Genomic DNA, 57,671 nt, shown 5'->3' on the forward strand with positions numbered 1-57,671 from the left:
TTGCCCAGCAGGTAGTTGTTGACCCAGTAGTTCCAGATCAGGTCGTTGGGGCGCATCCAGGCAAACACCCGGGCCATGTCGCGGCCATCGAGCACGCCTTGCTGATAGGAACGGCGTTTGGCTGCTTCGAGGGTCTGCTCATCGGCAAACAGCGTGGCCGGGCTGTCCAGTTGGCTGTCGAGCAGGCTGACCAGGTAGGTCGCACTGGCGATCCGGCGCAATTGCCGCTTGGCCTGCAGATGGCCCTGCAAGGCTGCGATGGTCAGCCCGCCGGCACAAGCGCCCATCAGGTTGACGTCGCGGCTGCCGGTGATTGCCCGGCAGACGTTCATCGCCTCTTCCACGGCTTCGACGTAGCTGGACAAGCCCCATTCGCGGTGCCGCACATCCGGGTTGCGCCAACTGATCATGAACACTTGCAGGCCATTCTTCAGGGCAAACTGGACGAAGCTGTTGCTCGGGCTCAAGTCGAAAATGTAGTACTTGTTGATCTGCGGCGGCACCACCAGCAATGGCCGGGCGTACTGCTTTTCGCTCATCGGCTTGTACTGCATCAACTCCAGCAGCTCATTGCGAAACACCACGGCGCCGGGGGTGGTGGCGACGGTTTTGCCGACCTCGAAAGCATGCTTGGTGACCTGGCTGGGCAAGCCATTGTTGTGTAGCAAGTCATCGAACAGGTGGGTCAGTCCGCGGACCAGGCTGTGGCCGCCGGAGTTGAACAGCTCCTTGACCGCCAGCGGGTTGAGTAGGGTGTTGGAAGGCGAAACCGCATCGTTGATCAGGGCGAAGGCGAAGTGCGCGCGGGCGCGGTCATCGTCGGGCATGCCGCTTTCGTCGATCCAACTTTTGACCTGTTTCTGCCAGCTCAGGTAGGCCTGCAGACTGCGCCGGTAAAAGGGATTGAGGCTCCAGCTGGGATCGCTGAAGCGACTGTCGGTGGCGTGCGGCTGATGCAGCGTTTCGCCCAGCAATACTCGACCCAATTGCCCGCCGAGCGCCAGTGCGTGACGAGCGCTGTGCACGGGATGGCGCAAGCCATGGGCGGCGACGCTGCGCAGGGTTGAGAGCAGGTCGCGGCCACGCAGGCCGGTGATCGCACTCTGGGCATTGATGAACGTCGCCGCTGTCGGCAGGGTGCCCGGTGCTGGTTTGTCTCGCATGAGTCAACACTCCTTCGTCAAGCCTTCTACAGGTTGCTCAATCCCGCACGCACGCTAACGGCGCGGCAGGCCTGACCGGCGCCCTCGACTGCCTTGTCGAGGTGCGCGGTGTCTCATGTGCCGCCATAGGGCGCCGGATGCGGGTGCATGACCGCGCGCTGGCGTTCTTCCTGAAGGAATTTCATGATGATGGGGGCGACGGCCTCGGCCCGGGTGATCAGGAATAAATGACCGTCGTCGATTATGTGTAGCTGGGCATTGGGAATACGCCAGGCGAGCATGCGCATATTGACCAGCGGGATCAGCGGGTCGTCGTCACCGGCCAGCACCAGGGTGGGTTGGCGGATCTTGTGCAGCCAGTGAATGCTGGTCCAGCCCAGGCCTGCGAACAGTTGCCAGTAGTAGCCCAGCTTGCCAGCCGAACGAACCTTGCTGGCGTGGTCGGCTGCCAGGTTGGGGTCGCGGCGGAACGAACCGCCATAGATCATTGGCGCGATGCGAATCACGTGGGACGGCTGGATGTAGCGTCGCGGGCTGGCCATCATCCACAGCACCTTCGGCTTGCCCGGGACCATCACCGCGCCGGCTGCCGTTGCCGCCAGCACCAGTTTCTTGCAGCGTTCGGGATAGTCATGGGCGAACTGTTGCGCCAGCGCGCCACCCCATGACACGCCAATCGCGTTGACCTGGCCGTAGTCGAGGTAGTCGAGCATCCGCGCGGTCAATTTGGCCAGCCCGGGAAAACGGTACGGACGTCGAGGCGTCGACGAGCCGCCCACACCCGGCACGTCGAAGGCAATCACCTCAAGGTCCGGATCCAGCGCTTGGACGAACGGAAACACCAGCTCCAGGTTGGCGCCGATGCCGTTGAAAATCAGCAAGGGGGTCAAGTGCGACTTGCCCGGGCGTACCGCGGTGCGGATGGTCTGGCCATCCAGGTCGACGGTACGAAAAATGAACGGTTGCGGCATGATTCGGAACCTGCAGTTGGGGTCGAGCAGATTCCAGCTGCAAGCGCCTGGCTTGCAGCTGGAAGCTTGTCGCTAGCGTTCGTGTACGTACGTCCCCGGTGCGGCTTCACCCGCAGTAAAGGTCTTGTTGCCAAGGGCGGTCGGGGCTTTTTTCAGCTTGCCCGCACGTTCGGCCTGCCAGGCCTGCCAGTGCAGCCACCAGGAATCGGTGTGCTTGGTCGAGTTTTCCTGCCATTCATCCGCACTCGATGCCGATTCCGAGTTGGTCATGTAGCGCGACTTCGGATTGCCCGGCGGATTCAGAATGCTCTGGATATGACCGCTGCTGGACAGCACAAACTCGACCTTGCCGCCAAACAGCTGGGACGACTTGTAGCAGGACTTCCACGGTGTGATGTGGTCGCTGGTGCCGGCCAGGGCATAGACATCGGCGGTGACCTGCTTGAGGTCGATCGGCGTGCCGCACACTTCCAGTGCATTCGGACGGATCAATGGGTTGCTCTTGAACATTTCGATCAGGTCGCCGTGGAACGCCGCCGGCAAGCGGGTGGTGTCGTTGTTCCAGAACAGGATGTCGAAGACCGGCGGCTCGTTGCCCAGCAGGTAGTTGTTGACCCAGTAGTTCCAGATCAGGTCGTTGGGGCGCATCCAGGCGAAGACTTTGGCCATGTCTTTGCCTTCCAGCACGCCGGCTTGATAGGAGTGGCGCTTGGCGCTTTCCAGGGTCTGCTCGTCGACGAACAGGGCCACCTGGGAGTCGAGGGTGGTGTCGAGCACGCTGACCAGCAGAGTCAGCGCATTGACCTTCTTCTCGCCGAGTGCGGCGTAGTGCCCCAGCAAAGCGGTGCAGGTAATGCCGCCGGAGCAGGCGCCGAGCATGTTGACGTCTTTGCTGCCGGTGATGGCGCTGACCACGTCGACCGCTTCCTTGAGCGCTTCGATGTAGGTCGACAGGCCCCACTCGCGCTGCGCCTTGGTCGGGTTGCGCCAACTGACGATGAAGGTCTGCACGTTGCTGCGCAGGCAGAAGCGCGCCAGGCTTTTTTCCGGGCTGAGGTCGAACACGTAGAATTTGTTGATCTGCGGCGGCACCACCAGCAGCGGGCGTTCGTAGACCTGTTCGGTGATGGGGCGGTACTGGATCAGCTCCAGTACGTCGTTGCGAAACACCACCGCGCCTTCGGTGGTGCCCAGGCTCTTGCCGACTTCGAAGGCGCCCATGTTGACCTGGCTCGGCATGCCGCCGTTGTGTACCAGGTCCTTGGCGAGGTGCGAGAGACCATCAAGCAGGCTCTTGCCGCCAGTCTCGAAGAAGCGTTTGACCGCTGCGGGGTTGGCCGCGCTGTTGGTCGGGGCCATGGCTTCGGTCATCAGGTTGATCACGAAGTGACCGCGGCTGATGTCCTGCTCGGACAGGTTGCTGTCGCCGATCCAGTCGTGCAGCTCCTTGCGCCAGGCCAGGTAGGTTTGCAGGTAACGTCTGTAGAGCGGGTTCTGGCTCCATGCCGGATCGTTGAAACGACGGTCATCGCCTTCCGGTTGCAGCTCGGACTTGCCGAATATCACGTTCTTCAGCTCAAGGCCGAAGTGAGCAACGTGCTTGACGCTATGGATGGGTTGTTTGATGGCCTGTGTCAGCACCATGCGAGCAGAACCAAGCAGATCTTTTCGGCGCAAGCCGATGACAGGATTTAGCCCCAGGGTGTTTTCCGAGGCTTGGCGTTTCAGGTCATCGTTATTCTTGTTACTCATCTACGACGCTCCATTGTCCCGAGTCGAGTACCTGAGTCCGGCTGTGGAGTCACACAGCTCTTGCCAGGTGCGCGCTCGGGTGACCGTTAATTGCACATCGCTGAGTTTTCAGTTCAGGGAGCGCTGCACAGAACTTGCCAGCTCCATTGGTTACCCGAGTTTAATTTTTTTCGCAAGCAGGCCAATCAATGGCTCACGGGGGGAGCATTCAAGCAGATGAAATTAGAAAATGCGCTCTAAAGAGCGAGAGGCCCGGACTAGAGCATCAGCTTGACGACGGACTCGCTGGGGTCGCGGGATTTTCCGGCGGCCTTGAGCTCGTCCAGATAGTCGGCCCAGAGATCGTCCTGACGTCGCGCCAATTGGTAGAGATAATCCCAAGTGAACAGGCCGCTGTCGTGGCCGTCATCGAAGGTCAATTTCAGTGCGTACTGACCGGCCGGTTCGACCTTGCTCAGGCCGACGCCGATCTTGCCAAATTGCAGGATAGGTTTGCCGTGGCCCTGGACCTCGGCGGAGGGGGAGTGCACGCGCAGGAATTCTGCGGGCAGTTGGTACTCTTCGCCGGACGCGTATTTCAGCGACAGGGTTTTCGAGGCTTTGTGCAGTTTGATGTCAGTGGGGATCATGGCCGGATGTCCGCTTTGCGAGGCTCCCTGTGGGAGCGAGCCTGCTCGCGATGGCGGTATATACATCAACACAGTGGTTGAATGTACCTCCGTCATCGCGAGCAGGCTCGCTCCCACAGGTTCTCTATCGCTGTAAGAGTTGCTTACAGGATATAACGGGACAGATCTTCGTTCTGCGCCAATTCACCCAGGTGGCTGTTGACGTAGTCGGCGTCGATGCGGATTGGCTGCTCGCCATGGGCACTGGCCAGGTCGCCGGCGCTGAACGACACCTCTTCAAGCAGGCGCTCGAGCAGGGTGTGCAGGCGGCGGGCACCGATGTTCTCGGTCTTCTCGTTGACCTGCCAGGCGATCTCGGCCAGGCGCTTGATGCCGTCTGGTTGGAACTCGATGGCCAGGCCTTCGGTTTTCAGCAGGGCGGCGTATTGCTCGGTCAGGGACGCGTGCGGCTCGCTGAGGATGCGCTCGAAATCTTCCGGCGAAAGGGCCTTCAGTTCGACGCGAATCGGCAGGCGGCCTTGCAGCTCCGGTACCAGGTCGCTCGGCTTGCTCAGGTGGAACGCGCCGGAAGCGATGAACAGGATGTGGTCGGTCTTGACCATGCCCAGTTTGGTGTTGACGGTGCAGCCCTCGATCAGCGGCAGCAAGTCGCGTTGCACGCCTTCGCGGGACACGTCGACGCCACCGGCATTGCCGCGCTTGGCGACTTTGTCGATTTCATCGATGAACACAATGCCGTGCTGCTCGACTGCCTCCAGAGCCTTGGCCTTCAACTCTTCATCGTTGACGAGGCGGCTGGCTTCTTCGTCGCGCACCAGCTTGAGCGCTTCCTTGACCTTGAGCTTGCGGGCCTTCTTCTTGCCCTTGCCCATGTTGGCAAACAGGCTCTGCAACTGATTGGTCATTTCTTCCATGCCTGGCGGCGCGGAAATGTCGACGCCGGCGTTCTCGGCGACTTCGATTTCGATCTCTTTGTCGTCCAGTTGACCCTCGCGCAGGCGCTTGCGGAACAGCTGACGGGTGTTGGAGTCCTGGGTCGGCGCTTCGTCGTTGTTGAAGCCCATGCGCGCCGGCGGCAGCAGCGCGTCGAGGATGCGCTCTTCGGCGGCGTCTTCGGCGCGATGGCGAACCTTGGTCATTTCCTGTTCGCGCAGAAGCTTGATCGCAGCATCGGCCAGGTCGCGGATGATCGACTCGACGTCACGGCCGACATAGCCGACTTCGGTGAACTTGGTCGCTTCGACCTTGATGAACGGCGCGTTGGCGAGTTTCGCCAGGCGACGGGCGATTTCGGTTTTACCGACACCGGTTGGGCCAATCATCAGAATGTTTTTCGGGGTTACTTCAACGCGCAGTTCTTCGGGTAGTTGCATCCGGCGCCAGCGGTTTCGCAGGGCGATGGCGACGGCGCGCTTGGCGTCGTCCTGGCCGATGATGTGGCGATTGAGTTCGTGGACGATTTCACGGGGAGTCATGGACATAGTAATTGGCGGACCTCAAGCAAGCAGGAGCCGTGGCGCAGGGCGCACGGGCTTACTCGGCGCAGTCCTGCTCCTCAATGGTCTGGGTGTGGTTGGTGAACACGCAAATGTCGCCGGCGATGCCCAGGGCGGTCTCGACGATTTCACGGGCCGACAGATCGGTTTTTTTCAACAGGGCACTGGCTGCGGCCTGGGCGTAGGCGCCACCGGAGCCCATGGCGATCAGGCCATCTTCGGGCTCAACCACATCGCCGTTGCCGGTGATGATTAGGGAGGCGTCTTTGTTGGCAACGGCGAGCATCGCTTCGAGGCGGCTCAGGGAGCGGTCGGTGCGCCATTCCTTGGCCAGCTCGACGGCGGCACGCACCAGATGACCCTGATGTTTCTCAAGCTGGCCTTCGAAGCGTTCAAAGAGGGTAAAGGCGTCGGCGGTGGCGCCAGCGAAACCGGCGATGACCTGGCCGTGGTACAGGCGGCGAACTTTTTTCGCGTTGCCTTTCATCACGGTGTTGCCCAAGGAAACCTGGCCGTCGCCGCCCATGACGACTTTGCCGTGGCGGCGAACTGAAACGATGGTGGTCAAGGGAAGAGTCTCCACGCAGCGGGGCGAAAATGCCTTATGCAGACTCATATGGGGGTGGTGTGGCGTTTTTCAACTGTAGGACGTGGAGCAGGACGGGCGGTCTGTAGGAGCGAGCCTGCTCGCGATGAGGCCATCAGCAACACCGCATCAAATTCATCGCCAGCAGGCTGGCTCCTACAATGGATTGGGGTATACCGCAGAATCCCGGTGAAAACCGCCGATCAGCGGCTCTGACGTTGTTGTAACAACAAGTTGCTGAAACCGCTGCCGGCCAGTTGCTTCTGCGCCGTCGTCAGTTGCTCACGATTGCTGAACGGACCAACCAATACCCGATACCAGGTTTCATCCTTGACCGTGCCCGACTCCACCGAAACCGATTGGCCGAGCAGGATGATCTGTGCTCGAACCTTGTCAGCATCGGCTTCCTTGCGGAATGAACCGGCCTGCAGGAAGAACTTAGTCACTGGCGCGGCCTTCGCCACCGGTGGCGCTGGTGGTGGCGTCAGGCCGCTGAGGGCGGCTTGGGCGCGGGCAGTGTCGATCTTCGCCGCTTCTGCCGGTGTCACAGGCGCCACGGGGGCGGTCTGCGGGGTCGGCAGGGTTTTCTCGGGTACGGCGTCCGGCGGCACGATGACTTCCGATTCCGGCAGCAAGGTGTAAAAGTCGTACTTCGGCTTCACCGGTTGCTGCGGGCTCGGCGGGGTCTTGTTGGCCTCGGCCATGCGCGTGGCTTTCTGTTCTTCCTGCTTGACCCGCTTGACGTCGTCGCCCTTGCCGGGCTCCAGCTTCATCAGGAACACGATAAACGCGCCCACGGTCAGACCGATGGCCATCCATAGCCAGCCCGGAATCGGCTGTTTTGCTGGAGCTTGGTAACGGCTGGCGCCACGCTTGGGTGCAGGTTTTTTCTTGGCAGCCAACTTACATACGCTCCAGGGTTTCCAGGCCCAACAGCTCCAGGCCTTGCTTGAGAGTGCGACCGGTCAGTGCGGCGAGGCGCAAGCGGCTCTGCATCTGCGTCGGGGTTTCGGCGGCGAGGATCGGGCAGTTCTCGTAGAAGCTGGAGAACAGGCCGGCAACGTCATACAGGTAGGCGCACAGGATGTGCGGCGTGCCTTTCTCGGCGACGTTGTTCAGCTCCTCGGCGAATTGCGCCAGCTTGGCGGCCAGCTCCTGTTCGTGGGCGGCTTCGAGGATGATCTGCCCGTCAACTTCGTTGAAATCCTTGCCCAGCTTGCGGAACACGCCGGCCACGCGGGTGTAGGCGTAAAGCAGGTACGGCGCGGTGTTGCCTTCGAAGTTGAGCATCAGGTCGAAGTTGAAGCTGTAGTCGCTGGTGCGGTGCTTGGACAGGTCGGCGTATTTCACCGCGCCAATGCCCACCACCTTGGCGATGTTGCGCAGGTCGGCTTCGGCCAGTTCCGGGTTCTTGTCCTTGACCAGGCTGTAGGCGCGTTCCTGGGCTTCGTTGAGTAGGTCAATCAGCTTGACGGTGCCGCCATCACGGGTCTTGAACGGACGGCCATCGGCGCCGTTCATGGTGCCGAAGCCCATGTGCTCCATTTCCATCGGATGGGTCACGAAGCCGGCCTTGCGGGCCACGGCAAATACTTGCTGGAAGTGCAGGGCCTGACGCTGGTCGACGAAGTACAGGGCGCGGTCGGCCTTGAGCACGCCGCTGCGGTAGCGCACGGCCGCCAGGTCGGTGGTGGCGTACAGGTAGCCGCCGTCGGCCTTGACGATGATCACCGGCAGCGGCTCGCCGTCGGCGTTCTTGAATTCATCGAGGAACACGCATTGTGCGCCGTTGCTCTCGACCAGCATGCCCTTGGCCTTGAGGTCGTTGACCACGTTGATCAGGTCGTCGTTGTAGGCGCTTTCGCCCATCACGTCGGCCATCGTCAGCTTGACGTTCAACTGCTCGTAGATTTTCTGGCAGTGCGACAGCGAGATGTCCTTGAACTTGGTCCACAGCGCCAGGCATTCGGCATCGCCGGCCTGCAGCTTGACCACCAGGCCACGGGCGCGGTCGGCGAACTCGGCGGACTCGTCGAAGCGCTGCTTGGCGGCGCGGTAGAAATTTTCCAGGTCCGACAGCTCGTCGCTGGTGATCGGGTTTTCCTGCAGGTAAGCCATCAGCATGCCGAACTGGGTGCCCCAGTCGCCTACGTGGTTCTGACGGATCACGGTGTCGCCAAGGAACTCCAGGACCCGTGCCACGCCGTCACCAATGATGGTCGAGCGCAAGTGGCCGACGTGCATTTCCTTGGCCAGGTTCGGCGCCGACAGGTCGACCACGGTGCGCTGCACTGGGCCGGTCTTGCGTACGCCGACGTGGGCGTCGGCCAGGGCGGCATCCAGGCGCGCTGCCAGGGCCTGGGTGTTCTGGAAGAAATTGAGGAAGCCCGGGCCGGCGATTTCGGCCTTGCTGACGTTTTCGTCGGCTGGTAGCGCGGCGATGATTTTCTCCGCCAGGTCGCGCGGCTTCATGCCGGCCGGCTTGGCCAGCATCATGGCGATGTTGCTGGCGAAGTCACCGTGGGTCTTGTCGCGGGCGTTCTCCACCTGAATCGCCGGCGTCAGGCCTTCAGGCAACACACCGTCGGTAACGAGTTGGGTGAGGGCTTGCTGGATCAACTGGCGAATGGTGTCTTTCATGGGCTTCTCTTTCAACCGCATAGCGGCGGCGCGTCAATGCGCGGGTGGAAAAACTGGGCATTATCCGTTGCCAGGGCGGGCTTGCCAACCTTAGCAGGCCGGTTATGGATGTGTGGTGACAATTCGCCGCCCTTCACTGGCAAGCGACCTGCCGATCAATACAAGTCCACCGGATCCACATCCAGCGACCAGCGCACTGCCCGGCCGCTGGGCAAGTGCTCCAGCACCAGCATCCAGCTGTTGAGCAGTCGGTGCAGGGGCGCCCGGGCGCTGGCTTGCACCAATAATTGTGCGCGATAACGCCCGGCGCGGCGTTCCATGGGGGCCGGCACAGGGCCGAGGAGTTCGATGCCGCCGAGGTTCTGTTCGGCCAGCAGGCGCTCCGCTTCGCTGCAGGCTTCGTCGAGGAAGCTTTCGGCCTGGCCGGGCTTGTGCGCCTCGGCGCGGAGCAGGGCCAGGTGGGCGAAAGGCGGCAGGCCGGCGGCACGACGCTCGCTCAGAGCCTGCTCGGCGAAGGCGAAGTAGCCCTGTTCGGTCAATTGCACCAGCAGCGGGTGATCGGCGAGATGGGTCTGGATAATCACTTTGCCCGGCTCTTCGGCACGCCCGGCGCGTCCGGCAACCTGCACGATCAACTGCGCCATGCGTTCGCTGGCGCGGAAATCGCCGGAGAACAGGCCGCCATCGGCGTCGAGGATCGACACCAGGGTCACTCGCGGGAAGTGGTGACCCTTGGCGAGCATCTGGGTGCCCACCAGAATGCACGGTTGGCCTTTTTGGATAGTGGCGAACAGCTGGTTCATCGCATCCTTGCGCGAGGTGCTGTCACGATCGACCCGCAACACCGGATAGTCCGGGAACAGAATGCCCAAGCGTTCCTCTGCGCGTTCAGTGCCGGCACCTACCGGGCGCAGGTCGACTTTGCCGCACTTGGGGCAATGTCGCGGAACGCGCTCGACGTAGCCGCAGTGATGGCAGCGCAGTTCACCGGAGCGTTGATGCACCGTCATGCGCGCATCGCAGCGTTGGCATTCGGACATCCAGCCGCAATCGTGGCAGAGCAGGGTCGGCGCGAACCCGCGGCGGTTGAGGAACACCAGGACTTGCTGGCCGGCCGCGAGGGTCTGGCCGATGGCCTGTTGCATCGGCCCGGAAATGCCGCTGTCCAGCGGTCGACTCTTGACGTCCAGGCGCAGGAAGCGCGGCTGTTTGGCGCCGCCGGCACGCTCATTCAGGCGTAGCAGGCCGTAGCGTCCGGTGTAGGCGTTTTGCAGGCTTTCCAGGGACGGCGTTGCGGAGCCGAGGACAATCGGGATGTTTTCCTGGCGTGCCCGCACCAGCGCCAGGTCGCGGGCGTGGTAGCGCAGGCCTTCCTGCTGTTTATAGGAGCCGTCGTGCTCTTCGTCGATGATGATCAGCCCGGGGTTTTTCATCGGTGTGAACAGCGCCGAACGGGTGCCAATAATAATGTCGGCCTCCCCATCGCGGGCGGCGAGCCAGGCATCCAGGCGTTCACGGTCGTTGACCGCTGAGTGCAGCAGAGCGATCCGTGCATTGAAGCGTTGCTCGAAGCGCGCCAGGGTCTGCGGCCCGAGGTTGATTTCCGGGATCAGCACCAGGGCTTGCTTGCCGGCCTCCAGGGTGGCGCGGATCAACTGCAGATAGACTTCGGTCTTGCCGCTGCCAGTGACACCGGCCAGCAAAAACGCGTGAAAACCATCCATTCCGGCACTGATGGCTTCATAGGCGGCGCGCTGTTCGGGGTTGAGTGGCAGCTCTGGCTGGGCCAGCCAGTGTTCATGGCGCTCGCCGGGTGCATGCTTGCGGATTTCGACCTGGACCAGATCCTTGGCCAGCAGCAAGTCGAGGCTGTCCTTGCTCAGCATCAGTTTGCTCAGCAGCGCATGGGCGACGCCATGAGGGTGCTGGGCCAGGGTCGCGAGGGCCTCGCGTTGGCGCGGGGCGCGGGCAATGCGCGGGTCGTCGAGCCTGGCGCCTGGCGCCGCTGACCAGAAACGCTCCTGGCGGGTTTCGGCCAGTTCGCCCTGGCGCAGCAGGACCGGCAGGGCCCAGCTCAGAGTGTCGCCCAGGCTGTGCTGGTAATACTGGGAAGTCCACAGGCACAGCTTGAACAACGAGGCCGGCAGCGGCGGCGCGGCATCCAGCAGGGCCAGCGCCGGCTTGAGCTTGTCGGCAGGCACTTCGCTGTGATCGCTGATTTCCACCAGGATTCCGATCATCTCCCGGCGTCCGAACGGCACCCGCAGGCGCATGCCTGGTTGCAATTGCGTGCGCTTGACGCCGGCCGGGGCTCGATAATCGAACAGGCGGCGCAGGGGCGAGGGCAGGGCGAGGCGCAGAATGGCGTCGGGCACGCGGGAAAGTCTCGATAGCTGACATAGAAGATGGCGCATTCTCTGTAGGAGCGAGCCTGCTCGCGATAGCGACGTGTCAGACGACATATATCCGCTGACTGACACTTAGCTATCGCAGGCAAGCCCGCTCCCACAAGGGTTGGGTCGCACCCATAGGGGGCGGAGCCTAGCAGACGACCGGTTTGAGGGACAGCTTGCGTCATCGTCAAGGTCTGGTAGAATCCGCGGCCTAATTACGTGCGGTATTCAACAATGGTGTTGAGTGGCGGCACGCTAGCTGAGGAAAACACCATGAAAGCTGATATCCATCCAGAATACCCAGTCATCGCTGTGACCTGCAGCTGTGGCAACAAGTTTGAAACTCGTTCGACTTTCGGCAAAGCTCTGCCAATCGACGTTTGCAACGAGTGCCACCCGTTCTACACCGGTAAGCAGAAGACTCTGGACACCGGCGGCCGTGTACAGCGCTTCGCAGACCGCTTCGGTGCGTTCGGTGCGAAAAAGGCCTAAGGCCGATCTACCGGGAAAACCCTCGCGGTTTTTTCTCGGTGATGAAAAAAGCGTCCCTTGCGGACGCTTTTTTTATGCCTGTGATTTTGCTTTTCGCAAGTGCGGCCTGGAGCAATCGCGAGGTGTTTTGGCTCAGGTTCAGGGTTCAGTTGTACTGCTGGTTGCACCCAATCGGCTACAGCCCTCTGGATTGAGCATCCCGTCAGGGGCTGCGAGGGTGTTGAGGTCTCGAGGGCGCCTGGATGGCAGGTACGCCATAAAAAATTGTAGACATTTTTTATATCGATTGTGAACACTTGTAGGCCTTGTGTTCCGTGGCTCTTGGGCGAAAGTCGTAGGGCAGGGCGCTTGACAGGGGTGACCGGTCAGTCTTGTGGGGACTTTGCGAGGCGCGTATCCTCGCTGACCAGTCTGTCCAACAGTAAAAAGCGGAATGCCCCTATGTCTGATCTGAAAACTGCCGCTCTCGAATATCATGCCCAACCTCGTCCAGGTAAGCTGAGTGTCGAGCTCACCAAGGCCACCGCTACCGCCCGCGACCTGTCGCTGGCCTACAGCCCCGGCGTAGCCGAACCAGTACGCGAAATTGCTCGCGATCCTGAGCTGGCCTACAAATACACCGGTAAAGGCAACCTGGTTGCAGTGATTTCCGATGGCACCGCGATTCTTGGCCTGGGCAACCTCGGCCCGCTGGCGTCCAAGCCGGTAATGGAAGGCAAGGGCGTACTGTTCAAGCGTTTCGCCGGCATCGACGTATTCGACATCGAAGTCGATTCCGAAAGCCCGCAAGCCTTTATCGACACGGTAAAGCGCATCTCCATCACCTTCGGTGGCATCAACCTGGAAGACATCAAGGCGCCTGAGTGCTTTGAGATCGAACGTGCTCTGATCGAGCAGTGCGATATTCCAGTGTTCCACGATGACCAGCACGGCACCGCGATCGTCACCGCGGCCGGCATGATCAATGCCCTGGAAATCGCTGGCAAGACCCTGCCAGAAGCCAAGATCGTCTGCCTGGGCGCTGGCGCTGCCGCCATCTCCTGCATGAAATTGCTGGTGAGCATGGGCGCGAACATCGAGAACATCTACATGGTTGACCGTACCGGTGTGATCCACTCCGGCCGTGACGACCTGAACCAGTACAAGGCAGTCTTCGCTCACGCGACCGACAAGCGTTCCCTGGCGGACGCGCTGGAAGGCGCTGACGTGTTCGTCGGCCTGTCCGGTCCGAACTTGCTGAGCGCTGAAGGCCTGAAGTCCATGGCCGCCAACCCGATCGTGTTTGCTTGCTCGAACCCGGATCCGGAAATCTCCCCTGAGCTGGCGCACGCCACTCGTAGTGACGTGATCATGGCGACCGGTCGTTCGGACTACCCGAACCAGGTGAACAACGTACTGGGCTTCCCGTTCATTTTCCGTGGTGCCCTGGACGTTCGCGCCAAGCGCATCAACGAAGAAATGAAAGTGGCTGCGGCCAACGCCCTGCGTGAACTGGCCAAGCTGCCAGTGCCTCAGGAAGTGTGCGACGCCTACGGCGGTATCAAGCTGGAATTCGGCCGTGAGTACATCATTCCGAAACCAATGGATGCCCGCCTGATCACCGTGATCTCCGATGCCGTGGCCAAGGCCGCCATCGAGACCGGCGTAGCGACCCTGCCGTATCCGAAAAACTACCCGCTGAAAAGTGTGGATGATGTGTTCAACGGCTAAGTCGTTGTAGCGCTTCAATAGAAAACCCCGGCTCTGGCGAGTCGGGGTTTTTTTATGCCTGAGGTTTTGTGTGGGGTTGTACCGGCCCTTTCGCGGGCAAGCCCGCTCCCGCAGAGAGCACCTCAGCAGTCAATAAAAAGCCCCGCACTCCTCACGGAGGCGGGGCTTTTTGGCTGGGCCAGATCAGAACAGATCGATCGGCGCCACTTCATCCGCCGGCAGCGGGCTGCCAGGTGCGGTGCCGTTGCCCAGCTCGCTGCCATTGGGCGGCGTGTCTTCGGCCTTGAACAGTTCGAAGTAGGCGCCTGGTGTGCCTGGGGAGGCGGCGCGGCCGCTGATCGGGTCGACGCGCAGGCTGAGGATGCCCTCAGGCTCTGGCTGGGTGTGGGGCGGCTTGTCCTTGAGGGCGGCGCCCATGTAGCTCATCCAGATCGGCAGCGCGACGGTGCCGCCGAACTCGCGTCGGCCGAGGCTTTCGGGTTGATCGAAGCCAGTCCAGACGGTGGTCACGTAATCGCCGTTGTAGCCCGAGAACCAGGCATCCTTGGATTCGTTGGTGGTCCCGGTCTTGCCGGCCAGGTCGGTGCGACCCAGCGCCAGGGCGCGACGCCCGGTGCCAAGTTTGATCACGTCCTGCAGCATGCTGTTGAGAATATAGGTGGTGCGGGCATCGACAATCCGCTCGGCGACCGCAGGCGCCTGCTCGGTGGCAGCGGTTGTGGCCGGTGCTTCGCCAGGTGTCGGGTTGATGGTGAACGCCTCGTCGGTAGGTGCTGCGATGCCGCTGGTGGCGGTGTCGCCCTTGGGCACGCTTGGCGGGTTGGCGACGAACAGTGTGTCGCCATTGCGGCTTTCGATCTTGTCGATGATGTACGGACTGATCTTATAGCCGCCGTTGGCAAAGGTGCTCCAGCCGGTGGCAATTTCCATCGGCGTCAGGGTGGCGGTGCCCAATGCCAGGGACAGGTTGGGTGGCAGGTCCTGTTTGTTGAAGCCGAAGCGGCTGATGTAGTCGATGGTCTTGCCGACGCCCATGGCCTGCAGCAGGCGGATCGACACCAGGTTGCGCGACTTGTATAGCGCCTCGCGCAGACGGATCGGGCCGAGGAAGGTGTTGGTGTCGTTCTTTGGTCGCCAGACCTTGTCCAGGTACTCGTCGACAAACACGATCGGTGCGTCGTTGACCAGTGTGGAGGCAGTGTAGCCACTGTCCAGGGCGGCGCTGTAGACGAACGGTTTGAAGCTGGAGCCCGGTTGACGCTTGGCCTGCATGGCGCGGTTGTAGTTGCTTTGCTCGAAGGCGAAGCCGCCGACCAGGGCGCGAATGGCGCCGTTTTGTGGGTCCAGCGAGACCAGGGCGCTTTGGGCGGCTGGCAGCTGTTTGAACTTCAGGCTGTTATCGGCTTGGCGCTGCACCCGAATCAGGTCGCCGATCTGTGCCACATCCGACGGCTGGCGTGGATTCGGGCCCATGCTGTTGGTGTTCAGGAAGGGGCGCGCCCACTTCATGCTGTCCCAGGAAACATGTTCGGTCCCGCTGCGGGTCAGGACCTGCAGGCCGTTCTTGTCGACTTCGCTGACAATGGCCGGCTCAAGGCTGCTGATGGTCCGTTGCTTGGTCAGCTCAGTGGCCCAAGCGTCCGGGGTCTTGCCCGGCAGTCGGGATTCCGGGCCGCGGTAGCCGTGACGCTGGTCGTAGGTAATCAGGCCTTCGTGGACGGCGGTGTTGGCCATTTCCTGCAGGTTGCTCGGCACCGTGGTGGTGACGCGGAAACCTTCGGTGTAGGCATCGGCGCCGTAGCGGCCGACCATTTCGGCGCGGGCCATTTCGGCAATGTACGGTGCGTTCACTTCCGGGGTTGGCACGTGGTAGGTGGCATTCAGCGGTTCGTTGATCGCCGCCTGATACGCCGCCTCGTCGATTTTCCCGAGCTTGTACATGCGGCCCAGGATCCAGTCGCGACGCTCTTTGCTGCGTGCCGGGTTGGCCAGCGGGTTGAAGCGCGAAGGGGCCTTGGGCAGGCCGGCGATCATCGCCATCTGCGCCAGACTGACGTCGCGGATCGATTTGCCGTAGTACACCTGCGCCGCCGCCTCGATGCCATAGGCGCGGTTACCCAGGTAGATCTTGTTCACGTACAGTTCGAGGATCTCGTCCTTGCTCAGCTGTCGTTCGATTTGCAGGGCCAGCAGGATCTCGGTGGTCTTGCGCGAGAAGCTGCGTTCGCTGGTCAGGAAGAAGTTCTTTGCCACCTGCATGGTGATGGTGCTGCCGCCGGACTGAATATGTCCGCTCTTGACCAGTTGGGTCGCGGCGCGCATCAGGCTGCTTGGATCGACCCCATAGTGGTTGAGGAAGTTGTCGTCCTCAGCACTTAGTAACGCATTGATGAAGTTGGGGGGAATGTCGGCAAAACGGATTGGATTGCGGCGCATTTCGCCGAATTCTGCGATCAACTTGTCGTCGCTGCTGTAGACCCGCAACGGAATCTGCAACTGGATACTTCTGAGCGCCTCCACCGACGGCAGTCCAGGACTAAGGTAGAGGAACGCGCCGCTCAGACCCAGAAGCAGTCCGCAGAAAATGGCGACGATGGACCACCCGAAAAATTTCAGCAGACGAATCAAGGCTTTTGGATATCCAGGGCAAAGAATGAATTTGGCGTCAGGGCATTCAGGGTAAACAAGGTTCGACCTGCGCTTGAAGAAAGCGGAGAAAAACGCTGGGCATTATAAGCATTTTTCCGCCAACAGCGCAGTTGGCGGCTGGGTCAAGGCACTGGCATTGGACGCCGGTCGCCATCAAGAGTTCGTAACTCACGGAAAGTCATAGGGAATTGCCAATGCCGGGAGTCTTCAGCAAAAAACCTCGAATGTTATTGGGTCTCGATATCGGCTCTACCTCGGTCAAGCTGCTCGAGCTTGGCGGCACGAGTTCGCGATATCAGGTGGAGGCGTTCGCAATAGAGCCTTTGCCGGCGAATGCGCTGGTTGAGAGGAGTATCACCGAGCCCGAGTTGGTCGGGCGCGCGGTATCAAGGTTGGTGACCAAGGCTCATGCCCGCTCCCGGCATGTCGCCGTGGCGGTTTCCGGACCGGCGGTCATCACCAGAGTGTTGGAGATGCCCGCATGGCTGTCAGCCGATGAGTTGGAAAATCAGCTGAGAATCGATGCTGACCAGTACGTCCCTTATCCCCTGGATGATGTAGCGCTCGATTTTCAGGTAATCGGCGCCTGCGCGGACAATCCCGGGCGAGTCAATGTGCTGGTGGCTGCCTGTCGAAGGGAGCGTGTCGAGTTGTTGGAGGCGGTACTTGATCTGGCAGGGTTAGTGCCCGCTGTGGTGGATGTCGAAGCCCATGCGTGGCAGCGGGCCGTCACCTTGTTGTCCGGCACGCAGAGGCCTGCCGTGGCATTGATTGATATAGGCACTCACCTGACCACGCTGCATGTATTGAGTGAAGGCCTGATCGTCTTCAGCCGCGAGCACCTGTTTGGTGGTCAACAACTCGCTGAGAATATTCAGCGACAACACGGTCGGGAGAGTGAGCCGGTTGTGCGGATGGAGGAATGGTCTGACGGCTGCTCGGGTGAAATCCTCCAGCCCAGCTGTGAGGCGCTGTTGCAGCAAATTTCTCGTTCGCTGCAGTGGTACATCGATTCGGACTCAGCGCGGAAGGTCGAGCGCGTCCTGCTGGCCGGCGGAGGTGCCTCGATTGACGGTCTGGCGCCGATGATTGAGCGATGCCTGAAAGTTCCCACGCAGGTGGCCAACCCCTTTACCAGCATGACACTGGCTGCCCAGGTGAACCCGGCCTCCCTTGCCGACGCCGCCCCTGCCTTGATGATTGCCTGTGGTCTGGCATTGAGGAGTTTTGACTGATGACTCGCATCAATCTGTTGCCGTGGCGCGAAGCTCGGCGTGAGGCGGGCCGCAGGCGTTTTCTGCTGGTGTTGGGTGGCGTAGTGCTGCTGTCGGCAGGCAGTATCGTCCTGGGGGATCGCTACATCAATCATGCAATCGAGCGCCAGGCCGCGCGTAATGCTTATGTCGTCCAGCAAATCAGTGCGCTTGAGGAGCGGGTGGGGCAACTCAATGAGTTGAAATCGAGGCGCGCGCAGTTGGTTGAGCGGATGCGAATTATCCAGGGGCTGCAAGGGCAGCGATCAGGCGCCGCGCAAGTCTTCGATCAGTTGGCCAGGACCCTTCCTGATGAGGTGTATTTCACCGACCTGCAATGGCGCGATCGGACGTTGGTCATCAATGGTGTGGCCGCTTCCAACCAGCATGTTTCCGAACTGTTGCGCAATCTCGATGCCGCCGAGGTGTTTGACGCTCCAAGTCTGACCGAGATCAAGGTTGCCGGCGACGGATCGGGCAAACACGCGGCCAGTTTGTTCCGTCTCAGCGTTCGTCAGACCGAAACACTGCCTGTGGCGTCGAGGTCATGAGTGTTCTCGTGAAGTTGGCTCGATTCGAGTTCAGTCGTGACGACCTGCACGGTGCGGGGTCCCGGCCGCGAGCGCTCAGGGCTTTGATAGGCGTGTTGTTGATGCTGATTCTGCTGGTGTCGGGCTACACCGTTCACTTGCGTGATCGGCAGGGTCAACTGGAGAACGCTCGCGGTGAAGAGCGCGATCGTAAGCAGCAATTCGCGAACAGAGTCGCCCAGCTCGGCAATGTGCAGCTCTATCTCGACCAGGTTCAGGATATGCAGCACTCGTTCGACGAATTATTGCGGCAACTGCCCAGCGACACTGAAGTCCCGGGATTGCTGGAGGATATATCCCGTGCCGGATCAGTCGGTGGCCTGCAGTTTGAGGAAATCCGACTACTACCCGAAGAGGCTCAGCCGTTTTACCTCGAATTGCCGATTCAAATTACTGTAGTTGGCGACTATCACGGTCTGGCGACGTTCGTCAGTGCAGTATCCGCTCTGCCACGGATCGTCACCTTGCACGACTTCAGCCTGGCACCGGTTAGTCGGGCGGATGGCGCCATGCTGCGTTTGAATATCCTGGCCCGGACTTATCGCTATCACGAAGGGCATCAGCTGTGAGGCCGCTGCGCTGGGGCGCGCCTGTTGCTTTCCTTATCGGGCTCAGCGGCTGCGGCGAGGGGCAGGGCTTCGTTGATCTGGATGGCTTCATGGATGAAGTACGGTTGAAATCGCCTGACAGTATCGAGCCAATCCCGACCTACCCCTCATTACCGCCATTTTTCTACGACGCCGTCTCGTTACGCAGTCCGTTCCTGCCACCGTCCGGGACCGCTTTTGCGGCTCAGGACACAGGGCGAACAAGGGTAAGTCCGGATCCACTGCGGATCCGCCACCCCCTTGAACGTTTTGCTGTCGAGCAGTTCGTGATGGTGGGAACCATGGCAAATGCGGCGGGTGCCTCGGCGCTGCTGCGTGTGGCGGGCGGCGTACATCGATTGCAGGTGGGGGACTACCTGGGGCGCGATGACGGGCGGATCGTGTCGATCAGTGAAACCCGGGTCGATCTGCTGGAAATCGTTGCCGATGGCGAAAACGCCTGGCGCGAGCAACCGCGATCCATCTCCTTGAACGTGCGCTCATAGTGGAAGCCAGACAATGAACAGGATTCTTTCCACCCTCGGTTTCGTGCTGGGTTTCGCGTTGCTGTCGGCGACCGCCCAAGCGGTCATTCACCCGATGCACGGCGTTGTCGAACCGGATGGGTATCGCGGCGACAAGCTGTCGTTGAATTTTCAGGACATTGAGGTGCGCTCGGTGCTGCAGCTCATAGCCGATTTCACTCAGCTCAATCTGGTGGCCAGCGATGCCGTGCAAGGCAGCATCACGTTGCGCCTCCACGACGTGCCCTGGGACCAGGCTCTGGATCTGGTGCTCAAGACCAAGGGCCTGGACAAGCGTCAGGTTGGCAATGTGTTGTTGGTCGCTCCGGCACAAGACATCGCAAACCGCGAGCGCCAGGAGCTTGAATCGCAACAGCGCGTAGCCGAACTGGCGCCCTTGCGGCGAGAGCTTTTGCAGGTCAACTACGCCAAGGCGGCGGATATCGCTCAGCTATTCCAGTCAGTCACCGGAGTCAGACCTGTAGAGCGGGGTTCGCTGACCGTTGACGACCGGACCAATAACATCATTGCGTACCAGACCCAGGAACGTCTGGACGAGTTACGGCAAATCGTCGCTCAGTTGGACGTTCCGGTGCGCCAGGTGATGATTGAAGCGCGCATCGTCGAGGTGAACGTGGATTACGACAAAAGCCTTGGGGTGCGCTGGGGTGGATCGATTCGGCGAGGCAACTGGAGCGCTTCGGGTGCAGGGAGTCCAGGTGAGTCCGGTAGTGCGCCGTTCGTCGACATGGGCGCAGTAGGTGCCACCTCGGGGCTGGGGGTCGGGTTCGTCAGCGACAACCTGTTACTCGACCTGGAGCTGACCGCAATGGAAAAAACCGGCAACGGTGAAATTATCTCCCAGCCCAAAGTGCTTACGTCCGACAAGGAGGTCGCGAAAATCCTCAAGGGCACCGAGATCCCCTATCAGCAGGCCGGCGCCAACGGCGCGACCTCGGTCTCTTTCAAGGAGGCCTCGCTGTCTCTGGAAGTCACTCCGCAGATCACGCCGGACAACCGCATCATCATGGTGGTCAAGGTGACCAAGGATGAGCCTGATTACTTGAACAAAGTGCAGGATGTGCCGCCTATCAGGAAAAACGAGGTCAATGCCAAGGTGCTCGTAATCGATGGTGAAACCATCGTTATTGGTGGGGTTTTCTCAAATACTCAAAGCAAGGTCGTAGATAAGGTGCCATTTCTCGGTGATGTGCCGTATCTTGGCCGCCTTTTCCGGCGTGACGTGGTGGCGGAGAAAAAATCCGAGCTGCTGGTATTTCTCACTCCGCGTATCATGAATAACCAGGCGATTGCTGTGAGTCATTGATTCTGTGCGAAATTTGATTCTTGTTGGGCCGATGGGTGCGGGTAAAAGCACCATCGGTCGCTTGCTGGCCAAAGAGCTGCGTCTGCCGTTCAAGGATTCCGATAAGGAAATTGAATTGCGCACAGGCGCCAATATCCCGTGGATCTTCGATAAAGAAGGCGAACCCGGCTTCCGTGATCGCGAGCAGGCAATGATCGCCGAGCTCTGTGAGCTCGATGGCGTGGTGCTGGCGACCGGTGGCGGTGCCGTGATGCGTGAAGCCAACCGTCACGCGCTGCATGCCGGCGGGCGGGTGGTGTATTTGCATGCTTCGGTCGAGCAGCAGGTCGGGCGCACGGCGCGTGACCGCAATCGTCCATTGCTGCGCACCGCCGATCCGGCTAAAACCCTGCGTGATCTGCTGACGCTGCGCGATCCGCTGTATCGGGAAATCGCCGACGTCGTGGTGGAAACCGATGAGCGGCCGCCGCGCATGGTCGTGCTGGATATTCTGGAACGCTTGCAGCAACTGCCTCCCCGTTAATTCAGGCGGCGAAATGCGCTATCCTCGGCGTCGCGTCATGATGGCCGGCGAGTGTGGCGCATCAGCAACGGGCAACGTCACACAGGCAGACGTTACCCGTCGATAGCGCAAGGCGGGACGCCTGATTCCAACTTTTCTGTGGGGACACATGCAGACACTTAAGGTCGATCTAGGCGAGCGTAGCTACCCGATTCATATTGGTGAAGGGTTGCTGGATCAGCCCGAGCTGCTGGCGCCGCATATCGCAGGGCGGCAAGTGGCAATTATCTCCAACGAGACGGTTGCGCCGCTTTATCTGGAGCGTCTGACCCGCAGCCTCGCAGGTTATTCAGTGATTTCCGTGGTGTTGCCCGACGGCGAAGCCTTCAAGACCTGGGAAACCCTGCAAACCATTTTCGATGGCTTGCTGACCGCGCGCCATGATCGGCGCACCACCGTGATCGCTCTGGGCGGCGGGGTGATTGGCGATATGGCCGGTTTTGCCGCGGCCTGCTACCAGCGTGGGGTCGATTTCATTCAGGTGCCGACCACCCTGTTGTCGCAAGTCGACTCGTCGGTGGGCGGCAAGACCGGTATCAACCATCCGCTGGGCAAGAACATGGTCGGCGCCTTCTATCAGCCCAACGTGGTGCTGATCGATACCGCGACCCTCAATACGCTGCCGGCCCGCGAGCTCTCCGCCGGGCTGGCCGAAGTGATCAAATACGGGCTGATCTGCGATGAGCCCTTCCTGACCTGGCTCGAAGAAAACATCGATCGCCTGCGGGCACTCGACCAGGACGCCCTGACCTACGCCATCGAGCGCTCTTGCGCGGCCAAGGCGGCGGTGGTCGGTGCCGACGAGCGTGAATCCGGCGTGCGGGCCACGCTGAACCTGGGCCATACCTTCGGCCACGCCATCGAAACCCACATGGGCTATGGTGTCTGGCTACACGGTGAGGCAGTCGCTGCTGGCACCGTGATGGCGCTGGACATGTCAGCACGCCTCGGCTGGATCACGGCCCAGGAGCGCGATCGGGGCATTGCCCTGTTCCAGCGCGCCGGGTTGCCGGTCATTCCTCCCGAGGAGATGACCGAGGCGGATTTTCTCGAGCACATGGCAATTGACAAGAAAGTAATCGACGGACGTTTGCGCCTGGTGTTGTTGCGCCGCATGGGTGAAGCAGTTGTCACCGACGATTATCCGAAAGAGATTTTACAGGCAACGCTGGGAGCGGATTACCGCGCCCTGGCTCAGCTTAAAGGTTAATAAGATCCCGATGACCAGTTTGCATGCCGACGAGGCGTTCCTAGGCCACTTCCAGCTGAACCATGACCCCTTCGCTCCGCGGGTGCCTGGCTTCAAGTTTTTCCCTGCCCAGCGCAAATCTGTGCTCGGACAGTTGCACCATCTGGCCCGTTACAGCCAGTTGCTGTTGGTGGTCACCGGCCCCTTGGGCAGCGGCAAGACTTTGCTGCGCCAGGCGCTGGTTGCCAGCACCAACAAGCAGTCGGTGCAGAGTGTGGTTGTGTCCGCCCGTGGCGCCGGCGATGCGGCAGGTGTATTGCGGCAGGTGGCGCAGGCACTGGACGTTGCCGACGCAGAGGTGGGGGCAATTCTCAAGCAGGTGGTGCAGCTCGCACTGACCGGCCAGGAAGTCTACATGCTGGTGGACGATGCCGAGCAGCTCGACGAGTCGGCCCTGGAAGTCTTGCTGGCCTTGGCTGCCGGTGCGCCGGAAGGGCGTCCCCATGTGTTCCTGTTTGGCGAGCCTTCTCTGATCGCCGGTCTGGATCAGTTGAGCACCGAAGAAGAGCGTTTCCACGTTATCGAATTGCAGCCTTACACCGAAGAAGAGACTCGGGAATACCTCGGGCAGCGTCTCGAGGGTGCGGGCCGTGGAATCGAACTTTTCACCGCAAATCAGATCTCTGAGATTCACGAAAGCTCCGAGGGCTGGCCTGGAAACATCAATCAGGTGGCTCGCGATGCGATGATCGAAGCCATGATCGCCAGCCGTTCTGCGGTGAAGCGTCCAAGTATGGGGTTCAACATGCCGAAGAAACACGTATTGGCGATATCTGCCGTGGTCGTGGTTGCGGTGGCTGCCGCCTGGCTCTTGCCGGGTCGCAGCAAAGCACCAACCACCGGTGCGCCGGCTAACGAGCAGGCGCAATTGCCCCTGGGCCAGGGTGCCAATGGTGCTGCGCCGTCGGTCGAATTTGCCGGCAATACCCAGCCCATGCCGTTGCCGTTGGTCGGGCAATCGCAGCCGGTCATGCGCGGTCCATTGGCTGAGGAAGCCGGTGGCATTACCGAAGGTGACGATGGCGTTTCGGTGCCTGGGTCCAGCTCGGTGCCACCGACCGTGACCACTATCGCCCCGCCTGCTGGCGTTGCAGCTGGCCCGGCACCAGCACCGGCGGCCAAACCTGTTCCAGCCCCGACGCAAGTCGCCGTTGCCAAACCAGCCCCTGCGCCAGTCGCCAAGCCAGCTCCAGCCCCTGTGGTTAAGCCTGCACCGGTGACCAAACCGGTCGAGAAGCCGGCAACTGTCGCAAAAGCGACACCGGCGGCAGCTGGCGGCACCTGGTACGCCGGTCAGAAGCCTGGCAATTACGTCGTGCAGATTCTCGGCACCAGCTCCGAAGCGGCGGCACAGAGCTTCGTCAAGGAGCAGGGCGGTGAGTACCGTTACTTCAAGAAAGTCCTGAACGGCAAGCCGCTTTACGTCATCACCTATGGCAACTTCGCCAATCGCGATGCGGCCGTATCTGCCATCAAGGCCTTGCCAGCGAAGGTTCAGGCTGGTAAACCTTGGCCTCGCTCTGTCGCCAGCGTCCAACAGGAACTGGCAACAGCTCGCTGAAGATTCGGCGGCCTTACCCAGGCCGCCTCTCCCGGCACCTCAAAATTTCTACAAGGCATGCTGCCCTGGAGGCCGCGTGCCTTGTGGTGTCTGCGTCACAGTAGTTTTTGAGTCGTGCGGTCAAAATTGAAAAAAGTTTTGACTAGCACAGTAGATAGCTTTAAACCTTTCATAAATGCGACATGAATTTGCGACATTTCGTCGTCAAATTTGTGGGCGTCTGTGTCGGTGTGTACAATGACCTCCCTTTTGCCCCCGCAAAGCTGGCGTTCGTTCGGCGTGGATGGTAAGTGGTTGAATTGAAAAGAAATTTGCCTCGATAAGAGGCAGCCTGGTGAGAAAGTGTCTATGAAAGCAGGTCTGTACCAACCAGATGAATTCAAGGATAACTGCGGCTTCGGCCTGATAGCCCATATGCAGGGCGAGCCCAGTCATACCCTTTTGCAAACGGCCATTGAGGCCCTGACCTGCATGACCCACCGTGGTGGGATCAACGCCGACGGCAAGACCGGTGACGGTTGCGGTCTGCTTATTCAGAAGCCGGACCAGTTCCTGCGAGCGATCGCCCAGGAAACCTTCGGCGTCGAAATGCCCAAGCAATATGCAGTGGGCATGGTGTTTTTCAACCAGGATCCGGTGAAAGCCGAAGCTGCTCGCGAGAACATGAACCGCGAGATCCTGGCTGAGGGCCTGCAATTGATCGGCTGGCGCAAAGTGCCAATCGACACCAGCGTGCTCGGGCGCCTGGCCCTGGAGCGTTTGCCGCAGATCGAGCAAGTGTTCATCGGTGGTGATGGCCTGAGCGATCAGGACATGGCCATCAAGCTGTTCAGCTCCCGTCGTCGCTCGTCCGTGGCCAACGCCGCCGACACCGACCACTACGTCTGCAGCTTTTCCCACAAGACCATTATCTACAAAGGCCTGATGATGCCGGCGGACCTCACCGCCTTCTATCCAGACCTCAGCGACCAGCGCCTGCAGACCGCAATCTGCGTGTTCCACCAGCGCTTCTCTACCAACACTTTGCCGAAATGGCCGTTGGCCCAACCGTTCCGCTTCCTGGCGCACAACGGCGAGATCAACACCATCACCGGCAACCGCAACTGGGCCCAGGCCCGTCGCACCAAGTTCACCAACGATTTGATGGACCTGGAAGAACTCGGCCCGCTGGTTAACCGCGTGGGTTCCGACTCCTCGAGCATGGACAACATGCTGGAGCTGATGGTCACCGGCGGTATCGACCTGTTTCGTGGCGTGCGGATGATCATTCCGCCAGCGTGGCAGAACGTCGAGACCATGGACCCGGACCTGCGTGCGTTCTACGAATACAACTCGATGCACATGGAGCCGTGGGACGGCCCGGCCGGCGTGGTCATGACCGATGGTCGCTACGCGGTGTGCCTGCTCGACCGTAACGGTCTGCGTCCGGCACGCTGGGTCACCACCAAGAACGGCTTCATCACCCTGGCCTCGGAAATCGGCGTCTGGAACTACCAGCCTGAAGACGTGATTGCCAAGGGCCGCGTTGGTCCGGGGCAGATCTTTGCCGTGGACACTGAAACCGGGCAGATCCTCGACACTGACGCGATCGACAACCGCCTGAAGTCCCGTCATCCGTACAAGCAATGGCTGCGCAAGAATGCCCTGCGTATCCAGGCGACCATGGAAGACAACGACCACGGCTCGGCGTTCTACGACGTCGATCAGCTCAAGCAATATATGAAGATGTACCAGGTCACCTTCGAGGAGCGTGACCAAGTACTGCGTCCATTGGGCGAGCAAGGCTACGAAGCCGTGGGCTCGATGGGCGACGATACGCCGATGGCCGTGCTGTCCCAGCGCGTGCGCACTCCGTACGACTACTTCCGCCAGCAGTTCGCGCAGGTGACCAACCCGCCGATCGACCCGCTGCGTGAAGCCATCGTCATGTCGCTGGAGATCTGCCTCGGTGCCGAGCGCAACATCTTCCAGGAGTCGCCGGAGCATGCCTCGCGCGTGATCCTCAGCTCGCCGGTAATCTCGCCGGCCAAGTGGCGCTCGCTGATGAACCTCGATCGCCCGGGCTTTGAACGCCAGGTCATCGACCTCAACTACGACGAGGCCCTGGGCCTTGAAGCTGCGGTGCGCAACATCGCTGACCAGGCCGAAGAGGCCGTGCGTGCCGGTCGGACTCAGATCGTCCTGAGCGACCGCCACATTGCGCCCGGCAAACTGCCGGTCCACGCTTCGTTGGCCACCGGCGCGGTGCACCACCGTCTGACGGAAAAAGGCCTGCGTTGCGACTCCAACATCCTGGTCGAGACCGCCACCGCGCGCGATCCTCACCACTTCGCAGTGTTGATCGGCTTCGGTGCGTCGGCGGTCTATCCGTTCCTGGCCTACGAAGTGCTGGGTGACCTGATCCGTACCGGTGAAGTGCTGGGCGACCTCTATGAGGTGTTCAAGAACTACCGTAAAGGCATCACCAAGGGCCTGTTGAAGATCCTCTCGAAGATGGGCATCTCGACCATCGCTTCGTACCGTGGTGCACAGTTGTTTGAGGCCATCGGTCTGTCCCAGGAAGTCTGCGACCTGAGCTTCCGTGGCGTGCCAAGCCGCATCAAGGGTGCACGTTTCGTCGACATCGAAGCCGAGCAGAAAGCCCTGGCCGTTGAAGCCTGGAGCCCGCGCAAGCCGATCCAGCAAGGCGGCCTGCTGAAGTTCGTCCACGGTGGCGAATACCACGCCTACAACCCGGACGTGGTCAACACCCTGCAAGCCGCTGTGCAGCAGGGCGACTACAGCAAGTTCAAGGAATACACGACGCTGGTGGACAACCGTCCGGTGTCGATGATCCGCGACCTGTTCAAGGTCAAGACCCTCGATACGCCGCTGGACCTCAGCGAAGTCGAGCCGCTGGAGTCGGTGCTCAAGCGCTTTGACTCCGCCGGTATCTCGCTGGGCGCACTGTCGCCGGAAGCTCACGAAGCCCTGGCCGAAGCCATGAACCGCCTGGGGGCGCGTTCTAACTCCGGTGAAGGTGGTGAAGACCCGGCGCGCTACGGCACCATCAAGAGCTCGAAAATCAAGCAGGTGGCCACCGGCCGTTTCGGTGTAACCCCGGAATACCTGGTTAACGCCGAAGTGCTGCAGATCAAGGTCGCCCAGGGCGCCAAGCCGGGCGAGGGTGGTCAATTGCCAGGCGGCAAGGTCAACGGTCTGATCGCCAAACTGCGTTATGCCGTGCCGGGCGTGACTCTGATTTCGCCGCCACCGCACCACGACATCTACTCGATCGAAGACTTGTCGCAGCTGATTTTCGACCTGAAACAGGTCAACCCGAAGGCGCTGGTCTCGGTGAAACTGGTGGCAGAAGCGGGCGTCGGCACCATCGCCGCCGGTGTGGCCAAGGCCTATGCTGACCTGATCACCATCTCCGGCTACGACGGCGGCACCGGTGCATCGCCGCTGACCTCGATCAAGTACGCCGGTGCGCCGTGGGAACTCGGCCTGGCCGAAACCCACCAGACCCTGCGCGGCAACGACCTGCGCGGCAAAGTCCGGGTACAAACCGACGGTGGCCTGAAAACCGGCCTCGACGTGATCAAAGCGGCCATCCTCGGCGCTGAAAGCTTCGGCTTCGGCACCGCGCCAATGATCGCCCTGGGCTGCAAATACCTGCGTATCTGCCACCTGAACAACTGCGCCACCGGCGTGGCAACGCAGAACGAGAAGCTGCGCAAGGATCACTACATCGGCACCGTCGACATGGTGGTGAACTTCTTCACCTACGTCGCCGAGGAAACTCGTGAGTGGCTGGCCAAGCTGGGCGTGCGCTCCCTCGAGGAACTGATCGGCCGTACCGATCTGCTGGAAATCCTCGAAGGCCAGACTGCCAAGCAGCACCACCTGGATCTGACGCCATTGCTCGGCAGCGATCACGTTCCGGCCGACAAGCCGCAGTTCTGCCAAGTCGATCGCAACCCGCCGTTCGACAAGGGCCTGCTGGCCGAGAAGATGGTCGATATGGCCACTTCGGCGATCAATGACCTGAGCGGCGCCGAATTCGCCCTGGATATCTGCAACTGCGACCGTTCCATTGGTGCGCGGATCTCCGGCGAAATCGCCCGCAAACACGGCAACCAGGGTATGGCCAATGCGCCAATCACCTTCCGCTTCAAGGGCACTGCCGGGCAGAGCTTCGGCGTGTGGAACGCCGGCGGCCTGAACATGTACCTGGAAGGCGACGCCAACGACTACGTCGGCAAGGGCATGACCGGCGGCAAGCTGGTCATCGTGCCGCCAAAAGGTAGCGTCTACCGCACGCAGGACAGTGCCATTATCGGCAACACCTGCCTGTACGGCGCCACAGGCGGCAAGCTGTTCGCCGCCGGTACTGCGGGTGAGCGTTTCGCCGTGCGTAACTCCGGTGCCCACACCGTCGTGGAAGGCACTGGCGATCACTGCTGCGAGTACATGACCGGTGGTTTCGTCTGCGTCCTGGGCAAGACCGGTTACAACTTCGGCTCTGGCATGACCGGCGGTTTCGCCTATGTGCTCGACCAGGACAACAGCTTCGTTGACCGGGTCAACCACGAACTGGTGGAAATCCAGCGGATCAGCGGCGAGGCGATGGAAGCCTATCGCAGCCACCTGCAGAACGTGCTGAACGAGTACGTCGAGGAAACCGATAGCGAGTGGGGTCGTGAACTCGCCGAGAACCTTGATGACTACCTGCGTCGTTTCTGGCTGGTCAAGCCGAAGGCTGCCAACCTGAAGTCGTTGCTTTCCAGCACCCGTGCCAACCCGCAGTGATATGCGCCTGAAGAGTTTGATGAGGTTTTAACAATGGCTGAACGTCTGAATAATGACTTCCAGTTCATCGAGGTCGGGCGCAAGGATCCGAAGAAGAAACTGTTGCGTCAACGCAAGAAAGAGTTCGTGGAAATCTACGAACCGTTCAAACCCCAGCAGTCGGCCGACCAGGCCCACCGCTGCCTGGGTTGCGGTAACCCGTATTGCGAATGGAAGTGCCCGGTGCACAACTTCATTCCCAACTGGCTGAAGCTGGTGGCCGAGGGCAACATCCTCGCCGCCGCCGAACTGTCGCACCAGACCAACACCCTGCCGGAAGTCTGCGGCCGGGTGTGCCCGCAGGACCGTCTGTGCGAGGGTGCCTGTACCCTCAACGACGGTTTCGGCGCGGTGACCATTGGTTCGGTGGAGAAGTACATCACCGATACCGCCTTTGCCATGGGCTGGCGTCCGGACATGTCCAAGGTCAAGCCGACCGGCAAGCGCGTCGCGATCATTGGCGCGGGCCCGGCGGGCCTGGGCTGTGCCGACGTACTGGTGCGCGGTGGCGTGACCCCGGTGGTGTTCGACAAGAACCCGGAAATCGGTGGCCTGCTGACCTTCGGCATCCCCGAGTTCAAGCTGGAAAAGACCGTGCTGAGCAATCGTCGCGAAGTCTTCAGCGGCATGGGCATCGAATTCCGCCTCAACACTGAGGTCGGCAAGGACGTGACCATGGAGCAACTGCTCGAGGAATACGATGCCGTGTTCATGGGCATGGGCACCTACACCTACATGAAGGGCGGCTTTGCCGGTGAGGACCTGCCGGGCGTATACGACGCGCTGGACTTCCTGATCGCCAACGTCAATCGCAACCTGGGTTTTGAAAAGTCGCCGGAAGATTTCGTCGACATGAAAGGCAAGAAGGTTGTGGTGCTGGGCGGCGGCGACACGGCCATGGACTGCAACCGTACGTCGATCCGCCAGGGCGCCAAGTCGGTGACCTGCGCCTACCGTCGTGACGAAGCGAACATGCCGGGCTCGCGCAAAGAGGTGAAGAACGCCAAGGAAGAAGGCGTGAAGTTCCTCTACAACCGCCAGCCGATCGCCATTGTTGGTGAAGACAAGGTCGAAGGCGTGAAGGTAGTCGAGACCCGTCTCGGCGAGCCGGACGCCCGTGGCCGTCGCAGCCCCGAGCCGATCCCGGGTTCCGAAGAGATCATCCCGGCCGACGCCGTGGTCATCGCCTTCGGTTTCCGCCCAAGCCCGGCGCCGTGGTTCGAGCAGTTCAGCATTCAGACCGACAGCCAGGGCCGCGTCGTGGCGCCGGAACAAGGTCAGTACAAGCACCAGACCAGCAACCCGAAAATCTTCGCCGGTGGCGACATGGTGCGCGGTTCCGATCTGGTGGTAACCGCGATCTTCGAAGGCCGCAATGCCGCCGAAGGGATCCTGGATTACTTGGGCGTATAAAACCCGATTTCGATTTGAAATGGGATCAAATGTGGGAGCGAGCCTGCTCGCGAAAGCGGTCTGTCAGCCAACATCAATGTTGGATGTACCGGCCCCTTCGCGAGCAGGCTCGTTCCCACAGTTGTTTCGCGGAGTTGCTAAACTCCGTATTTCATTGCGACAAATTGACCCGATAGACAAAAGGCTGACCTGCATTCGTGCCTTTTGCGTCCGGCTCTGAGAAAATGCCCGCACTTTTTTTCCGGATGCCGACATGACTGCCCTGAAGAACGACCGTTTCCTTCGCGCCCTGCTCAAGCAACCCGTAGACGTCACGCCCGTGTGGATGATGCGTCAGGCCGGTCGCTACCTGCCTGAATACCGCGCCAGCCGCGCCAAGGCCGGTGACTTCATGAGCCTGTGCATGAACCCATCGTTCGCTTGCGAAGTCACGTTGCAGCCGCTCGACCGTTATCCACAGCTGGATGCGGCGATCCTGTTTTCCGATATTCTGACCATCCCCGATGCCATGGGCCAGGGCCTGTACTTCGAAACCGGTGAAGGTCCGCGCTTCAAGAAAGTCGTCAGCACCCTGGCCGACATCGAAGCTCTGCCCATTCCTGATCCGCACAAAGACCTCGGCTACGTGATGGACGCAGTCAGCACCATCCGTCGCGAACTGAATGGCCGTGTGCCGCTGATCGGTTTTGCCGGCAGCCCGTGGACCCTGGCCACCTACATGGTCGAAGGCGGCTCGTCGAAAGACTACCGCAAGACCAAAACCATGCTCTACGACAACCCGCAGGCCCTGCACCTGTTGCTGGACAAGCTGGCCCAGACCGTCACCAGCTACCTCAACGGCCAGATTATGGCGGGCGCGCAAGCGGTGCAGATCTTCGACAGCTGGGGCGGTAGCCTGTCGGCGGCGGCCTACCAGGAGTTCTCCCTGGCCTACATGAAGAAAATCGTCAGCGGCCTGATTCGTGAGCACGAAGGGCGCAAGGTGCCGGTGATCCTGTTCACCAAGGGCGGTGGCCTGTGGCTGGAAAGCATCGCCGATGCCGGTGCAGATGCACTGGGCCTGGACTGGACTTGCGACATTGGCAGCGCCCGCGAGCGCGTCGGCAGCAAAGTCGCCCTGCAAGGCAACATGGACCCGACCGTGCTGTACGCCAAGCCAGAAACCATTCGCAGCGAAGTCGGGCGGATCCTCGCCAGCTACGGCAAAGGCAGCGGCCACGTGTTCAACCTCGGCCACGGCATCACCCCGGAAGTCGATCCGGAACACGCCGGTGCCTTCCTGCGTGCGGTGCACGAGTTGTCGGCGCAGTATCACGAGTGATCGTGACCCGATAAAAAACGCCCGGCAAATGCCGGGCGTTTTTTTGCACGCAGATTAAGTTTCAATTCAGCGAGCCTGTTTACGCTGAGTCCATCGAAATCCAGATGGAACCATCGCCATGAAAGCACACTACCTCGCTCTGCTCGTTGCCCCCCTGTTCAGCACCGCGGTCCTGGCTGCCGGTTACACCGGGCCGGGTGCCGAGCCCATCACCACTGTGGCCGCGGCCAACGAAGCGGCTGACGACACGCCTGTCGTCCTGCAGGGCTTTGTGGTGAAGAAGCTGAACAACGACGACAAATACGAGTTCAAGGATTCCAGCGGTACGGTCACCGTTGAAATCGATGATGAGGACCTACCGGCGGTCGCCTTCAACGACAAAACCCGGGTCAAGCTGACCGGTGAAGTGGAAAAGGGCCTGCTCAAGCGTGAGATCGATGTCGATCGGGTGGAAATTCTCAACTAAGACCGTGTTTCTCCCCAAGGGCCGCCATGCGGCCCTTTTTTGCGTCAGGACTTGGCGCTCTCTGCCAGGGTCGGCAACTTCGCCAGCTTCAATGCGACCAGCAGTGCAATCACCAGCAGCGTGCCGATGAACAACCCGATGCCGTTCCAGCCGCCCTGGTGCCAGAACACGCCGCCCACCGTGCCGGCGATGCTTCCCCCGGCGTAGTAGCTGAACAGGTACAGCGACGATGCCTGGCCCTTGGCTTTGGTGGCGCGGCGGCCGATCCAGCTGCTGGCGACCGAATGTGCGCCGAAGAAGCCGAAGGTGAAGATCAGCATGCCGAGAATCACCAGCGGCAGCGGGCTGAGCATGGTCACCGCGAGACCGGCGAGCATCAGCACAATAGTGCCCCACAGCACTTTACGGCGTCCCAGGCGGTCCGCCAGCGAGCCGATTTTCGCCGAACTGTAGATCCCCGACAGGTACACCACCGACAGCAGCCCGACGAAGGCCTGGTCCATGTGGTAAGGCGCGGCCAGCAGGCGGTAGCCGATGTAGTTGAACAGGGTGACGAAGGCGCCCATCAGCACAAAGGCCTCAAGGAACAGCAGCGGCAGGCCGGCGTCGCGAAAGTGCATGGTGAAGCCGTCCAGCAGGCTGCGCGGGTGCAGGGAACGTGAGCGGAAGTTGCGCGACTCGGGTAGGACTTTCCAGAACAGCGCGGCGGCGATCAGGGCCAGACCGCCGATCACCAGCATCGCGGTGTGCCAACTGACGAAGTCGATCAGCACCCCGACGATCAATCGTCCGCTCATCCCGCCAATGGCATTGCCGCCGATGTACAGGCCCATCGCCAGGCCGATGTGTTGTGGATGAATTTCTTCGCTCAGGTAAGTCATGGCCACCGCCGCCAGCCCGCTCAGGGACAGGCCGGTCAGGGCGCGCATCAGCAGAATGCCTTCCCAGGTCGGCATCAGCGCGCTGGCCAGGGTGCAAAGGGCAGCGGCGAACAACGCGGCGACCATCACCGGCTTGCGCCCGATGCGGTCGGAGATGGGGCCGGTGATCAGCAGGCCGATGGCGAGCATGCCGGTGGAGACCGAAAGGATCAGGCTGCTCTGCGCCGCATTGATCGAAAACTCCTGGGAGAACATCGGCATCATCGGCTGCACGCAGTACAGCAGGGCGAAGGTCGCGAAGCCGCCGCAGAACAGCGCCAGCACCGTGCGCAGGAACATCGGCGTGCCTTTTTCGATGTAGATCTCGTTCAGCGAATTGAGTTGATCGTCCAGCGCGGTGGGGGGGAGATCATGGGCGAGTGGCGCAGCAACAGTTTTCACGGGGACCTCGGGAGTACAGGGCACAGCAGGCAATGGAAAAAGCATATAGCCGGCTAATGTTTCTATCCAATATATTGTTCGACCTGTTTGATAGCTTTCACGACCTAATGGAAATCCCATGGAATTGCGTCATCTGCGCTACTTCATCGCCGTCGCCGAAGAACTGCATTTTGGCCGCGCCGCACAGGCACTGGGCATCTCTCAGCCGCCGCTGAGCCAGCAGATCCAGGTGCTGGAGCAGGAAGTGGGCGCGCGTCTGTTCGAGCGTACCAATCGTCGGGTCGAGCTCAGCGAGGCGGGGCGTTTGTTTCTCGAGGAGGCGCGGCTGGTGCTGGCGCAAGTCGACAAGGCGGCGGACGTCGCGCGACGGGCGCAACTCGGTGAGCTGGGCGAACTGAAAATCGGCTTCACCTCGTCGGCGCCCTTCAACTCGACCATTCCGCAAGCGATCTTCGGCTTTCGCCAGCGCTTCCCGGCAGTGCATCTGAACCTGCGGGAAATGAGCAGCACCCAGGTGGCCGATGCGCTGGTGGACGAGTCAATCCAGATCGGCATCATGCGCCCCCTGCCGTTGCCGGATTCGCTGCAGGTAGTCGAGCTCAACCGTGAACCACTGGTGGCGGTCCTCAGCTCCAAGGATCCGCTGTCGCTGGGCAGCGAGGAAGGCTTGTTCCTCTCGGCTCTGGCCCATGAGCCTTTCGTGTTTTTCCCGCGCAGCTACGGCAGCGGTCTGTACGCGCAACTGCTGAGCCTGGCCCGCGACGCCGGCTTCAGCCCGCATTTCGCCCAGGAAGCCGGAGAAGCCATGACCATCATCGGCCTGGTGGCGGCGGGCCTGGGCGTCTCGGTACTACCGGCGTCCTACCAACGCATGCGCATCGACGGCGTGGTCTACCGCCCCTTGCTCGACCCGGCGGCGGAGACGGCGGTGTGGCTAGTCCAGCGCAAAGACCAGAAATCGCCGATGGCGCGAGCGTTTGTCGAGTTGCTGACGAGCAGGGTGTAGGTGGACCTGTGGGAGCCGGCTGCCGGCGATAGCGGATGATCAGGCGACCTTGATCTCGACTGTTACAGCGCTTTCGCTGGCAACCAGATCAACATCACAACCACCGCCGAAAAACCAACGACGTATTCACCCCACCAAACGCAAAATTATTGTTCATCACATACCGATTGCTCATCTGCCGGAATTCGCCACGCAGGTAGTCCAGGGCGCCGCATTGGGGGTCGATGTGGTCGAGGTTGAAGGTGTGGGCGTAGTCGTCGCGATTGAGCATTTCGATGCTGAACCACGACTCCAGTGCGCCACAGGCGCCGAGTGTGTGGCCGAGGAAGCTTTTCTGCGAGCTGATGGGCATGTGGCTGCCGAACAGGCTGCTGGTGGCCTGGGTTTCGGCAATGTCGCCCTGTTCGGTGGCGGTGCCGTGGCCGTTGACGTAACCGATTGCCGCGGGTTGCAGGTCGGCATCCTCGAGCGCCAGTTCCATCGCCCGGCGCATGGTGGCCTGTTCGGGACGGGTGGTGTGCTGGCCGTCGGCGTTGCTGCCGAAGCCGACGATTTCCGCGTGGATATGGGCGCCTCGGGCCAGGGCGTGTTCGAGTTCTTCGAGCACCAGCATGCCGGCGCCTTCGCCGATCACCAGGCCGTCGCGGGCGCTGTCGTAGGGCCGTGGGCTGGTTTGCGGTGCGTCGTTTTTCAGGCTGGTGGCGTAGAGCGCGTCGAACACCATCGCCTCGGTCGGGCACAGTTCTTCGGCGCCGCCGGCGAGCATCAGCGGCAGGCGGCCGAACTTGATGGCTTCGTAGGCGTAGCCGATGCCCTGGCTGCCGCTGGTGCAGGCGCTGGAGGTGGGGATCAGGCGACCGGTCAGGCCGAAGAAGATGCTGATATTGGCCGCCGTGGTGTGGGGCATCATGCGCACGTAGGAGTTGGCGTTGAGTCCTTCTGCCACCGAGTTCAGCAGCATGTTGCCGAAGGCCTTGATCTCGTCGGTGCTGCCGGTGGACGAGCCGCAAGCGACGCCCATGCGCCCGTCCTTGATCGACTCGTCGCCGAGCAAGCCGGCATCGGCGAGCGCGCGCTCAGCCGCACCCACAGCCAGCCGCGACACCCGGCCCATGCTGCGCAGCTGTTTGCGGGTCCAGTGTCCGGGCACCTGAAAATCATCGATCGGTCCGGCCAGGCGGGTGTTCAGTTCGGTGAAGCGATCCCACTCGTGCATTCGGCGGATGCCGCTATGGTTGGCCTTGAAATGCCCGGAGATGGTTGCCCAGTCGCTGCCCAGGGAGGTGATGCCGGCCATGCCGGTGACGACGACGCGCTTCATCAGCACAGCCCTCCATTGACGGCCAGCACTTGCCGGGTGATGTACGAGGCTTCCGCCGACATCAGGAAATTCACCGCGCCGGCCACCTCTTCCGGGGTGCCCATGCGTTGTGCGGGGATCATTTTCATCAGTTCTTCCACCGGCACGTTGTCGTCGAGCATGGCCGTGTCGATCAAGCCGGGTGCGACACAGTTAACGGTTATTTTGCGCTTGGCCAATTCGATCGCCAACGCTTTTGCCGCGCCGATCAGGCCGGCCTTGGAGGCGCTGTAGTTGACCTGGCCGCGATTGCCGATCAGTCCGGAGACCGAGGTGATGCAGACGATTCGTCCCGCTGCGCGGCGGCGGATCATCGGCATCATGACCGGGTGCAGCACGTTGTAGAAACCGTCGAGGTTGGTGCGCAGCACAACGTCCCAATCGTCCTCGCTCAGTGCGGGGAATGCGCCGTCGCGGGTCAGTCCGGCATTGAGCACCACGCCATAGTAGGCGCCATGGGCCTCGACATCGGCTTCCAGCGCAGTCTTGCAGGCGGCGCGATCGGACACGTCGAATTGCAGCACCCGAGCGTTGCGGCCCAGGGCTTCGATCTCGGCCTGCACTGCGCTGGCTTCTGCCAGGCCGCTGCGGCAATGCACGACAATGTCATGCCCGGCCTGCGCCAGGCGCAAGGCAATGGCGCGGCCGATGCCACGGCTGGAGCCGGTGACCAGTACGGATTCAGTCATCGCGGGACTCTCTGGGTGGATCGAGATAGTGAGCCGCCTTGGGCGGCTTGAACACATTCAAGCGGGCGCTGGCGTGGATGCCCGGCGCATCGATATGGCATTCGAACACGCCCATGCCGTTGTCATCCTCAAGCGATCGCCGGCCATGCAGGGTGAGTTCGGTCCCCACCGGGAAGTGATCGACGTTGCATTCGAATTTTCGACTGCCAAGCAGGAACCCGAGTTCCACCGCGCGGCCTTCCTCGCGGGCCCGGCAGCCGGCAAAAGCGGCGACGGTCTGGGCCATCAGCTCAATGCCGACCCAGGCCGGCAGGCTGCCGTCCTCGCGGCTGAACAAACCGCCGGGCTTGACCGTCATGCGGGTGTGGATCTGTTCTTCGTCAAAGGCCAGTACCTGGTCGATGAGAATCATGTCGCCGGCGTGGGGCAGCAGTTCGGCGAGCGGCCAGTCAATCATGGTGCGTCTCCGATAATCAGGCTGACGTTGTTGCCACCGAAGGCGAAGGAATTACTCATCAGGTAGCGCGCAGCTGTGGACGCCAGGCGATCTTGCGGGGTCACCCAGTGCAGCGCTGGCAGTTCGGGATCGGCCTGGCCATCCCAGAGGTGCGGCGCCAGGCGGTTGTCGGGGTTGTCCGGGCTCAGGCTTAGCCAGCAAAACGCAGCTTCCAGGGCGCCGGCTGCACCGAGGGTATGGCCGGTCAGGGGCTTGGTCGAGGAGCAGGGCAGGCCCTCGGGAAACAGGCTGGCAACGGCGCGGCTTTCCATGGCGTCATTGTGCTGGGTGGCAGTGCCGTGCAGGTTCAGGTAGCTGATTTGCCCGGCTTGCAGGCCGGCGCGGGCCAGGGCTTTGTGCATGGCTTGCAGCGCGCCACGGCCAGCGGGTTCCGGTGCGGAAATATGGTGTGCATCAGAGCTGGCGCCGCCACCCAACAAGGCGATGGCGGGTGCATGGGCAGAGCGGGTCATCAGGAACAGCACCGCTGCCTCGCCGATGTTGATGCCGTTGCGGTTGACCGAGAACGGATTGCAGCGTTGCCCGGACACCGCTTCCAGTGCCGAAAAGCCGTTGAGCGTCAGCTTGCACAGGCTGTCGACGCCGCCGCACAGCACTGCGTCGCACAGGCCCAGGTCGAGCAGGCGCTGGGCGCTCATCAACGCACGGGCGCTGGAGGTGCAGGCGGTGGAAATCACGTAGGCCGGGCCGCTGATCTGTAGCCAGTCGGCGAGAAAGTCGGCTGGCGCGCCAAGCTCCTGCTGCCGATAGTCATAATCAGCGGGGAACTGCCCGGCTTGCAGGTACGTCCCCAGGCTTTCACTGGCCTCATGGATCCCCGAGGTGCTGGTGCCCAGCACTACGGCAATGCGCTCGCGACCGTAGGTGTGGATAGCCTGTTCGATCTCGACACGAATCTGCAACGCCGCCTCCAGCAGCAGCTGGTTATTGCGGCTGGCGTGGCGGCTCAGTTCAGCGGGGATCGGTGGCAGCTCGCCCTGGACCGCGCCCACCGGCAGCGAACGCTCGGGCACCCAGCCGGATGCTGCACGCATGCCCGAGTCGTCCCCGGCAAACAGGCGCTCGGCGACCTGGCGTTTGCCACGACCGAGGCTGCAGACCAGCCCGAGGGCGTTGAGGTAGGCGGTCATGGCATGTCTCCACTGAGCGGCGTGACCTGATACTTCGGCCCCTTCATCAGCCTCAGTTCAAAGTTCAGCGGTTGCTGGTAGCGCACGTCCCAGCGTTCCGGAAGCGCGCGTTGTGCGCCATGCTGCCAGGCGACGGGGTAGTTGGCCGACAGTTCAGCTGTTGGGGTCAAGGCGAACAGCAAGGCGGCGAACAGCTCCCTGGCCTCGGGATTGGGCGGCAGCAGGCCGTCAGCCTGCCATTCACCGTCCTGCAGGATCTGTCGCGCCTGGGGAATGCCCAGCAGGTCCATCATCGACCAGCGAATACCGCTGCCTTCCTGCTGAACCACCAACACCCAATCCTGGCGTTGCTGGTCGACGGTCTGCTCGATGTGCAGTTGTAACGGCAGGGCGAGGGTCGGTTGCGCGGCGGGCAACGGCGCGCGACTGGCGCAGGCACTCAGCAGCAGGGCACAGGACAGCAGCATCAGACGAATCAGGTTCATGTGGCGTCCCGGGCACAGATTTGCGAAATCATCTTCAATCGACGGCGCGCTTCGCTGACAAACGGGTTGCGCTCATCCCAGGCGTAGCCGGCGAGGATCGAGCTGATCATGCGGCGGATCTCCACGGTGCCGCCCTCATGGTAGATCACGTCCTGGAAGGTTCCGTTGTACCAGCCTTCGACATAGCAACGGAAGGTATCGACGCCGCGCTTCAAGGGCTCGGCGAACTCGCTCTGCCAATCGACACTCTGGCCTTGCAGTTGGCGATCGAGGACGGCGGCGGCCATGCTCGCCGAGCGCATGGCAATGGTCACGCCGGAGGAAAACACCGGGTCGAGAAACTCCGCAGCATTGCCCAGCAAGGCGAAGCCGGGTCCGTGCAGGGTTTTGACGTTGGCCGAGTAGCCGCCGATGGTCCTGGCCTCGGTGTCCCATACGGCGTTCTCCAGAGCGCCGGCCAGGCTTGGGGTTTCGGCGATGAAGCCTTGCAGGCAGGCGTCGAGGTCGTCCGTGCGGCCAGCGAAGTGTTCCGCCGCCGCCACCACGCCCACCGAGCAACGACCGTTGCTGAAGGGGATGGTCCAGAACCAGATATCGCGCTGGGTCGGGTGGGTGGTGATGAGGATCTTTTCGCGGTCGAACGTTGGGCTGTCGATCTGGTCCTGGACATGGGTAAACACCGCCTGGCGCGGCGGGAAATTCGAGGGTAGTTCAAGGTCCAGCAGGCGCGGCAGGACCCGACCGTAGCCGCTGGCGTCGAGGACGAAGGCGGCCTCCAGCACGTACTGGCTGGCATCTTCGCGCTGGACGATCAGACGCGGTTGCGGCCGCTCGAAGTCGACGCTGACGATGCTCTCGCCGTAGCGGATTTCCACACCCTGCAGGGCGGCCTGATCAGCCAGCAGCTTGTCAAAGTCAGCACGCTGTACCTGGAAGGTGGTCGGTTTGCCGGCGGTGAAGGTGTCGCCAAAATCGAAGGCGCTGTAGCGCTCGCCCCAGGCGAAGGCAGCGCCATTTTTCAGCTGGAATCCGGCGGCGTTGACCGCGTCGAGCATGCCAGCTTCCTCGACGAAATCCAGGCAATGGCAGAGCAGGCTTTCGCCAATTGAAAACCTTGGGAAGTGCTGGCGTTCGATCACCAGCACATCGTGACCCTTGCGCTTGAGCAGTGCACCGGCAATGGCGCCGGAGGGACCGGCACCGATGATGACGACCTGACGACGTTGCAGTTCAGTGAGGGACACTTGGATTCCTTGGCGCAGTGGCACTGTTCAGGGGCGCACGCTGCAGACCGAGCAGGGCCGGCAGCAGCGTCGCGGCGAGGCCCATCAGCATCAGCGCGAAGTACAACGCACCACTGATGAGCTGTTGTTGCAGCAACAGATTGAGAAAGACGATCTCGCTCAAGCCGCGAATGTTCAGCAGCACGCTTTCGCGCCAGCGGCTGGCGCCGGCGAAAGACTCTCCGGCCCAACCCAGGCCGAGCCAGTTGCCCAGTAGTTTGCTGGCAATCGGCAGCAGTAACAGGGCCACCAGTTGCAGCCAGCCAAGGCTGTCCAGCGCGTTGTGCACATTGATCTGCACAATGCCGAAGGTGAGGATCAGCGGGATCGCGATCCAGGTCTGCAGGGCGGTCATGAGGGCGGCGGGCAGGGGCGGCACGAACGGCACCTTCAGGGTCGCCATGCACAGCAGGTAACCGATGCCCACAATCAATGCGTTGAGCCGGTAGTGTTCGGCCACCACCAGCAGCGCAAAGAAACCCGCACAGTAGATCAGTGGCCTGCGCAGGCCCAGCAGGCGCAACAACAGCGGCGTGCAGCCGGCCAGCAACGGCAGCAACAGGCTGCTCAGGTGCAGACTGCCTTGGGCCAGGGCGAACAGGGTCCAGCAGGTCAGGTCGATGAGGATTGCGGTTTGTACCAGGCGCCGAGTGGCTGCCGGCGGATAGTCGATATGCCGCAGGTACAGGTACAGCACCGGAATCGCGGTAATGGCGAACAACAGCCCAACCGCCAGCGAGCTGATCCACGGCTGTGTCGGCAATAACCAGATAGCGGTAGCCAGGCCGCAGGCGAAGGGGATGACGAAACTCGGCAGGGCGATTTTCAGGCTCTGGCGATCCAGGCGCAGGTCGATCACGTCGCTGAGGATATGCCCCAGCAACAGGGCGAACGCCAGGCTGTAGAGGTTTTTCAGCCAATCCGGGGCGATCAGTTCGGCGCCGCTGAGGTGCCAGCCGGGCTCGATCCAGAAGTACATCAGCAGTGGCAGGCCGAAGGTTGCCAGCAGCAATTGGCTGACGATCGGAATCAGGCCGAAGCGCTTGCCGATACGGGTCGCCATCGCGAACAGCGCCAAAGCCATGAGCCAGAACAGGGCGATTATCATGCCGCTGGCTCCACCAGTGACGCGGCATGCGACTGGCGTCCGGCCCAGGGCGCGAGCATGAAGCTGAACATCAGGCCGAGGCTCACCGACAGGCCGAAGTTGCTCACTGCCGGGGTGCTGGAAATCGCCAGCAGGCCGAACGACAGCCAGGTGGTCAGCGCCGCCAGCAGGGTGCCCAACAGGCTCACGGCGGCGCCGCCGATCTGCTCGCGCATGAGGATCGCGTAGTCGACACTGATGGCCGTGACCAGCAACAGGCCGAACAGGCTGAACAGCGTCAGCGGTTGTCCCAGCCAGCCGAGGCTGGCCAGGCTGCACAGGGCGGCCAGCAGCGGCAGGGCGACAATCCGCGTGGCACCACCAAGCCCGAAGGGCAGGAGCAGCACCAGGACGATCAGCACGCAGGAGGCGAGCTTCAGTTCGGCGGCGCTGATCTGGGTGGCGGCAAAGACTTTGTTCAGGTCGCCAAGGCGGTCCACCAACTCCACACCGGGCATATCCAGGGCTTGCAAGCGCAGCAGCGATGAATCGTTCAGGCCTTGCAGGCTCACTGTTGCCGCCACCCCGTCGGCCGTCTGGCCCAGCCACAGCGTGCGGTAGGGTTCGGCCAGGGGGCCTTGCAGCGCGGCGTCGATGTCCTCGTCGGGGAGCGCCTGCAGGGCCATCAGTTCGCTCTGCAACGCGGCCTCCGGCACGCCGAGTTGCAGCAGCGGCTGCCAGTGCTGTGGCAGTTTGGCCAGGGCCTCGCGCAGACGTTGCTGATCGGCGGGCGTGCTGAGCAGTTGATCGAGGCTCAGGTAGCCTTCGAGCTTGTCCAGGGCGACCAGTTGCTGCAGGCGCTCGCTCAGGGCGTGTTGGCGTTCGAGCAGTTGCTGCTGGTCGGCGGCGCGCACCAGGAAGAACTGGCTGGTGGGCTTGTAGCCGGTAATCTGCGCGATAGTCCGCGCCTCGTTGGTCAGTTGCTCGGGGGTGCCGACCCATTGGCGAATGTCGTTGTGAGTGCGCAATTGCAGCAGTCCGCCGACACAGAAGGCCAATAGCAGGGCCAACAGCAGCGGGGTGCGCAGGTGCTTGAGCAGGGCTTCACGCAGATTGAGCAAGGCCTCGCAGATGCGCAGCGGCCATTGCGCCGGGCGCAACTCGACACCTTTGAGCAGTGCCGGCAACAGGCACACCGCCGATAGGTAGGCGCCAAGCAGCCCGGCGGCGGAGAACACGGCGATCTGGGTCAGGGCCGGGAAGGGCGTCCAGGCCAGCGCCAGGTAGCCAATGCAACTGGTGATCAGGCTCAGGGTCAGCCCGGGCAGGGTCAGGCGCAAGGCCGGCCAACTGCGCCAGGGTTTCAGGCTCCAGCTCTTGGACAAGTAATGCAGCGGGTAGTCAACGGCCACGCCAATCAGGCTCGACCCCAGCACCAGGGTCATCACATGCATGCGCCCGAACAGCGCCACGCAGGCCACCGCGCCGAACAGCATGCCCACCAGTACCGGAATGAATGCAAGCAGCACCCGCCAGTGACGGAACGCCAGCAACAGCAGGAGCAAAATCCCCAGAGTTGCACCGCCGCCTACCCAGGTGATTTCCCGAGTGGCTTGCTGCTGCCCGGCGGCGGCGTACAGCAGGCCGCTGGCCGCCAGCAGTTGCACATCAGATTTGGCTGCCTGCTGCCGGCTGCTTTCCAGCAGTCCGGCCACCTGCAGTGGCAGGTTCATGTCGAAGGCGTCGCCGCGGGTGCGGGCACGCAGCAGCACCCAACTCTTGCCGTCGGCATCGGCGATCAACGCGCCGCTGCCCAGGTCCAGTTGCACCGCGCCGCGCCGAGGCTGGCTGTTCTGGATGCGTCCGGTGAGACCCAGCCAGTCGTCTTGGCTGGGCACCAGGCTGAAGCTGCTAAAGGGGTCGAACAAAGCCTGCACCCGTTGCTCGATAAAGGCCTCGGGATGTTCGATCAGTTGCTCCCGATCTGCTTCTGAAAGCATTGCCAGGCGCCCGCGCAGGAGCTGTTCACGCAGGGCCGGCAGATCGGCCTGGAGGTTCCACTGGATCTTCTCGAACAGACCGCTGGCCTGCCACTGTTCGCCCAGGGTTTGCGCCATGTGGATCGCCTGGCTGCGGTCCTGGTGGCCGACCAGCACCAGCATTTCCCGATTCAGCGGCTCCTGCATGCGCTGTTCGGCGCGCAGTTCGAGGGCGTCTGGGGCAGTGCCGGGAGCCAGTTCCAGAAGGTTGGCGGACAGCGGAGCACCATCGCGCCATTGCCAGGCACCCATCGCGAGCACAGCCAGCAACAGGCTGAGGAACAGCCAGGGCAGCTTGCGCTCACTGGGCAAAGTCATGTTGCTCCGCGTCGCTCAAGGGTTGACTGTCGGTACTGTCGAGCATGCGCAGCACGGTGCTGTCGCCTTGAGCTTCCAGCAGTTCGATGCGTTGCACCAGGACACCGCCATCGATGTTGATCTGTTTGAACACCTGCTTGAGCAGCAATGAGCGCGGGACCAGGGTCAAAGTCCAGTGTTGTGCGTCGCCGTTCAAGGCCAGCTCGAAATCCCGCTGCAGACCACTGCTGTCGCCTTGCAGCACCGCAAGGAACAAACGGTTCTGTTCGGCCCCGGCACTTTTTCCGGGCAGCTGTTGCCAGGTATCGCCTTCGCGGCGGGCAATGCCTTGAGGGGTGATGCGGTAATCCTGCTGCAAGGGCGTTTTCAACAACCACAGCAAGCCATGGTCCTTGGCCAGGACGAAGTTGCCTTTGCTGGTCAACGGCTGCGGCAGGGCACGCAGGTGTTTTTCCTGGACGAAGTTACCGTGGATCACCGCCGGCTTGGCCAACTGCTCGCTCAACTGCTGCAAGTCGAAGGCCTGGGCCAAGGCGGGCATCAACAGTGCAATCACCACGCCCCCTGTCGGTGCGAGCCTGCTCGCGAAAAACTCAAGAACCCCCCGGACTAGCTGGTGCCCCATCACCGCTCTCAACATTGCAAAGCCCTCTCCACGGCATCAATCAACACCTTCGGCGACACCAACTGCATCTCCCGACTGTCCAGCGCCACCGCCACCTGCACGGTGCTGGCGCGGGTCAACCGTTCGCCTGTGCTCAGATCGCTGATCAGGTAATTGATCTTCAGTCGGTTCTCCCACTCCACGAGGCTGGCGCGCACATTGAGCTCCTGGCCGAACACCGCGCCGCGCACATAGCGCAGCTGCAGGTCGATCACCGGCCAGGCATAGCCCGCCTCCTGCATGGCCAGGTAGTTGTGGCCGAGCTGGTCGAGCAAGGCGCAGCGCGCGACTTCCAGGTATTTCACGTAATGCCCGTGCCAGACCACGTGCATGCTGTCGACGTCGAAGAACGGCACGCGGATCTGCGTGTCGCTGTGCAGCACTCCCTTGCTACGCATGCAGCCTCCAGTGTTGTTCGCCGATTCGTTGCAGGCACAGACGCAAATCGCCTTCCAAAGCGCGGTCTTCGATCACCGGCGCGAAGTCCTCGCCGAGCGCTTCGTGCATGGCGGCCAGGGCTGGCGGCAAAGGCCGGGCATCCTCGACCTGGCTGCGCAGCCAGACGCCTTGGTTGGCCGCAAGCAAAGTGGCCGCCGCGACCTGTTCGGTCAATTCCAGCACTCGCAGCGCATCGCGGGCGGCGATGGTGCCCATGCTGACTTTGTCCTGGTTGTGGCACTCGGTGGAGCGCGAGAACACACTGGCTGGCATCGTGTTTTTCAGCGCTTCGGCGGTCCAGGCGCTGGCGCCGATCTGCACCGCCTTGAAACCGTGGTTGAGCATGGCCCGCTCGGCGCTGGCGCCGGACAGGTTGCTCGGCAATCCATGGTTGTAGCGCTCGTCGACCAGCAGCGCGAGTTGTCGGTCGAGCAGGTCGGCGACGTTGGCCACGAGGTTTTTCAGGCTGTCCATGGCGAAGGCGATATGCCCGCCATAGAAGTGCCCACCGTGCAGGACGCGCTCGGCCTCGGCGTCGATGATCGGGTTGTCGTTGGCGCTGTTGAGTTCGGTCTCGATAAACGAGCGCAGCCAGTTCAGGCTGTCTGCCAACACGCCCAGCACATGGGGCGCACAACGCAGGGAATAGCGGTCCTGCAGGCGGTGCAGCGGGGCGGTAGGGGCATTGATCGCCAGGTCTGCGCGCAGCCAGGCGGCGACCTGCATTTGCCCGGGATGGGGTTTGGCGGCGAACAGGCGCTCGTCGAAATGTTCCGGGTTGCCTTGCAGAGCGACCACATTCAATGCGGTGATGCGCGTGGCCAGTTGCAGCAGGTAGTCGGCGCGGGCGAAGGCCAGGCAGGCCAGGCCGGTCATCACGGCCGTGCCGTTCATCAACGCCAGGGCTTCCTTGGGGCGCAGCACCAGCGGCGTCCAGCCCAGTTGTTGATGGACCTCGGCGGATGTACGGCGCTCGCCGCGAAACAGCACTTCACGCTCACCGGAGAGCGTCGCCGCGACGTAAGACAGGGGCGTCAGGTCGCCGCTGGCGCCCACCGAGCCTTCTTCCGGGATCAGCGGCAAAATGTCGTGTTCGAGAAACGCTTGCAGGCGCTCCAGCAGTTCCACGCGTACCCCGGAGACGCCTTGGCACAGCGACTGCAAACGCGCCGCCAGCACCGCGCGAGTGGCTGCCGGGTCAAGCAGCTTGCCCAGGCCACAGCCATGAAAGGTGTACAGATGACGGGGCAACGCCTCGACGTGATGCAGCGGCACCGCCACCACGCAGGAATCGCCGTAGCCGGTGGTCACGCCATAGATCACGCCTTCCTTGTCCAGCAGCGAATCGAGGAATCGCGCACCCTTGGCGATGCGCTCGCGGAACGCGCTGTCCGCTTGCAGGCGGGCCGGTGCCCTCTGCCGGGCCAGCGCCAGCACGTTCTCGATGCGCAAAGGGAGTTCGCCGAAGGTGATCGGCTCAAGCGTTGGCGTCGTCATCGGTCTTCCAGAAAGGGTAGAAATTGAACCACTGTTGGGGCGCTTCGAGGCAATAGTGACCCAGCCGCTCGGCGTAGCGCGAAGCCCACTGATGAATGACCTGCTCGCGCTCACTGCGTTTCCAGACCACCGCATCGGCAAAGGGTTCAAGGGTCAGTCGATAGCCGCCGGAGGGCTTTTTCAGGCACAGCAGCAGGTTCACCGGACATTTCAGCAGTCCGGCCAGCAGCCACGGGCCCTGGGGAAAGGCCGCCGGATGCCCGAGGAAGTCCACCGTCACGCTGCGCCCGCCGTGCAGCGGCACGCGGTCGCCGGCAATCGCCAGCCATTCGCCGCGCTCCAGGCGTTCGTGCAGTTGCAGCATGATCAGTGGATCGAGCTCACTGACTTGAATCAGCCGCAAATGGGTCGCCCCGGCTTCACCCAGCAGGCGGTTGAACTGTTCGGCGTGCTTGGTGTGCACCAGCACGTTCATGGTGACCCGTTCGCCGATTTCCGCCAGCGCGCGGCAGACCTCGAGATTGCCCAGGTGCGCGCCGACCAGCAGTTGCCCGCGAGCGCCACGCAGTTGAGTGCGCAGCAAGGCTGGGTCGTGGATTTCAATCTGTTCGATGCCCAACTTGCGATTCCACACGTCGAGCTTGTCGAGCATCGAATCGGCGAAGGCCATGAACTGGCCAAATACCCGCCAATGGCTGGGACGCAATTGGTCACGCCGGCTCCAGTCGGCCAGGCGTTGCTGGTATTGCCAGATGCTCTGGCGGGCATTGCGGCCGAACAGGAAAAAGTACAGCACGATGCCGTAGAGCAGCGGGCTCAGCAGGCGGCGGCCAAGGACTTTGGCGGCGACTGCGGTGAACTTCATCAGCCAGAAACTGCCGCGCTCCTTGCGGTCTGCCCAGTGCTGCTTGTCCAGCGGACGATTCATGCTCGGCACCGGCGCCAGAGGATCAGCGGCGACCGCAACAACATGCCGAAGAACAACCGGGTGTGCATGCTGGAAATCAGCACGTTGTCGTGGAACAGGCGGAAATGCGACACCCCGTCCAGCGGGTAATGCACGCGGGTTTGCAGCCACTGCATGGGCTGATTGCGCCAGGCCAGGCGCACCAGGATGTCCGAGTCGAAATCCATGCGCTTGCCAATGTTCGCCGAGGCGATCAGGGCCAGGGTCGGCGGCAGCGGGTACACGCGAAAGCCACACATCGAGTCGCGGATCTGCAGAGACAGGGTGTTGATCCATACCATCACGTGGGTCAGGTAGCGGGCGTACAGGCGGCCCTTGGGCACGCTGGCGTCGTACCGCGGATAGCCGCAGATCAGCGCGTCGGGGTGGCGCCTGGAGTGTTCGATGAATCGCTTCACGTCCTGCAGGTCGTGCTGGCCGTCGGCATCGACCTGCAAGGCGTGGCTGAAGCCCAGGCGCGAGGCTTCGCGCAGGCCGCACATGACCGCAGCGCCCTTGCCCTGATTGCTTGCGAGCCGGACCAGGAACACCCGGTCACGTTTGGCCAGGCCGTCGAGTACCCGGGCACAGGAAGGGTGACTGGCATCGTCTACCAGGATGCATGGCAAATCATTGGCCAGCAGCGTATCGACCACGGTCGCAATCGCGCCTTCGTGGTTGTAGACCGGAATCACCGCGCAGGGGTTATGCATCATCCGCCGCCTTGAGCAAAATCCGCCCGCTGGAGCAGGTGGCGGTGGCATTGCGGTAAGTGAAGTACAACTTGCTGCGCTCGGCATCGAAGCGCAGGTGCAACTGGATTTCATCGCCCGGACGTACCAGTTGCTGGAACTTCAGCACTTCCATGCCGGCGAATACGTGCGGCAGGCTCATCAATTGCTGGCCCAGATTCATCGCCCAGTCCACTTGCACCACGCCAGGCAACACCGGGGCTTGGGGGAAGTGGCCAGTGAAATAGGCGAGGTCGGGAGGGACGGCCAGTTGCAGGTTCCATTCGCCTTCGGTTTGCGACTGTTCGAGGACTTCCGGGGCCTTGGTGCGCGGCGCCAACAGCAGGGCGTCGACCTCGCGCTGGGGCAGTTTGCCCTGGGCATTCAACGGCAGTTGCCGCAGCAGGCGCCAGCGCCGAGGCAGAGCCAGGCTTTCGCAATATTGGCTGAGATGCTGGCGCAGGGCCTGAGTCAGGCCGCGGCGCCCGCCATTGCGCAGCGCGTGGAGGCCCGATTCGCTCAGGACCAGCACGGCGCCGAGAGACGCACGATTCTCCTGCACCACCCCCAAACGTGCTTCGGCGACCCAAGGGTGGGTGACCAAGGCCTGTTCCAGCATGGGTAATGAAATGCGTTTTTCTTCCAGCTTGACGATACGATCCAGCCTCCCCAGCAGCTCGAAGCGGCCGTCAGTGGTGATTCGCGCGGCATCGGCCGTGTGTTCGATGTGTCCGGCTGGCAAGTAGGGCGAGGCGATCAGCAGTGCGCCATCGCTGTCCTGGCTCAGCGTGATGCCGGCGAAGGGCTGCCACAGCGGCTGTCCCTGGCGCCAGGCGATGCCGCCGGTTTCCGAGCTGCCGAGAATTTCCGTCGGCCACTGCTGCAAGCGTTCATGCAAGCTCTGCGCGGCAGCCTCGGGCAGGGCCCCACCGGAGGAGAACACCCGGCGCACCGCACTCAAGGCCGGCCAATCGAGGTTATCGCCCATGCGTTTAAGCAGTGCCGGGCTGGCGACCCAGGCAAATGCCGGGTGGTCGAGGCTGGCGCGTTGCAGGTCTTCGGGGAAGGCCAGTTGCCGACGCACGAAGGAGCGTCCGGCGCACAGGGGCCACAACACCCGAAATAACAGGCCGTAGATGTGTTGCGTGGCGACGCTGCCGATCAGGCAGGCGTCGCCCAGGTCGGCGCCCCACAGCAGCTCCAGGGCTTCGACTTCGTTGGCCAGTTGGCGCAGGGATTTATCGATACGCTTGGGTTCGCCGGTTGAGCCGGAGGTGCACAGGCTCAACTGGCAACGGTCGAGGTCCAGTAGCGCGGGGGCCAGGGGTGAGGCTTGGCAGTCGGTCAGGCGGGCATCGCCGGGTTGGTCGGTCAGCCACAGATCGATGTCGCTGGACCAGCGTTGACGGGTTTGCGCTTGCAGGTCAGCGGGCAGCAGCACGCCGACCCCGGCCCGCCAGGCGCCAAGCAGGGCAATCGCCAGGTCGGCGGCGTCTTCCAGATGCACGGCGATGCACTGCACGCCCTGGGCCTGCAGATGGGCAGCCAGGCTCAGGGCCTGTTCGCACAACTGGGTATGGTCCAGCGCCGGACTAGTGGTCACGGTTCGGGACATTGGCATCTTGAGCAGCAATTGCTCAAGTTTGATCCACTTCATGGCTGGCCTCGTAGCCGTTGTCGAATGAGCCACTCAATGGCAAACATCAGGCCGATCAATCCGTAGGAAATCAGGCCGGTATACAGCGTCCACCAACTCAGCGGCGCCCAGAGAGTCAGCGCGGCCGCGCACAAACCGTTGCCCAGGAAAAATACGCACCAGGCCCAAGTGACCTGGCGGGTATAGACAACCGCTCGCGGCGGCAACTGCGGCTCGCGCAAGCGGGCCAGGCGTTCGACCATTGGCGGACCATATTTCAGACTAGCGGCGAACAGACCGAGCATCAGCGCGCTGATCAGTACCGGGTACCAGCGCAGCAGATCCGGGCTGTCGAACAGTGCCAGCAACAGGCAAAAGGCAATGACCGCACCGGCCATCCACAGGCTGCCTGGCTGGCGTTTACCGGCCAGGGCCTTGGCCAGCCACAGACCGCCCAGCAGCAAGGCGAACTGCCACGGGGCGAAATGCGCCATGCCGTAATACACCGCAAAGGGGTACAGCAGGCCCGCGAGCAGCAGGCCAAGGCCGATCAATTGGCTCATGCGGCCGGTTGAACCAGACGGTAGACCGCCTCGACCACATCGCCGACGGTACGCACCGACTTGAACTCTTCGGCGGCGATTTTCTTGCCGGTCTGGCGCTTGATGTGGTCAATCAGGTCGACGGCATCGATGCTGTCGATTTCCAGGTCCTGATACAGGTTGGATTCCAGGCTCACGCGCGCCGGGTCCAGTTCAAAGAGCTCGACCAGGGCATCGCGAAGGGTGTTGAAAATATCGTCACGAGTTTGCATGGTCCGGTCTCAAGCTGCCTGTTTTGCTGTGACGAACGCCGCAAGGCTCGCCACGTTGCTGAAATGATTGCGGGTGTCCTTGGCGTCGGCATCGATCTTGATACCGTACTTTTTCTGGATGGCCAGACCCAGCTCAAGCGCATCCACCGAGTCCAGGCCGAGTCCTTCGCCGAACAGCGGGTCTTGGTCATTGATGTCCTCGACAGCCATGTCTTCAAGGCCGAGGGCATCGATGATCAGTTGTTTCAAATCACGGTTCAGATCGCTCATCTGTGGCGAGCTCCTTAATGTAGTAATGGTGCAAATAGTCATTGAGCTTGCGCGAGGCCTGCGGCGCAGAGCCTGCACTGGCAAAGGCCTGCGGATCGATATCGGCGCCGACGCGGAGGCTGAAGTGCACGCGGCGGACGGGAATCCGGTACCAGGGCTCGGCTTTCGTCAACGTGCTGGGGTTGACCTTGATGATTACTGGGGTCAGGACGCTTGCACCGCGCAGCGCGATGGCCGCGCCACCGCGGTGAAACGCCGGCGGCTGGCCGGGCCGGGTGCGGGTGCCTTCGGGAAAAATGATCAGGGTTTGCCCGCTTTTCAGGGCTTCGGCTGCCGTATTGAGCATATCCATGCTGCCATCGTTGCTGATGTACTCGCTGCAGCGTAGCGGAGTGCGGGTGAAAGGATTGTCCCACAGGCTTTGCTTGACCACGCAGTTGGCGTGTCGCACCAGGCCGATGAGGAACACCACGTCGATCAGCGACGGGTGATTGGCGATGATCATTTGTCCGGGACGGCCCAGGCGCTCAGCGCCCTGGATTTCATAGGTGAGTACGCCGGTTCGGGCCATAAAGCGCACAAAGCACCAGAACAGCCAGCTGACAATCTGGCGTGCCCGTTGGCGGTGCGTCTGGGCGTCACCGGGCAGCCACCCTAGCACGGGGAAAACCACCAGGCGCAGGCACAGACCGCCCAGTCCGAACAGGGCAAAGCTCGCGGCAGTCGCCAACAGCCGCCAGTAATAGGCGTCGCGGTTTTTCTCGGTCACGGGTTGCGTTGCCAGGTCCATACACGATTTTTCCAGGCATGTTGGCAGGTAGTCTGCTGGCCGAGCAGGGTCTGCAGCAGATTCAGCGCGTGCGGCCAGTGGGCGTTGGACAACGGATCGGGTGAGCTGTTCAGGGTCAGCTGCCAGTCATTTCCGGGGGTTATCAACAGGCCAACGGCATAGGGAAAGGGCACGTCGTCGATCCACGGCGAGTAAGCTTCTGGCGGCTGGTCTTCGCTGATCACCAGCAAGACAGCCGGTGCGCCTTCGTCCAGCAGCGCCACCGCTTCGAGCATGCCGTGCTCCAGCCCATCGCCTGCGGCGGCCAGTGCGGTCATTTCGCTGGTTTCGCCACGCATGATCGACCACAGGCCAATGATTGCGTTATGCACCGAGAGGCTGAACTGCGTGGGTGACAAGGGCTGCTCGGCGGCCAGGTCGCTGAGAATCTCGAAAGTGCGCGGGGTTTCGCCGTGGCGGGAAACGAACACCAGGGGCAGCGCGTCGAGGCCCTCCGCCAGCGGCCAGCCGACGCTGAACGCCATCCGCGCCAGGCGACTCAGGCGTCGGCGTTGCATGGCAGGAAGAAAGGACACATCGGGCGCCGCATCGCTGCTCGCCAGCTTGACCGGTTGTCGGCACCAAGCCTGCCAGTCGTCCACGCTTTCGAGCCCAGGGGCCCAGGCGCGCCATTGGGCGATGCTGAATGTGATCACGTGAAATTCATCCCGCCCCTGCGGGCTTGTTTGACGCGGTGAGTCGTTTCGACTGGCGATTGACCTTGCGTGGCACGAGGGCCGAGTGTCGCGCATTATCCCGGTGCCGTTGGTGTGTAGCAAATGTTGGTTACATTTTGTTCAATGGATGATCAGCGTTCTCAAACCGCTGAGGATGGACGATTATCCACATTGCGCTGGCAAAATCTGCCCGGTACATCCGGGGGGAAATGACGAAATCACTGATTTTTCTGCAAAGAATGTAATTGACCCTGTAGTCCGTATCTCGTCGAGGTAGCTAAGCAGTGCAGTCGGCTACTACACTCGATCATTCTTTGATACACGGAGGTTTTGCAATGCGGCGCGTGGTGTTCAATCAGAAAGGTGGCGTGGGCAAATCCAGTATTGCCTGCAATCTGGCGGCGGTCAGTGCCAGCGAGGGCTATCGCACCCTGCTGGTGGATCTCGATGCCCAGGCCAACTCCACTCAATACCTCACGGGCCTGACCGGCGACGACATCCCGATGGGCATTGCCGATTTTTTCAAGCAAACCCTGTCGTCCGGGCCGTTCTCCAAGAAAAACCGGGTGGATATTTACGAAACCCCGTTCGATAACCTGCATGTGATTACTGCTACGGCGGAGCTTGCCGATCTGCAGCCCAAGCTCGAGGCTAAGCACAAGATCAATAAGCTGCGCAAACTGCTCGAAGAATTGTCGGAAGACTACGACCGGATCTACCTCGATACCCCGCCCGCCCTGAATTTTTACGCGGTTTCGGCGTTGATCGCCGCCGATCGCGTGCTGATCCCCTTTGACTGCGACAGTTTTTCCCGCCAGGCGCTATATGGCCTGATGGCGGAAATCGAAGAGTTGAAAGAGGACCATAACGAAGGCCTGCAGGTGGAAGGGATTGTGGTCAACCAGTTCCAGGCCCGCGCCAGTCTGCCTCAGCAAATGCTCGACGAGTTGATTGCCGAAGGTTTACCGGTGTTGCCGGTGTACCTGGGCAGTTCGGTGCGGATGCGCGAATCACACCAGGCCAACATGCCGTTGATCCACCTGGACCCTCGGCACAAGCTGACCCAGCAGTTTGTCGACTTGCACAATCTGCTCGAGCATTCCTGATTCGCCGCTGCGGATCAGATGCCCTGGCTGCGTAACCAGGCCAGCAACTGAGGTAATGGCATCGCCCCGCTCTGGCGCGCCACTTCGCGGCCATTTCTGAACAGGATCAGGCTGGGGATTGAACGGATGCCCAGTTGCGCCGACAACTGCTGATTGGCCTCGCTGTCGAGCTTGGCCAACCGGCATTTCCCCTGCAACTGCCCGGCCGCTTGCGCGAATATCGGCGCAAAGGACTTGCACGGCCCGCACCAGTCCGCCCACACATCCACCAGCAACGGCAGATCGCCCTTGATCTGGCTGGCGTAATCGTTCTGCTTCAAATCGAAAGGTTTGTTCAACAACACCTCGGCCTTGCAGCGCCCGCATTTGGGTTGGTCACCCAGGCGTTCAGCGGGAATGCGGTTGAGGCCGTTGCAGTGCGGGCAGGGGATGAGCAGTGGGTCGGTCATGGCAGGGGTCCAATCAAAGGCGGATATCCCCTATCTGGAGACAACGCCTGACAATTTCAATCAAGTGTCGCTGCGGTCAGTGCCTAGGCTGGTGAGAGTCCAAGCCACACCGTTGGTCAGCCTTGCACAATCGCATATTGCGATATATGTGGATTGTGATTAACTGCGACATAGCAAAGTGCGATATGGAGATTGCATGCATGTGATTACCGAGAAGCGTATTTGGGAAGCGAAGGCGCAGTGGCCTCAGTCCGCGACTGCACTGGATCAGTGGTACCGCCTGGTCAAGCGCAACAACCCTCGGGATTTCGCGCAATTGAAGGCGATGTTTCCGGCAACGGACAGAGTGGGCTCACTGCATGTGTTCGATATCGGCGGGAACAAGCTGCGCCTGATAGCCGTGGTGCACTTCAAGGCACAGCGGTTGTATATCAAGCAGGTGTTGGATCACTGTGAATATGACAAGGGACAATGGAAGGAGGAGCGTCGATGAGCGTTCTGATCAAGCAAGCTGCGGAGCACTGGCACTTCATCGCGCCACTGCTGCGCAAACCGAAGAATGAAGCAGATTACGATGTGCTGGTGACCGCCCTCGATGAGCTGCTGGAGCTGGTGGGAGAGGATGAAACCAGCCCGCTAATGAGCCTGGTGGACATCCTCAGCGACTGGATCGAAGCTTACGACCAGCAACACCGGCCAATGCCGCTGGCCAGTGGAGTGGATGCCTTGCGCTACATGATGCGCGAGCATGGCCTGAGCCAAAGCGAGCTGCCTGGCGTCGGCGCGCAGTCGGTGGTCTCGGAAATACTCAGCGGCAAGCGCCAGCTCAACCTGAGGCAGGTCCGCTGGCTGGCCGAGCGCTTCGGGGTGTCGGTGGACACCTTTATCTGACGGGTTTTACGACGAGCAACTGATTTCCAGATGCTTGCCCCATTCCGGGGGCCGTTCCGCGAAGTGGGCCATGCCGGGTTGTTCATTGAACGGGTCGCTCAATAGCTCGTGCAGGCGCCGGACTACCGAGTAATCACCGGCTTCGGCCGCGTCGATGGCCTCCTGCGCAAGGTAGTTGCGCAAGATGTACAGCGGGTTGACCGCGTGCATGCGCTGGCGGCGTTCGCTCTGGTCATCGTTGCCATCGCGGGACACGCGGGCGCAGTAGCGTTCGGCCCAGGCATCGAAACCCTTGATATCGACGAAGTCATCCCGCAGGCGGGCGACGGCCGATTCGGCGCTATGCTCGCCCAAGTGGCGGAAGAACAGGTTGTAGTCGACGCCGCTACCCTGCATCAACTGCAACAGTTGCTCGACCAGCGCCTGATCGTTGTCTTCGCCCGTGGTCAGACCCAGCCGACGGCGCATCAGGTCCAGATAGTGAACCTGGAACAGCGGCAGATACAGGCCGAGGGTTTCACGCAGCGCTTCGACGCTGATGAAGGGCGTCAAGGCTTGAGCAAGGGCGCTGAGGTTCCACTGGCCGATCGGTACCTGATTGCTGAACGAATAGCGACCCCTGTCATCGGAGTGGTTGCAGATGAAGTTGGCGTCGAAGTCATCAAGAAAGGCGAACGGGCCGAAATCGAAGGTGATGCCGAGAGTCGACATATTGTCGGTGTTCATCACCCCATGACAGAAACCATAGGCTTGCCATTTGGCGATCAGCTCGGCGTTACGTTCAACGATTTCGCGGAACATCGCCAGATAAGGTTCTGGTTGCTCCCGGCACTCGGGGAAGTGCATGGCCAGGACGTGCTCACCGAGGGCCTTCTGCTGCTCCGGCCGCTTCGTGTAGTAGAAATACTCGAAATGACCGAAGCGGATGTGGCTGGGTGCCAGGCGCAGGACCATTGCCGCTCTTTCCTGCTTTTCGCGCCACACCGGGGTATCCGAGCCGATCACGCACAACGCGCGGGTGGTCGGGATGCCCAATGCATGCAGCGCCTCGGAGGCGAGAAATTCGCGAATCGACGAGCGTAGCACCGCACGACCATCGCCCATGCGCGAGTAGGGCGTCTGCCCGGCACCCTTGAGGTGCAAATCCCAATGTTCCCCTGCCTGGTTGTAGACCTCACCGAGCAGCAGCCCGCGTCCGTCACCCAGTTGCGGATTGTAGGAGCCGAACTGGTGCCCCGAGTACACCATCGCCCGTGGCTCGGCCTCGGCCCACAGTTTGTGGCCGCCGAACAATTCGGCAAATAACGGGCTCTCGGCCACTGCCGGGTCGAGGTCGAGCAGCGCCATGGCGGCAGGGCTGGCCACCACCAAGCGTGGTTCGCTGATGGGCTCGGGCAGGACGTGGGTTGAGAACGCGTCGCCCAAGCGGGCGAAGCGGTTATCGAAGGTCAGTTCGTCGAGGGCTTTCAACGGCCATCTCCAGCAGAATGTCCGAGCATTCTGCTGGGGATTGCGTCGTTAGTCGAGTTTGGGGGCAGGCGGCTTTTGCTCGGTCGTCGCGTCGTTCGCCGGAACGATGGTTTTCGCTTCAGGCTCAATCGGCACCATTTTGTATTCCTGGCCATGCAGGTTCTTCAGGTAGACCTCCATCTGCCGGAACGAAATGTTGATGTGCTGCTTCTTGAACTCGCGGTTGATGAAGCGGTTGATTTCGTCGAGCACCGGGTTACGGTCGCCAAGGTCGCGCACATGCACCCGCAGTTCGTGGTCCAGGGTACTTTCGCCGAAGTTCAGGAAGTACACATGGGGCTCGGGCTCTTTCAACACGCGCGGGTTTTCACGAGCGGCCTTGAGCAGCAGTTCCTTGACCAGGTCGAGGTCGGAGCCGTAGTCCACGCCGAGTTTCAGGGTTACCCGGGTGACGGTGTCGGTCAGCGACCAGTTGATCAGTTGCCCGGTGATGAACGTCTTGTTCGGGACGATGATGTCCTTGCGGTCGAAGTCGGTGATGGTGGTGGCGCGGATGCGGATCTTGCTCACCGTCCCTGACAGGTTGCCGATGGTGATGGTGTCGCCGATCCGCACCGGGCGCTCGAACAGGATCATGATCCCGGAGATGAAGTTGGCGAAGATCTCCTGCATGCCGAAACCCAGGCCGACCGACAGCGCTGCTACCAGCCATTGCAGCTTGTCCCAGCTGACGCCAAGGGTGGACAGGGTCGAGACAAAGCCGACGCCGGCGATCACGTAGGTCAGCAGGGTGGTGGTGGCGTAGGCGCTGCCCTGGGCTAGGTCGAGCTTGGACAACACCAGTACTTCCAGCAGTCCGGGCAGGTTGCGCGCCAACGCCAGGGTGATGCCGATAATGATCAGCGCGCCAAGCATGTCGCCGATACTGATCGGCACCATGCTCATGTTGGCGCCGGTGCCGCTGGTGTATTCGTACAGCGTGACGTTGTCCAGATACGAGAACACGGTGATCAGGTCGGCCCAGACCCAGTACAGCGCGGCGATGAAGCCACCCAGCAGGGCCAGGCGGATCAGGCGCAGGGATTGCTCGTTGACCTTTTCGATGTCCAGGGTCGGCTCTTCGACCACCGCTTCGCCGTCGCCGGCTTCCTTGGCCGCCAGGCGCTTGGCCAGTGCGCGCTGGTAGGCCAGGCGCCGTGCCGCAACGGCCAGGCCGCGGACGAAAGTGGCCTCGATCACCAGCCAGAACATCAACAGATAAAGGGTGTTGATCAGGCGATCGCTGAGTTTCAGTGCGGTATAGAAGTAGCCGAAGCATACGGCGATGAACAGGGCCACGGGCAGGGCGGTGAACAGCACTCCGACTGCCTTGCGGAATAGCGAAGCATTGTTGTGGGCCGGGCTGTTGAGCAACAGGCGGCTGAGCAGCCAGGCCATCAGCGCATAGCAGGTCAGGACCACGGCGATGCCCAGTACGTCGTCGGCCAGCGCCGCCGGTTGCAATTCCGCCACCGAGACCACCGACACCAGGGCAAACACCACGATGCCCAGGCGACGGATCCAGCGGCGCAGGAATTCGACCTGCGCACGCTCCCAGCGGAAGTGCAATTCGGCCACGCCGCCCGGCGCGAGGATCCGGTAGGCGGTGTAGAACACCAGCCAGGCCTGGGATATCTGCAACAGCGCGGCACCGAGGTTGGCGTTCTGCCCACGGGCGTCGAACTGCAAGGCGTAGCCGCACAGCGCCAGCGCCAGGGCGACCGGCATTGCCAACAGCACGTTGATCAGGATCGCCTGCGGGGTGTGCCATTGGCTGTCACGCTTGAAGTGCCCGATGTCCTGGTGGACCT

At 61.8% G+C, this 57,671-nt stretch carries 50 protein-coding genes and 1 pseudogene (1 of these 51 running past the window's edge); 18 read left to right on the plus strand and 33 right to left on the minus strand.

Annotated elements, in window-relative coordinates:
• The 9 genes from NR126_RS14970 to NR126_RS15010 form a co-directional block, all read right to left on the minus strand.
• The coding region (locus tag NR126_RS14970) for an alpha/beta fold hydrolase (protein ID WP_256830525.1) at positions 1 to 1,163 on the minus strand (1,163 nt) is incomplete at its 3' end.
• 113 nt (positions 1,164 to 1,276) lie between these two features.
• Positions 1,277 to 2,134, minus strand: coding sequence for a poly(3-hydroxyalkanoate) depolymerase (gene phaZ / locus NR126_RS14975; RefSeq protein WP_027617414.1), 858 nt, complete (start codon positions 2,132 to 2,134; stop codon positions 1,277 to 1,279).
• Between the two features lie 72 nt (positions 2,135 to 2,206).
• Positions 2,207 to 3,886 (minus strand): class II poly(R)-hydroxyalkanoic acid synthase, encoded by a 1,680-nt coding sequence (gene phaC / locus NR126_RS14980; protein ID WP_105754052.1) that lies wholly within the window; start codon positions 3,884 to 3,886, stop codon positions 2,207 to 2,209.
• A 257-nt stretch (positions 3,887 to 4,143) separates the two neighbouring features.
• The gene (locus NR126_RS14985; RefSeq protein WP_105754051.1) at positions 4,144 to 4,515 is read right to left on the minus strand and encodes a gamma-butyrobetaine hydroxylase-like domain-containing protein; all 372 of its coding nucleotides are present in this window, start codon (positions 4,513 to 4,515) and stop codon (positions 4,144 to 4,146) included.
• A 143-nt stretch (positions 4,516 to 4,658) separates the two neighbouring features.
• The gene (gene hslU, locus NR126_RS14990; protein WP_027617417.1) at positions 4,659 to 5,996 is read right to left on the minus strand and encodes an HslU--HslV peptidase ATPase subunit; all 1,338 of its coding nucleotides are present in this window, start codon (positions 5,994 to 5,996) and stop codon (positions 4,659 to 4,661) included.
• A gap of 52 nt (positions 5,997 to 6,048) precedes the next feature.
• Positions 6,049 to 6,579, minus strand: a complete 531-nt coding sequence (hslV, locus tag NR126_RS14995; protein ID WP_007975582.1) for an ATP-dependent protease subunit HslV — start codon at positions 6,577 to 6,579, stop codon at positions 6,049 to 6,051.
• Positions 6,580 to 6,800: 221 nt separating this feature from the next.
• Complete coding sequence (locus tag NR126_RS15000) at positions 6,801 to 7,499, minus strand: SPOR domain-containing protein (RefSeq protein WP_027617418.1); 699 nt, start codon at positions 7,497 to 7,499, stop codon at positions 6,801 to 6,803.
• Between the two features lies 1 nt (position 7,500).
• Positions 7,501 to 9,237, minus strand: coding sequence for an arginine--tRNA ligase (gene argS / locus NR126_RS15005; protein ID WP_256830528.1), 1,737 nt, complete (start codon positions 9,235 to 9,237; stop codon positions 7,501 to 7,503).
• 155 nt (positions 9,238 to 9,392) lie between these two features.
• The gene (locus NR126_RS15010; RefSeq protein WP_256830529.1) at positions 9,393 to 11,612 is read right to left on the minus strand and encodes a primosomal protein N'; all 2,220 of its coding nucleotides are present in this window, start codon (positions 11,610 to 11,612) and stop codon (positions 9,393 to 9,395) included.
• A gap of 291 nt (positions 11,613 to 11,903) precedes the next feature.
• On the opposite strand from NR126_RS15010, the gene rpmE reads away from it, so the two are divergent.
• Together rpmE and NR126_RS15020 are read left to right on the plus strand one after the other, a co-directional pair.
• Positions 11,904 to 12,122: a 50S ribosomal protein L31 gene (rpmE, locus tag NR126_RS15015; protein ID WP_027617421.1), complete on the plus strand. Its 219-nt coding sequence runs from the start codon at positions 11,904 to 11,906 to the stop codon at positions 12,120 to 12,122.
• 441 nt (positions 12,123 to 12,563) lie between these two features.
• Positions 12,564 to 13,832 (plus strand): malic enzyme-like NAD(P)-binding protein, encoded by a 1,269-nt coding sequence (locus NR126_RS15020; protein ID WP_256830530.1) that lies wholly within the window; start codon positions 12,564 to 12,566, stop codon positions 13,830 to 13,832.
• A gap of 183 nt (positions 13,833 to 14,015) precedes the next feature.
• Here the strand turns inward: NR126_RS15020 and NR126_RS15025 are convergent, their stop codons facing one another.
• Positions 14,016 to 16,457 carry a penicillin-binding protein 1A gene (locus NR126_RS15025; RefSeq protein WP_372826622.1) on the minus strand — a complete coding sequence of 814 codons (2,442 nt, stop codon included), beginning with the start codon at positions 16,455 to 16,457 and terminating at the stop codon, positions 14,016 to 14,018.
• A gap of 218 nt (positions 16,458 to 16,675) precedes the next feature.
• Between NR126_RS15025 and pilM the strand changes: the two genes are divergently transcribed.
• The 12 genes and pseudogenes from pilM to NR126_RS15085 all read left to right on the plus strand — a co-directional run bounded on the left by pilM (position 16,676) and on the right by NR126_RS15085 (position 32,167).
• Positions 16,676 to 17,716, plus strand: coding sequence for a type IV pilus assembly protein PilM (gene pilM, locus NR126_RS15030; RefSeq protein ID WP_256830533.1), 1,041 nt, complete (start codon positions 16,676 to 16,678; stop codon positions 17,714 to 17,716).
• Positions 17,716 to 18,285 carry a PilN domain-containing protein gene (locus NR126_RS15035; protein ID WP_105754048.1) on the plus strand — a complete coding sequence of 190 codons (570 nt, stop codon included), beginning with the start codon at positions 17,716 to 17,718 and terminating at the stop codon, positions 18,283 to 18,285. Before pilM ends, NR126_RS15035 begins: the two co-directional genes overlap by 1 nt.
• A complete protein-coding gene (locus NR126_RS15040; protein WP_027617426.1) occupies positions 18,282 to 18,893 on the plus strand; it encodes a type 4a pilus biogenesis protein PilO in 612 nt (203 codons plus the stop codon). Before NR126_RS15035 ends, NR126_RS15040 begins: the two co-directional genes overlap by 4 nt.
• Positions 18,890 to 19,417 (plus strand): pilus assembly protein PilP, encoded by a 528-nt coding sequence (locus tag NR126_RS15045; RefSeq protein WP_027617427.1) that lies wholly within the window; start codon positions 18,890 to 18,892, stop codon positions 19,415 to 19,417. The genes NR126_RS15040 and NR126_RS15045 overlap by 4 nt, the downstream gene beginning before the upstream one ends.
• A gap of 121 nt (positions 19,418 to 19,538) precedes the next feature.
• Positions 19,539 to 20,762: pseudogene (locus tag NR126_RS15050) on the plus strand (type IV pilus secretin PilQ); the annotation flags it as partial.
• Positions 20,763 to 20,766: 4 nt separating this feature from the next.
• The gene (aroK, locus tag NR126_RS15055; RefSeq protein WP_027617428.1) at positions 20,767 to 21,285 is read left to right on the plus strand and encodes a shikimate kinase AroK; all 519 of its coding nucleotides are present in this window, start codon (positions 20,767 to 20,769) and stop codon (positions 21,283 to 21,285) included.
• A gap of 148 nt (positions 21,286 to 21,433) precedes the next feature.
• On the plus strand, positions 21,434 to 22,534 hold the full coding sequence (gene aroB / locus NR126_RS15060) for a 3-dehydroquinate synthase (protein ID WP_256830534.1): 1,101 nt from the start codon (positions 21,434 to 21,436) through the stop codon (positions 22,532 to 22,534).
• A 10-nt stretch (positions 22,535 to 22,544) separates the two neighbouring features.
• The gene (locus tag NR126_RS15065; RefSeq protein ID WP_256830535.1) at positions 22,545 to 24,134 is read left to right on the plus strand and encodes an SPOR domain-containing protein; all 1,590 of its coding nucleotides are present in this window, start codon (positions 22,545 to 22,547) and stop codon (positions 24,132 to 24,134) included.
• A 348-nt stretch (positions 24,135 to 24,482) separates the two neighbouring features.
• The gene (gene gltB, locus NR126_RS15070; RefSeq protein WP_027617431.1) at positions 24,483 to 28,928 is read left to right on the plus strand and encodes a glutamate synthase large subunit; all 4,446 of its coding nucleotides are present in this window, start codon (positions 24,483 to 24,485) and stop codon (positions 28,926 to 28,928) included.
• Positions 28,929 to 28,961: 33 nt separating this feature from the next.
• Positions 28,962 to 30,380, plus strand: coding sequence for an FAD-dependent oxidoreductase (locus tag NR126_RS15075; protein ID WP_027617432.1), 1,419 nt, complete (start codon positions 28,962 to 28,964; stop codon positions 30,378 to 30,380).
• A 253-nt stretch (positions 30,381 to 30,633) separates the two neighbouring features.
• The gene (hemE, locus tag NR126_RS15080) at positions 30,634 to 31,701 is read left to right on the plus strand and encodes a uroporphyrinogen decarboxylase (RefSeq protein ID WP_027617433.1); all 1,068 of its coding nucleotides are present in this window, start codon (positions 30,634 to 30,636) and stop codon (positions 31,699 to 31,701) included.
• A 118-nt stretch (positions 31,702 to 31,819) separates the two neighbouring features.
• Positions 31,820 to 32,167, plus strand: a complete 348-nt coding sequence (locus tag NR126_RS15085; RefSeq protein WP_027617434.1) for a YgiW/YdeI family stress tolerance OB fold protein — start codon at positions 31,820 to 31,822, stop codon at positions 32,165 to 32,167.
• Positions 32,168 to 32,211: 44 nt separating this feature from the next.
• Here NR126_RS15085 and NR126_RS15090 read toward each other — a convergent pair whose 3' ends face one another.
• Positions 32,212 to 33,489, minus strand: coding sequence for an MFS transporter (locus NR126_RS15090; protein WP_027617435.1), 1,278 nt, complete (start codon positions 33,487 to 33,489; stop codon positions 32,212 to 32,214).
• A gap of 118 nt (positions 33,490 to 33,607) precedes the next feature.
• Here NR126_RS15090 and NR126_RS15095 point away from each other — a divergent pair, with 118 nt between their 5' ends.
• Entirely contained in the window at positions 33,608 to 34,495 is an 888-nt protein-coding gene (locus tag NR126_RS15095; RefSeq protein WP_027617436.1) for a LysR family transcriptional regulator, read from the plus strand.
• Positions 34,496 to 34,589: 94 nt separating this feature from the next.
• On the opposite strand, the gene NR126_RS15100 is transcribed toward NR126_RS15095, so the two are convergent.
• The 19 genes from NR126_RS15100 to NR126_RS15190 are packed head-to-tail and all read right to left on the minus strand — an operon-like array spanning position 34,590 to position 51,884.
• Entirely contained in the window at positions 34,590 to 35,816 is a 1,227-nt protein-coding gene (locus NR126_RS15100; protein WP_256830537.1) for a beta-ketoacyl-ACP synthase, read from the minus strand.
• Positions 35,816 to 36,544 carry a 3-oxoacyl-ACP reductase FabG gene (fabG, locus tag NR126_RS15105; RefSeq protein WP_027617442.1) on the minus strand — a complete coding sequence of 243 codons (729 nt, stop codon included), beginning with the start codon at positions 36,542 to 36,544 and terminating at the stop codon, positions 35,816 to 35,818. The genes NR126_RS15100 and fabG overlap by 1 nt, the downstream gene beginning before the upstream one ends.
• Positions 36,537 to 37,001 carry a hotdog family protein gene (locus NR126_RS15110; protein ID WP_027617443.1) on the minus strand — a complete coding sequence of 155 codons (465 nt, stop codon included), beginning with the start codon at positions 36,999 to 37,001 and terminating at the stop codon, positions 36,537 to 36,539. Before NR126_RS15110 ends, fabG begins: the two co-directional genes overlap by 8 nt.
• A complete protein-coding gene (locus NR126_RS15115) occupies positions 36,998 to 38,191 on the minus strand; it encodes a beta-ketoacyl-[acyl-carrier-protein] synthase family protein (RefSeq protein ID WP_027617444.1) in 1,194 nt (397 codons plus the stop codon). The genes NR126_RS15110 and NR126_RS15115 overlap by 4 nt, the downstream gene beginning before the upstream one ends.
• Positions 38,188 to 38,676, minus strand: coding sequence for a hypothetical protein (locus NR126_RS15120; RefSeq protein WP_371321427.1), 489 nt, complete (start codon positions 38,674 to 38,676; stop codon positions 38,188 to 38,190). The genes NR126_RS15115 and NR126_RS15120 overlap by 4 nt, the downstream gene beginning before the upstream one ends.
• Positions 38,673 to 39,905 (minus strand): NAD(P)/FAD-dependent oxidoreductase, encoded by a 1,233-nt coding sequence (locus NR126_RS15125; RefSeq protein WP_306218832.1) that lies wholly within the window; start codon positions 39,903 to 39,905, stop codon positions 38,673 to 38,675. The genes NR126_RS15120 and NR126_RS15125 overlap by 4 nt, the downstream gene beginning before the upstream one ends.
• 1 nt (position 39,906) lies before the next feature.
• Positions 39,907 to 41,067, minus strand: coding sequence for a sodium:proton antiporter (locus NR126_RS15130; RefSeq protein ID WP_256830542.1), 1,161 nt, complete (start codon positions 41,065 to 41,067; stop codon positions 39,907 to 39,909).
• A complete protein-coding gene (locus NR126_RS15135) occupies positions 41,064 to 43,403 on the minus strand; it encodes an MMPL family transporter (protein WP_256830543.1) in 2,340 nt (779 codons plus the stop codon). The genes NR126_RS15130 and NR126_RS15135 overlap by 4 nt, the downstream gene beginning before the upstream one ends.
• Positions 43,387 to 44,043 (minus strand): outer membrane lipoprotein carrier protein LolA, encoded by a 657-nt coding sequence (locus NR126_RS15140; protein ID WP_105754036.1) that lies wholly within the window; start codon positions 44,041 to 44,043, stop codon positions 43,387 to 43,389. The genes NR126_RS15135 and NR126_RS15140 overlap by 17 nt, the downstream gene beginning before the upstream one ends.
• A complete protein-coding gene (locus NR126_RS15145; protein WP_027617450.1) occupies positions 44,037 to 44,465 on the minus strand; it encodes a thioesterase family protein in 429 nt (142 codons plus the stop codon). The genes NR126_RS15140 and NR126_RS15145 overlap by 7 nt, the downstream gene beginning before the upstream one ends.
• Positions 44,458 to 46,002 (minus strand): histidine ammonia-lyase, encoded by a 1,545-nt coding sequence (hutH, locus tag NR126_RS15150; protein WP_256830545.1) that lies wholly within the window; start codon positions 46,000 to 46,002, stop codon positions 44,458 to 44,460. The genes NR126_RS15145 and hutH overlap by 8 nt, the downstream gene beginning before the upstream one ends.
• Positions 45,983 to 46,930: a glycosyl transferase gene (locus NR126_RS15155; protein ID WP_027617452.1), complete on the minus strand. Its 948-nt coding sequence runs from the start codon at positions 46,928 to 46,930 to the stop codon at positions 45,983 to 45,985. The genes hutH and NR126_RS15155 overlap by 20 nt, the downstream gene beginning before the upstream one ends.
• The gene (locus NR126_RS15160) at positions 46,927 to 47,661 is read right to left on the minus strand and encodes a glycosyltransferase family 2 protein (RefSeq protein ID WP_256830548.1); all 735 of its coding nucleotides are present in this window, start codon (positions 47,659 to 47,661) and stop codon (positions 46,927 to 46,929) included. The genes NR126_RS15155 and NR126_RS15160 overlap by 4 nt, the downstream gene beginning before the upstream one ends.
• Complete coding sequence (locus tag NR126_RS15165) at positions 47,654 to 49,336, minus strand: acyl-CoA synthetase family protein (protein ID WP_256830550.1); 1,683 nt, start codon at positions 49,334 to 49,336, stop codon at positions 47,654 to 47,656. Before NR126_RS15165 ends, NR126_RS15160 begins: the two co-directional genes overlap by 8 nt.
• Positions 49,333 to 49,878, minus strand: a complete 546-nt coding sequence (locus tag NR126_RS15170; RefSeq protein WP_027617455.1) for a membrane protein — start codon at positions 49,876 to 49,878, stop codon at positions 49,333 to 49,335. Before NR126_RS15170 ends, NR126_RS15165 begins: the two co-directional genes overlap by 4 nt.
• Positions 49,875 to 50,129: an acyl carrier protein gene (locus NR126_RS15175; protein ID WP_007909503.1), complete on the minus strand. Its 255-nt coding sequence runs from the start codon at positions 50,127 to 50,129 to the stop codon at positions 49,875 to 49,877. The genes NR126_RS15170 and NR126_RS15175 overlap by 4 nt, the downstream gene beginning before the upstream one ends.
• A gap of 9 nt (positions 50,130 to 50,138) precedes the next feature.
• On the minus strand, positions 50,139 to 50,399 hold the full coding sequence (locus NR126_RS15180) for a phosphopantetheine-binding protein (protein WP_027617456.1): 261 nt from the start codon (positions 50,397 to 50,399) through the stop codon (positions 50,139 to 50,141).
• Entirely contained in the window at positions 50,380 to 51,189 is an 810-nt protein-coding gene (locus NR126_RS15185; RefSeq protein WP_256830552.1) for a 1-acyl-sn-glycerol-3-phosphate acyltransferase, read from the minus strand. Before NR126_RS15185 ends, NR126_RS15180 begins: the two co-directional genes overlap by 20 nt.
• Positions 51,165 to 51,884: a beta-ketoacyl synthase chain length factor gene (locus NR126_RS15190; protein WP_027617458.1), complete on the minus strand. Its 720-nt coding sequence runs from the start codon at positions 51,882 to 51,884 to the stop codon at positions 51,165 to 51,167. Before NR126_RS15190 ends, NR126_RS15185 begins: the two co-directional genes overlap by 25 nt.
• A 356-nt stretch (positions 51,885 to 52,240) precedes the next feature.
• Here NR126_RS15190 and NR126_RS15195 point away from each other — a divergent pair, with 356 nt between their 5' ends.
• Positions 52,241 to 53,011, plus strand: coding sequence for a ParA family protein (locus NR126_RS15195; protein ID WP_027617459.1), 771 nt, complete (start codon positions 52,241 to 52,243; stop codon positions 53,009 to 53,011).
• A gap of 14 nt (positions 53,012 to 53,025) precedes the next feature.
• Here NR126_RS15195 and trxC read toward each other — a convergent pair whose 3' ends face one another.
• Positions 53,026 to 53,460: a thioredoxin TrxC gene (trxC, locus tag NR126_RS15200; RefSeq protein WP_256830554.1), complete on the minus strand. Its 435-nt coding sequence runs from the start codon at positions 53,458 to 53,460 to the stop codon at positions 53,026 to 53,028.
• A 196-nt stretch (positions 53,461 to 53,656) separates the two neighbouring features.
• Between trxC and NR126_RS15205 the strand changes: the two genes are divergently transcribed.
• Positions 53,657 to 53,953: a type II toxin-antitoxin system HigB family toxin gene (locus tag NR126_RS15205; RefSeq protein ID WP_027617461.1), complete on the plus strand. Its 297-nt coding sequence runs from the start codon at positions 53,657 to 53,659 to the stop codon at positions 53,951 to 53,953.
• The gene (locus NR126_RS15210; protein ID WP_027617462.1) at positions 53,950 to 54,351 is read left to right on the plus strand and encodes a type II toxin-antitoxin system HigA family antitoxin; all 402 of its coding nucleotides are present in this window, start codon (positions 53,950 to 53,952) and stop codon (positions 54,349 to 54,351) included. Before NR126_RS15205 ends, NR126_RS15210 begins: the two co-directional genes overlap by 4 nt.
• A gap of 6 nt (positions 54,352 to 54,357) precedes the next feature.
• Here the strand turns inward: NR126_RS15210 and selO are convergent, their stop codons facing one another.
• Both selO and mscK read right to left on the minus strand, forming a co-directional pair.
• Positions 54,358 to 55,821 (minus strand): protein adenylyltransferase SelO, encoded by a 1,464-nt coding sequence (selO, locus tag NR126_RS15215; RefSeq protein WP_256830555.1) that lies wholly within the window; start codon positions 55,819 to 55,821, stop codon positions 54,358 to 54,360.
• A gap of 48 nt (positions 55,822 to 55,869) precedes the next feature.
• Positions 55,870 to 57,671: the 3' portion of a mechanosensitive channel MscK gene (mscK, locus tag NR126_RS15220; protein WP_256830556.1), read on the minus strand. The gene runs 1,549 nt beyond the window's last position; the window shows 1,802 of its 3,351 coding nt (coding positions 1,550–3,351); its start codon lies off the right edge, out of view — the gene reads right to left on this strand; its stop codon occupies positions 55,870 to 55,872.

Origin of the sequence: Pseudomonas sp. Pse1 (assembly GCF_024519635.1) — a bacterium.
Lineage (GTDB): Bacteria > Pseudomonadota > Gammaproteobacteria > Pseudomonadales > Pseudomonadaceae > Aquipseudomonas.

Bases quoted from the DNA above. Each gene is read 5' to 3' on its own strand.
- phaZ (WP_027617414.1), bottom strand. From the start codon at position 2,134: ATGCCGCAACCGTTCATTTTTCGTACCGTCGACCTGGATGGCCAGACC.
- phaC (WP_105754052.1), bottom strand. From the start codon at position 3,886: ATGAGTAACAAGAATAACGATGACCTGAAACGCCAAGCCTCGGAAAAC.
- NR126_RS14985 (WP_105754051.1), bottom strand. From the start codon at position 4,515: ATGATCCCCACTGACATCAAACTGCACAAAGCCTCGAAAACCCTGTCG.
- hslU (WP_027617417.1), bottom strand. From the start codon at position 5,996: ATGTCCATGACTCCCCGTGAAATCGTCCACGAACTCAATCGCCACATC.
- argS (WP_256830528.1), bottom strand. From the start codon at position 9,237: ATGAAAGACACCATTCGCCAGTTGATCCAGCAAGCCCTCACCCAACTC.
- rpmE (WP_027617421.1), top strand. From the start codon at position 11,904: ATGAAAGCTGATATCCATCCAGAATACCCAGTCATCGCTGTGACCTGC.
- NR126_RS15020 (WP_256830530.1), top strand. From the start codon at position 12,564: ATGTCTGATCTGAAAACTGCCGCTCTCGAATATCATGCCCAACCTCGT.
- pilM (WP_256830533.1), top strand. From the start codon at position 16,676: ATGCCGGGAGTCTTCAGCAAAAAACCTCGAATGTTATTGGGTCTCGAT.
- NR126_RS15035 (WP_105754048.1), top strand. From the start codon at position 17,716: ATGACTCGCATCAATCTGTTGCCGTGGCGCGAAGCTCGGCGTGAGGCG.
- NR126_RS15040 (WP_027617426.1), top strand. From the start codon at position 18,282: ATGAGTGTTCTCGTGAAGTTGGCTCGATTCGAGTTCAGTCGTGACGAC.
- aroB (WP_256830534.1), top strand. From the start codon at position 21,434: ATGCAGACACTTAAGGTCGATCTAGGCGAGCGTAGCTACCCGATTCAT.
- NR126_RS15065 (WP_256830535.1), top strand. From the start codon at position 22,545: ATGACCAGTTTGCATGCCGACGAGGCGTTCCTAGGCCACTTCCAGCTG.
- gltB (WP_027617431.1), top strand. From the start codon at position 24,483: ATGAAAGCAGGTCTGTACCAACCAGATGAATTCAAGGATAACTGCGGC.
- NR126_RS15075 (WP_027617432.1), top strand. From the start codon at position 28,962: ATGGCTGAACGTCTGAATAATGACTTCCAGTTCATCGAGGTCGGGCGC.
- hemE (WP_027617433.1), top strand. From the start codon at position 30,634: ATGACTGCCCTGAAGAACGACCGTTTCCTTCGCGCCCTGCTCAAGCAA.
- NR126_RS15085 (WP_027617434.1), top strand. From the start codon at position 31,820: ATGAAAGCACACTACCTCGCTCTGCTCGTTGCCCCCCTGTTCAGCACC.
- NR126_RS15095 (WP_027617436.1), top strand. From the start codon at position 33,608: ATGGAATTGCGTCATCTGCGCTACTTCATCGCCGTCGCCGAAGAACTG.
- NR126_RS15100 (WP_256830537.1), bottom strand. From the start codon at position 35,816: ATGAAGCGCGTCGTCGTCACCGGCATGGCCGGCATCACCTCCCTGGGC.
- fabG (WP_027617442.1), bottom strand. From the start codon at position 36,544: ATGACTGAATCCGTACTGGTCACCGGCTCCAGCCGTGGCATCGGCCGC.
- NR126_RS15110 (WP_027617443.1), bottom strand. From the start codon at position 37,001: ATGATTGACTGGCCGCTCGCCGAACTGCTGCCCCACGCCGGCGACATG.
- NR126_RS15115 (WP_027617444.1), bottom strand. From the start codon at position 38,191: ATGACCGCCTACCTCAACGCCCTCGGGCTGGTCTGCAGCCTCGGTCGT.
- NR126_RS15120 (WP_371321427.1), bottom strand. From the start codon at position 38,676: ATGAACCTGATTCGTCTGATGCTGCTGTCCTGTGCCCTGCTGCTGAGT.
- NR126_RS15130 (WP_256830542.1), bottom strand. From the start codon at position 41,067: ATGATAATCGCCCTGTTCTGGCTCATGGCTTTGGCGCTGTTCGCGATG.
- NR126_RS15135 (WP_256830543.1), bottom strand. From the start codon at position 43,403: ATGACTTTGCCCAGTGAGCGCAAGCTGCCCTGGCTGTTCCTCAGCCTG.
- NR126_RS15140 (WP_105754036.1), bottom strand. From the start codon at position 44,043: ATGTTGAGAGCGGTGATGGGGCACCAGCTAGTCCGGGGGGTTCTTGAG.
- NR126_RS15145 (WP_027617450.1), bottom strand. From the start codon at position 44,465: ATGCGTAGCAAGGGAGTGCTGCACAGCGACACGCAGATCCGCGTGCCG.
- hutH (WP_256830545.1), bottom strand. From the start codon at position 46,002: ATGACGACGCCAACGCTTGAGCCGATCACCTTCGGCGAACTCCCTTTG.
- NR126_RS15155 (WP_027617452.1), bottom strand. From the start codon at position 46,930: ATGAATCGTCCGCTGGACAAGCAGCACTGGGCAGACCGCAAGGAGCGC.
- NR126_RS15160 (WP_256830548.1), bottom strand. From the start codon at position 47,661: ATGCATAACCCCTGCGCGGTGATTCCGGTCTACAACCACGAAGGCGCG.
- NR126_RS15165 (WP_256830550.1), bottom strand. From the start codon at position 49,336: ATGAAGTGGATCAAACTTGAGCAATTGCTGCTCAAGATGCCAATGTCC.
- NR126_RS15170 (WP_027617455.1), bottom strand. From the start codon at position 49,878: ATGAGCCAATTGATCGGCCTTGGCCTGCTGCTCGCGGGCCTGCTGTAC.
- NR126_RS15175 (WP_007909503.1), bottom strand. From the start codon at position 50,129: ATGCAAACTCGTGACGATATTTTCAACACCCTTCGCGATGCCCTGGTC.
- NR126_RS15180 (WP_027617456.1), bottom strand. From the start codon at position 50,399: ATGAGCGATCTGAACCGTGATTTGAAACAACTGATCATCGATGCCCTC.
- NR126_RS15185 (WP_256830552.1), bottom strand. From the start codon at position 51,189: ATGGACCTGGCAACGCAACCCGTGACCGAGAAAAACCGCGACGCCTAT.
- NR126_RS15195 (WP_027617459.1), top strand. From the start codon at position 52,241: ATGCGGCGCGTGGTGTTCAATCAGAAAGGTGGCGTGGGCAAATCCAGT.
- trxC (WP_256830554.1), bottom strand. From the start codon at position 53,460: ATGACCGACCCACTGCTCATCCCCTGCCCGCACTGCAACGGCCTCAAC.
- NR126_RS15205 (WP_027617461.1), top strand. From the start codon at position 53,657: ATGCATGTGATTACCGAGAAGCGTATTTGGGAAGCGAAGGCGCAGTGG.
- NR126_RS15210 (WP_027617462.1), top strand. From the start codon at position 53,950: ATGAGCGTTCTGATCAAGCAAGCTGCGGAGCACTGGCACTTCATCGCG.